This is a genomic window from Pelagimonas sp., assembly GCF_058892305.1.
In genome coordinates this window covers 1-56,804 of sequence record NZ_JBZXVN010000022.1, presented here as the reverse complement: position 1 = coordinate 56,804, position 56,804 = coordinate 1, and the positions used below count along the sequence as shown (strand labels likewise).

Here is a 56,804-nt window from a genome sequence, read left to right as displayed (position 1 = left end):
GGTCGGGTGCGTCGCACTAAGCGCCTAATCGGCAGTATTCAAAACGTCGAGAAAGGCGGGGCCAAAGCGTTCTGCCTTTTGCTCACCCATACCCGGCATCGCCTCGATCGCAGAGAGGCTGTTTGGACGCATCTTCGCGATTTTGGCCAATGTGGCGTTGGTACAGGACAGGTATTTTCCGGTCCCGTCTTCGCCCCGCGCCAATTGCACCTGCGCCTCCATCAACGCATCATAAACCGACCCGGCATTGCTCCCTGCCAATTTACGGCGTGTTGGGTGAAGCGTTTCTACGGCGCCTGTCACAACCTCTAGAAAAGCCGTTCCATAGCGTTCAAGCTTTTTCGCGCCAACGCCGCTAATCCGCGCCATCTGATCCAATGTCGAAGGCCGGTTTTCAGCTATTTCGATCAAAGTACGGTCGGGGAAAATCACATAGGCGGGCGCGCGGGCGGCTTCGGCCAATGCGCGGCGCTTGGCTTTGAGCGCCGACAAAAGCGGTGCATCCTCATCACTTACCAAGGTCTTGATCGCGGGGCGACGTTCCGAGGCTTTTCGGATCATATCCTTGCGCAGCTGGATGTTTTCTTCACCCCGCAAGATCGGGCGCGCCGCTTCTGTCATGACCAAAGCACCATGGCGTTCTGCATCGGGGCGCATAAGATCATGACCCATCATTTGGCGAAACACGGCCTGCCATTGGCCCTTGGTCAAATCTTTGCCCACCCCAAAGGTCGGCAAGGTTTCATGGCCGCGCGACAGCACCTTATCGGTTGTATTGCCAAGCAAAATATCGATCAGATGACCGGCACCAAAGCTTTCACCGGTCCGCAGGGCCGCCGACAACGCCTTGCGAACGGCTTCGGTTCCATCAAACACCTCTGGCGGGGTATCGCATAGATCGCAATTGCCGCAGGGGTCCGCCTCTTCTCCGAAATAGCCTAACAAAACCCGACGCCGACATCCCTGGGCCTCGGCCAAACCTAGCAAGGCGTTTAACCGCCCGTGATCCGCGTCGCGCCGTTCAGGTGGGGCCAAACCTTCGTCGATCTGGCTGCGGCGCAGGCGAATGTCATCTGGACCAAACAAGGTCAATGTTTCCGCCGGTGCGCCGTCACGCCCGGCGCGGCCAATTTCTTGATAATAGGCCTCGATGCTTTTGGGCAGGTCAGAATGCGCCACCCAGCGGATATCCGGTTTGTCGACCCCCATGCCAAAGGCCACAGTCGCAACAACGATCAAGCCGTCTTCGCGTGCAAAACGTGTTTCAACGGCGCGACGATCCTCGGCCTCCATCCCGCCATGGTAAAAACACGTGCTGTGCCCTTGTTCCGCCAAGGCGCGGGAAAGCGTTTCGGTCCGTGCCCGCGTGCCACAATAGACAATGCCGGATTGCCCCTTGCGGGCGGCAGCAAAGTTTAGAATCTGTTTGCGTGGGCTGTCTTTGGGCTGAAAAGCCAGATGGATATTGGGCCGATCAAACCCACGCAAGAAACTTTGCGGCGCGTTTCCGTCGAATAGCCGGGTCACAATTTCCTGTTGGGTTTCGCTATCGGCGGTGGCGGTAAAGGCCGCCAGTGGCACGTCTAGTGCCCGACGCAATTCACCGATGCGCAGGTAATCAGGTCGAAAATCATGGCCCCATTGGCTCACGCAATGGGCTTCGTCTACGGCGATCAATGAAATGCCCGCTTGGGCCAGCATCCGTTGCGTGCCCGAGTTGGCCAACCGCTCAGGTGCCAGATAGAGCAATTTCAACTCGCCGCTGTGCAGCATGTCCCAAACCGCATCGGTCTCTTCTTGGGTATTGCCCGAGGTTAGCGCCCCGGCGGCCACCCCGGCCTCTCGCAAACCGCGGACCTGATCGCGCATCAGGGCAATCAATGGGGAAATCACCACGGTTACACCGTGGCGCATCAAGGCGGGCAGTTGGAAACAAAGCGATTTTCCGCCACCGGTTGGCATGATCGCCAACACGTTTTCACCCCGTGCCACGGCCTCTACAATCTCGCCCTGACCGGGGCGAAAGGCGTCAAAGCCAAAGACATCTTTCAACAGCGCCTCGCTGGGCACGGTGTCGTCACGTGGCATGGGTGATCCTGCGGGATTATACTATATCTGCTCTTATCCCGACATTCTCATACTAAGATTCGGTGAATCAAGCCCCAATGGCATAAACACCACAGGATTAACCCGTGGTGCCATCAATCCGTTTCGAATAGGCGGCGGTTCGCCCCAACGCTCCGGTTTAGTATCCGAAAAACAGCCCGGCGTTATTCGCCAGAACAATCCGAATGATCATCAAGCCAATGAGCGCAACCAGTGGGGCAAGGTCCAAACCACCCATAGGCGGTAGGATTTGGCGCAATTTGGAATATAGCGGTTCAAGAATACGGTTTAGCCCGTCCCAGATCTGGGCAACCAGAGGTTGGCGCAGATTGAGCACCTGGAAATTGATCAGCCAGCTCATAATCACATGCGCGATGATAAAGAACCAAGCGATGTCCAGTAAAAGCATCAGAATTTGATATAGCGACTGCATCAGGGGGCCTCGTTGAATGGATCGACCAACACCTAAGCACCCGAACACAAAAGCGCAAGTTTGCCGCGAGGTCGTGGTTGACGTTCGGTGAAAGCTGCGCCACCTGAACCGAATAGTTCAGGAGCGCGCAATGTATCCCTTTATCAGAATGACCAAAGGCCTTCTTCTTAGCCGCAAGGCCCCCAAGATGGACATTTTAGATACGCATGTGTCTCACCATATGTGCTGGCCCTGGGATATTGATCTGTGGATGGAGCTGAACAATGGCCGGACGCTAACCCTATACGATTTGGGCCGCCTGCCCGCCGGGGATCGCGCCGGCATGTATGGGCCGATGAAAGACAACACATGGGGCATGACTGTTGCCGGATCGGTGATCCGCTATCGCCGTCGCGTTCGCATGTTTGAGACATTCGAAATGCGCACCCGGATGTTGGGATGGGACAAACGGTTTTTCTACATGGATCAAAGCAGTTGGAAGACCGACGGCGAATGTTCAAGCCACGTTGTGTTGCGCATGGCGCTCACCGAAAAAACCGGCATTGTGGACCCGCAAAACATGATGGATCTGCTCAAACCCGGCGCGACGTCGCCCGATCTACCGGAATGGGTGCAAAAGTGGAAAGAGGCCGAGGATATGCGCCCTTGGCCGCCGGTAAAAACCGCCGCCACCTAGGTAATCCTTGCTACTGCCCCCCGAACAGGATTCTATGCCTGCAAATGGGCGGGGGCATCTAGACCACATGGAAGACACATCACTACGCAAACGCATATGGGGCTGGTTCTTTTTCGATTGGGCCTCTCAACCTTATAACACCTTGTTGCTGACCTTCATTTTTGGCCCCTATGTCAAAGATTTGATGGGCGATGGAACCGCGGCGCAAGCCGCGTGGGGGTATGGTATTGCCGCTGCGGGTATCGTCATTGCCCTTCTCGCGCCGATCCTTGGGGCGATTGCGGATACCGGTGGCAACCGATTGCGGTTTATCTGGGGCTTTTCGGTTCTGTATGTGCTTGGCTCTTCGATGCTTTGGTTCGCCGATCCGAATGAGTTCAACCTGTATGGCACCCTGTTCTTCTTTGCCATCGGCCTGATCGGCATGGAATTCGCCACGATTTTCACCAACTCGATGCTTCCCGATCTTGGCCCAAAAGAAGAAATCGGCCGCATTTCCGGCAATGGCTGGGCGTTTGGCTATGTCGGTGGCTTGATTGCCTTGGTGACCATGCTGGTATTCTTTGCCGAAAGCAAAACAACCGGCAAAACCATAATCGGCCTTGACCCTCTCTTTGGTCTCAATCCCGAAAATCGCGAAGGCACCCGCGCCGTTGGTCCGTTAACGGCCATCTGGTTCATCATATTCATGGTGCCGTTTTTCCTGTGGGTGCGTGATCCACGCCAACATACCGCGCCCAAAGGTGCCGTTGGCAAGGCCCTGCGCCAGCTTTGGAAAACCGTCACTTCCCTGCCCAACCACCCGTCGCGCTTTGCCTATCTTGGCTCATCGATGTTTTATCGCGATGCCCTCAATGGCATGTACACCTTTGGCGGTATCTATGCTGCCGGGGTCTTGGGCTGGTCCGTTGTTGATGTTGGCGTTTTTGGCATCTTGGCGATCCTAGCCGGGGCGATATTTGCCAAGATCGGTGGCCATTTGGATGACCGTTTCGGCCCGAAACCTGTTATCAAAACCTGTGTTTGGATTCTCATGGGGGTTGGTATTGGCATCGTGATGATCCGCCCCGATAGCCTGTTTGGCGTCGCACTCCCCGAAGGGTCAAACCTCCCCAATATCGCGTTTTATATCTTTGGCGCTTGTATTGGGGCCGCCGGCGGTGTGATCCAATCGGCGTCCCGCACGATGATGGTTCGCCAAGCAGACCCGGAGCGCATGACCGAAGCTTTTGGTCTCTATGCTCTGTCGGGCAAGGCAACTTCATTCCTTGCGCCTCTGTCGATTGCCATCGTCACCTCCCTGACCGGCTCCCAATCTCTCGGCATCACTCCGCTTATCGGGCTTTTCGTAATCGGGTTGGTTCTGCTACGCTGGGTTAACGCGGACGGAGATTGATTGGTATGTTTCGAGCATTGATTTTGGTGACCTTAATAGCGAGCCTCTCGGCCTGTGGGGGGGAGCGCGGCAAAAGCCGGAAAAACTCTGCACGGACAACCCCGGTGGAACGCAGCATTGACCCAATCCTGTCGACCAAACAGGCCAAACAGCTGTTTGGGGCCAAAGCAACCGCCAGCGATCAATCCTCGGCCCCCTTCGGGAGCTATGCCAAAGGCTGTTTGGCAGGCGGCGAACAATTGGCGGAAACCGGCCCAACGTGGCAGGCCATGCGCCTATCGCGAAACCGCAATTGGGGCCATCCTGTTTTGCTTGACTACGCCAAAGACCTAAGCCGCAAGGCCGCGAAACAACCGGGTTGGGACGGTCTTTATTTTGGCGACTTTAGCCAGCCGCGCGGTGGGCCCATGCTCACCGGTCACCGCAGCCACCAGATTGGGCTAGACGCCGATATTTGGCTCCGGCCGGCGGATAACTTGAACCTGTCGGTGAAAGATCGCGAAAACATCTCGTCGATCTCTATGCGCCGCTCGTCTGGGGCTTATACAAACAACAATTGGACCCGCTCGCATCACGAAATCCTCAAGGCCGCGGCGAGTGATCCACGCGTCGCCCGCATTTTCATTTTCCCCGGTGCCAAAGTCAAAATGTGCAATGATGAAAAGGGCGATCGCGCTTGGCTCCGCAAAGTTCGGCCATGGTGGGGGCATCACTATCACTTCCATGTGCGCCTGAATTGCCCCAAAGGGATGAAAGGTTGCGTGAACCAAAACCCGATTCCCAAGGGGGATGGCTGCGCCGAGGCGCAGGGCTGGGTTGACCGCATTCTGAATCCACCCCCACCCAAGCCGCGCGATCCAAACGCCCCAAAACCAAAACCGCGCCGCGAATTGACGATGGGTGATTTGCCCAACGCCTGTGTCGGTGTTTTGGCCGCCAAATAAATGAAAAACAAATCACTGCGAAGTATCGCCGCCTTGGTGGTGGCGATATTGTCGGTCTGGACCCTTGCGGCCCCGGCGGCATCGCCGCGCAAGGTCAAGGTTCAGTTTGTCGGAAGCTACACTTGGGCAAGCTCGTCCCAGAATCACGGCGGTTTCTCTGGCCTTGAACTCTCGGCCAATGGCCGCGACTTCACTGTAATCAACGATCAGGCCGCGCTTTTCACAGGATCATTCAAACGAAACGGCACACGCATTACCGGCATTTCAACCCTAACACCCATCCGCCTAAAAGACCCCAAAGGCCGTGTTCTAAAAGGCCGACGAACGGATTCCGAAGGCTTAGCCATTGGGGCGGATGGGCGGATTTTCGTCTCTTTTGAGAGAAACCATCGCGTCAGGTCTTACACCAATCACAAACGGGCCTTCCGCGTCCCGACCCCAACCGCATTTCACGGATTTCAGGACAATTCAGGGCTCGAAGCTCTGGCGATTGATTCCAAGGGGCAATTATTCGCGATTCCAGAACGCTCTGGTAAACTCACCCGGCCTTTTCCGGTTTGGCGCTATAGCGGCAAGCGATGGACCACCCCCTTTTCACTGCGACGCGACGGGGGTTTTTTGCCCGTTGGGGCCGATTTCGGGCCGGACGGCATGCTCTACCTTTTGGAACGTGAATTCACGGGGATTGGGTTCCGCTCGCGTGTGCGCCGCTTTTCCCTCTCCAATACCCAAGTTAAATCCGAAGAAACACTTTTAGAAACAACTGTTTGGCGTCACGACAATCTCGAAGGCTTGTCAGTTTGGCGCGACGCGTCTGGCCATATTCGCTTGACCATGGTTTCGGATGATAATTTCCGCAAACTGCAACGCACCGAGTTCGTCGAATATCGGGTGCTCAAAAACTAAACACTTGCGCCAATGCGCCGCAGTCGTTAAACGCCGCCTGTCCGAAATGACTCGGGCCAAGTCCCCGCAACCTTGCAAAAACGGGTCCATACATGACACGCACGCATATTCCTGGCATCCTTGCCATGGCGGCCATTGTTCTGGCTTCCAACATTCTCGTCCAATTCCTGTTTGGCCAATGGCTGACTTGGGGCGCGTTTACCTATCCGCTCGCCTTTTTGGTCACTGACCTGATGAACCGCATCTATGGCGCCCAAGCCGCTCGCAAAGTTGTCTTTGTTGGGTTTATTGTCGGCGTCATCTGTTCGCTAATCGGCACCCAGATCATGTTGCAGGGTGATGGCTACACCTTCCCCGCCGTGACATTGCGTATCGCTCTTGGCTCTGGTCTTGCCTTCTTGACCGCGCAACTGATGGACGTTGCGATATTTGATCGTCTGCGTAGTGGCGCGTGGTGGCGTGCGCCGCTGGCCTCAACTTTGGTCGGCTCGTCGCTTGATACGGCGATTTTCTTCACTATCGCATTCTCGTCTCAACTGGTGTTTTTGGAACCCGGCAATGACGTCAGCTGGGCCAACGAAGCGATCCCAATGTTGGGTGCGGGTCCGGTTGCGCCACTTTGGGCGTCGCTGGCGGTGGCCGATTGGATGGTCAAACTGAGCCTTGCCCTGATCGCGCTCATTCCGTTCCGAATGATCGTTTCGCGGGCAGGGGCCGTAAATACTACCGCTTGAAGCAAAGAAAACACTTTGTGGTTTTGCCATGTCATGGCAACATCATGTTGAGGCAACAAATTTGAAACACGTTTCAGATAGGCTGACCTCATCGCGTTTTAACAGCTGAAAGGAGGTGATCCAGTGATTAGAGAACCATTGGAGAAGGGTGTAGGGACAATTCGAGAGGCTGAGCTCTAGGGTAACTCCGGGCAACTGCCTATCAAATTGGCGAGCAGCCTAACCGGCCCCGCCTCCGTATTCTCGAAGGGTCGTCCCACGGGCGGCCCTTTTAGCTTTCTGATAAAAACCGCAGCCAATATCGGGGGATCTGATGCTGCAAGTGAACGACGACATCGCCATCGAAGATTGGGAACTGACCGAACAATTTGTTCGTTCAAGCGGCCCCGGCGGGCAGAATGTCAACAAAGTGTCCACCGCTGTCGAGCTCCGCTTTGAGGCGGAACGCTCGCCCAATTTGCCTGCTCCGGTGAAAACACGATTGCGCAAATTGGCCGGTCGCCGTTGGACAAACGAAGGTGCCTTGATCCTTCAGGTCGAGGAAACGCGATCTCAGGCGCGCAACCGTGAAATCGCCCGCCAACGGCTTGTCGAATTGATCCAGAAAGCGCTTCACAAACCCAAACGACGCATTCCAACGCGCCCAACACTCGGGTCAAAAAAGCGCCGGCTGGCGGGCAAAAAAGCCCGTGGTGAGGTTAAAACACTGCGTGGCAAAGTCGACCCCACCGACTAGGTTTTAGCGAAAGCCACTAAAACCGCTCTAACAAACGATCCAAATAGTTCTTTTCGATCTCGGGGCGATCTGCCTCGCTTGACCGACGGCGGATTTCATCCAAAAGCTCTTCGGCCCGGCGATAAACATCTTCACCCTTCAAAAGCCCTTCATCCGTATCAGACCGACCGGAATTGCCCTGACTACGCCCCAGTGGATCACGTTGCTCTCCCGGCTCACCACCTTCGGCAAACCCCTGTTGGCCCTGCTGCTCTGCACGCTGTTGCGCCATCGCTTCGCCCAGCGCGCGCATCCCATCACGAAGGGCTTCCATCGCTTCTGATTGCTGGTCGATTGCCTCGGCCAAGTCACCATCCCGCAAGGCCTCTTCGGCCCCGTCCATAGCGTTGTCCGCATCCTCAAGCGATTGAGCCGAGCGTTCACCCGCCTCCGTCCCCTGACCGGGCAAATTGCGGCGCTGGCGGTTTAACTCATCGCGTAAGGCTTGTTGGCGATCGGCAAGGCTTTGCTCCAAACCCTGTTCGCCTTGGCCCTGACCATCGCCGCGTTCCCGCGCCTCACCCTGCCCCGGTTGCTGATCCCCCGGCTCCGCGCCCGGATCACCCTCTTGCTGGCTGGGTTGCTGGCCATCTTGGCGTTGCGACGGGTTAAATTGCTCCTGCAAGTCGCGGAATGCCTCGTCCGACAACTCCTGTTGCTCACGCAGCGTATCCGACAGTTGATCCATCGCCTGTTCACCCGGCGATTGACCACCTTCCCCTTGGGTGACCTGCATGTTTTCCATCATTTCCTGAAGCTGCTGCAAGGCTTCCATGGCTTCCGCCATCCGGCCTTGTTCCATCAACTCCTGAATACGATCCATCATGCGTTGCAAATCATCTTGCGACATTTCGATGGTATTCTCTGGGTCCGCAGGCTCGCCCGGCTCCTCATTTTGCCGGTTCTGGCGCGCCAATTCGCGCATGTAATCCTGTGTCGCCTCGCGCAATTCCTGCATCAACTCCGCGATTTCTTGGTCCGACGCGCCATTTTTCATCGCCTCTTCAAGCCGCTCTTGCGCGCGCTGTAATCGCTCCAACGCGTCCTGAAGATCCCCCTCTTCCAACTCAACCGCAAGATCCCAAAGCGCCTGTGCCAGTTCGCCTTGCTGTTCATCGCTTATGCCGTCCAAGGCCTCAAGTTTCGCCAAAATCTCGCTCAAGGTCTTGCGGGGCTCCGGTTTGCGGAAAATCTCATCCGGGCGGTTGGACATCGCGCGCAGCAATTGCGAAATCGTATCAACATTGTCCCGGTTCCACAGCAACGCTTGGCGTTGTTCGATCACTGCCTTGGCCATCGGATCAAAGAACCGACGACCGGGTAGCGTAATCAACTCGGGTTCGGTGCGTGCCGTTTGGCCGCGCCCATCCGTGACGCTCATCTCAAGGCGAACCGGCAGGTTGGCCCATGGATGCAATGAAAAATTTCCGCCCAGCGCTTCTTTGAAATCGGCGCGGCTCCCGGCCAGCGGCATCGGCAGCGGGACTTTGATCACTTCTTGAAACTCAGGTTCCAGCGCGCGGCCATAGCGTCGGTCAACCTCGTCCAAAGCCAGAACAAGCCGCGCTTGCCCGGCCTCGATGCCAAAATCATCCTGCGCCTTAAAGGGGATTTGGGCCGCACCGTCATAGGCGACCTCAATCTCGCCATCGCGCTCAATCCGCGGGGCGGCATCTGGGATCATGGCGATCTGCCACGCCCGTCCGTTTGGACCATCAATTGCCAAACGTCCGGCTTGGGCGACTTCGAAATCTTGCGCGGTATCCTGGGCCTGTTCGGGCGTTCGGGGCAACCCCGACACGCTTTCATCCAAAGACAGCGCGCCGACCTCTCCGTACATGCGCAAGGTTATCAACGCGCCTTCGGGCACGTCCAGATTTTCCGCTGTGATATCATTTAGATAAACGGTTGGGAGACGTGTGTAACCGGGGGGTGACATCCAACCTTCCCAGCTTGGTCCCTGCGCCAATTCCGGCCCGCCAACCCCCATGTTCGTGACCGATTGCACCCGCACAAAGGAGCCAAACAAAAACGCGACAGACAAAGCCAATAGCGCGACAAACCGCAAGGCATAAGGGTCGGCCTTGGAAACCCGCAAGTCCGGTTCAACTGGCTTTGCATCTTTCAAACGCGCGCGCATCCGGGCTTGATGCGCGTTCCACACCGCCATCGACGCCGCATCACCGGCACCAATCGCCGGACTGTCGAGCGCCGCCTGAATTGGGTTGCCTTTGAGCGATCCGTCCAACCGCAGCAACGCCTCGTCCCGGCTGGGCCACTTGGAAACGCGCACTCCACGCCACAGCGCCCAAATAAACAGCGCCGTCAAACCGACACCAACCGCCCAAACCCATTCAACCGCGACCAAATCCTGTAGGCCAAGCATCAACATCGCCAGCACCACAAAAACCACCGACCAAAGCGGCCACCACGCCCTCACCACCCGTTCGGCCACCAAACCCGCATGGGTTAGTGCCAAAGGCCAGCGGATTGTGCGGCTTAGTTCCGGGTCATTTTGACGGGCCATACCATTCCTCGCGCGGTATCTTGCGAGGAAAGTGCCTCACAACCATTCAGGAATGGTATCGCGATTTATCATTTCGTCAAAGGTGGGCCTTGGGCGGATAACCGCGAATTGATCGCCATTCACCAAAACCTCGGGAATAAGCGGGCGGGTGTTGTACTCGCTCGCCATTACCGCGCCATAGGCACCGGCACTGCGGAATGCGACCAAATCACCGGCGGCAAGCGGCGGCATCAGGCGTTGTTTGGCAAATGTATCGCCGGATTCGCAAACAGGTCCAACAATATCATAGGGTTGCGGCTCAAGCCCAACCTGCGGCTCGATCACCGGAACAATGTCGTGGTGGGCTTCATACATCGCCGGACGGATCAAATCATTCATCGCCCCGTCCAAAATTAAGAAATCTCGCCCTTCGCCATTTTTCAGATAAATCACCTTGGACACCAAAATCCCGGCGTTGCCTGCGATCAAACGCCCCGGTTCAATCTCGATCTCACAGCCCAAATGGCCAACAGTGCGCTGGATCAGCTTGCCATAATCGGTCGGCAAGGGCGGTGCTTCGTTGCTGCGGGCATAGGGAATGCCAAGGCCGCCACCCAAATCCAATCGGCTGATCTCATGCCCATCGGCGCGCAAAGCTTCGGTCAATTCCGCAACCTTGGTATAGGCAAGCTCAAACGGCTCAAGCTGAGTCAGCTGGCTGCCGATATGCACGTCAATGCCAACAACTTTGATACCGGGCAAAGCGGCGGCATGGGCGTAAACCTCGCGCGCGCGGGCAATTGGAATGCCGAATTTGTTTTCGCTTTTACCGGTGGCGATTTTGGCATGGGTTTTGGCGTCAACATCCGGGTTCACCCGAACGGCGATCTTGGCTTCAACCCCCATCGACGTTGCGATCTCAGAAATCACCGCCATTTCGGGTTCGCTCTCGACGTTGAACTGGCGAATCTGCGCCTCAAGCGCTGCGCGGATTTCATCACCGGTCTTGCCAACACCGGAAAAAACGATCCGATCCCCCGGAACACCAGCGGCCAGAGCACGGGCCAATTCGCCACCCGAAACCACGTCCATCCCCGCGCCTTCGGCGGCCAGAGTGCGCAAAATCGCCTGATTGCTGGCGGCTTTCATTGCGTAGCACACCAAATGCGGGCCCCAATCCAAAGCCTCATCAAAGAGATGGAAATGCCGGGTTAGCGTTGCTGTTGAGTAAAGGTAAAACGGCGTGCCCACTTGCGCGGCAATTTCCTTGACCGGCACATCCTCGGCCCACAACGCCCCTTCGCGATAAAGAAAATGATCCACGCCCGTCTCCTGTCCTGCAGCCGTTCCCGCTTAGCGCATCCCAAAAGGCGAAAAAACCCTTGGTTTTCTTCTTTCCGAAAATATCCCCACCGGAGGCTCCGCCCGCAACGCAAAAGCCCCGGCTCATCTAGAACCGGGGCTACTCACTTTTTTGGCAATCTTACTGGGTTGTGTCTTCGCCCGGTCGTATCGGCGCGCCATCTGCGCCACACCCGGCGAGGCTGCAGGCCGACAAGGCCAACAGCGCCACAATCATCACTGTCTTCATTTAAGCACCTCCTTCCAGCGGGTCACTTGTTCGCGCACCCGCGCTGGGGCTGTGCCGCCATAGCTCATCCGTGAAGCGACCGATTTATGCACCGTCAGAACGTCAAAAATCCCGTCGGTGATCGCCGAATTTTCCGCCTGCATGTCTTCAAGGCTAAGGTCCGGCAGGTCGCAGCCTTTGGACTCGGCCAAGGCGACAAGCGCGCCCGTCACATGGTGCGCATCCCGAAAGGGTAGCCCAGTTTCGCGCACCAGCCAATCGGCAAGATCGGTCGCGGTTGAGAAACCAGCCGATGCAGCACCTTCCAAAGCCTCGCGATTGCCGGTCATATCTTTGACCATGCCTTCCATCGCCGCCAAGGCCAGCATCCAGTTGTCCGCCGCGTCAAAGACCTGCTCTTTGTCTTCTTGCATGTCCTTGGAATAGGCCAGTGGCAGGCCTTTCATCACCATCATCAGTGCAACATTGGCCCCGAAGATCCGCCCGATCTTGGCGCGGATAAGCTCCGCTGCATCGGGGTTCTTCTTTTGCGGCATGATGCTTGACCCGGTGGAGAACCGGTCCGACAGAGTCACAAACCGGAACTGCGCGCTTGACCAGATCACCAATTCCTCGGCAAAGCGGCTCAGGTGCATGGCCGAAATCGACGCCACCGATAGGAACTCAATCGCGAAATCCCGCGCCGAAACCGCATCCAACGAGTTGGCCATCGGACGATCAAAGCCCAAGCTTTCCGCCGTCATATGTCGGTCAATCGGGAAACCAGTGCCCGCAAGCGCCGCAGCCCCCAAAGGCGATTCGTTCATCCGCGCGCGGGCATCGCGCACGCGGGATAGATCGCGCGCGAACATCTCCACATAGGCCATCATGTGATGCCCCCATGTCACCGGCTGCGCGGTTTGAAGGTGGGTAAAGCCCGGCATCACCCAATCGGCCCCCGCCTCGGCCTGATCCACCAGCGCGGAAATCAGGGCGAGCAGACCCTTTTCCGCCGCATCCAGCTGATCCCGCACCCAAAGGCGGAAATCTGTCGCAACCTGATCATTTCGCGACCGGCCCGTGTGCAAACGGCCCGCTGGTTCGCCAATCAAGGCCTTCAAACGCGCTTCGACGTTCATATGAATGTCTTCTAGCACCGTGGAAAATTCGAACTCACCGTTCTCGATCTCTGACAAGACCGTGAGCAAGCCTTCCCGAATGGCCTTTGCATCGCTATCACTAATAATGCCTTGGGCGGCCAACATGGCGGCGTGGGCCCTTGAACCGGCGATATCCTGTGCCGCCATCCGCTGATCGTATCCGATCGAGGCGTTGATCGCCTCCATGATCGCATCCGGCCCGGCGGCAAAGCGGCCGCCCCACATCTGGTTTGAGGAAGTATCCGACATGAGCTGTCCTTCGGAGGAAATATGAAAAATCTGGGTCTTGCGTTGCTGTATACTGCGACGATGGCGCTTGCAAATCCTGGCTTCGCTGATGTGGCGGCTGCGACCGCCGCGCGGACCGGCGATATGAAGAAACTAATCCTTCATTCCGAGCCAAAAACCCGTGAGATGGCCGACTTTATGACCTTTGAAGGGGAACCATTGAACCTATCCGATTGGCAGGGAAAATGGCTTGTGGTGAATTTCTGGGCCACATGGTGCGCACCCTGTCGCAAGGAAATGCCCATGCTTTCCGAGCTTCAGACCGAGATGGGCAGCGATACGTTTGAGGTCATCACCATCGCCACCTCGCGCAATCCGCCCCCGGCGATGAAGGCCTTCTTTGAGGATATCGGCGTCACCAACCTGCCGCTGCACCGCGATCCGAAATCGAAATTGTCGCGCGGCATGGGTGTTTTGGGCCTACCCGCGACGGTGATCCTTGACCCTGATGGCAACGAGGTCGGTCGCATGACCGGCGATGCCGATTGGTCATCTGACAGCGCCAAGGCCGTGTTAGCGGCGCTGATGGGGCCAGCGGAATAAACCGGCCAAGCATACGACCTAGAATCTCTATCTTCAAACCCGTCCCGGAACACCCGTTTGCTACAAGGGTGTCCGGACGGCTTTGACATATCATGACTTGTTCTTAGCTTTTTTACCGGCTTGAACAGGCCGATCGGCGTGTTTGCCGCCTGAACTGTTGAACGCTTGATACCAAGCCGGCTTTTGAGCTGGGTTCGCACCGGCGCGTTTTACCTTGGGTTTCTTCGATTTGGGCATTGTCCGTCCTTTTCAATTCCGCACAGACATAGAAGGAACGCCTCGGGATTGATACAGCTACCTTTTCGCAAGCAAGGTCGACGGGAGACGCGGCCAGTTTTTGGATGGCTCAAAATAGTACGGGGTGACCCGATGGCCACCCCGTTTCTCTGAGAGAGAGAATTACTTGAGGGCGATCATAATACGGCGCGTGCGCGTCTTGCGTTTGCTGCGCCCCTTCTTCCAACCGCTTTTTGCTGCGCCCAGCTGATCCAGCTGCATTGCGCCTTCGGCCATCAGACCATCCGCCCCATATTCCCAATAGCGCAACCCACCACGGGTGGCTTCGGTAACACGGGTGCGGGTTTCGATATAACCGTCTGAATGGGTTACGGTGAATTGGCATTTGCCCAACGAACGGTTGCAACGGTGCGGCGCATAGGTTGTGACCGCCCCGTCGATGGCAACGGTCTCGGTGACTTCACCGCGATCATTGACTTTGTAGCTGCCCAAAAACTCTGCGCCTTTGCCCTGCCCTGCAAAGAGATCAAACACATGACGTCCGCCATGGGATGCGCGCTTTACATGGGTCATGGCCCCGGTGCGATCCTTCATCACCATGACCGACCCCACACCCATCTCACCCGCGCGCCATGTAATGTCAGCAGACGCGATAGATGCAGTGAACATTGCAGAAAGACTAAAGGCCAGGGCGATGATCAACTTGCGCATTCTTGCTACTCTCAGGTCATGGGCCCCCACCCAATGGTTGATAGATTTGGGCGAAATCGGGGCACCACGCAACAGGTTTTTGCCACAATCGCCCTATTGCACCACGCCAAGGCGACAATCCAAGGCTATCGCTCAGGTTGTCGAGGCCCGGGCGACAATAGCCACCAATGTTCCGCCCAAGCCATGAAAGAACACACAGAATCAGGTGGCGGAATCGGCTTCATCTCGGTTCTGTTTTCGGCAATTTTGAACAATTGTGGCCAAACCAAGATGGCCACCTCCCCGGTTTACGCTACGACGTCTTTGACAATTTGGGGTTTTGGCTTGGAGACTAGAGCATCAGGAGGGGCCATGCCGTTATCAATTCTCGTGACACTTGTGGTTCTCGGTATCGCGGGCATCGCGATGCTGACCAAATGGCTTGGCATGTCGACCTCGAAACGGTTTCAAACCGAACAGGATGTCATCGCCGCTTGGGCGCGGGAGTTTCCCGAAACACCGGTGCGTGTCGTGACCCTCTGCCAATCAGGCAATGGCGCATTGGTGACAACCGCACAAGGGCCGGGCTTGGTTTGGGCAATGGGGGCCGATAGCACCGCCCGTTTGCTGTCCAAGGCAAACCTGTCGCCAACGGACACCGGCCTGCGCATTGATCTACCCGACTATAGTGCCCCGCATGCCACCTTGACCCTCACCAAAGCCGAGACCGCGCAATGGTCCGCCCTGATCGGAGCCTGCACATGAGCGATCTGACTTACCCTGATGTTGTCCAACTCGCGGTGCCGTTTTTCATCGCCGCCATTTTGGCCGAGCTGCTGTGGATCCATACGCAAAAACGCGGTGGGCGTTATGAAACCCGCGACGCCGTCACGTCTTTGATCATGGGGGCGGGCAATGTCGCGTCGGGCATTGCGCTTGGTTTTATCGCTTGGGGGTTTTTCACCTTTCTGTGGGAACTCACCCCCTTTGACCTTGGAACGTCGGCTTTGGTTGTCCTGCTTTGTTTTGTTCTCGACGATCTACGCTATTATTGGGTGCATCGGTTTGGCCACCGCGTCCGTTGGGTCTGGGCAAGCCATGTGAACCACCATTCAAGCCAGCACTACAACCTCACCACGGCGCTTCGTCAGACCTGGACCTACACCTTTACCTTTATGATGGTGGTGCGCGCGCCGCTTATCCTAATTGGGTTTCACCCGGCGATGGTTCTGTTCTGCGGCGGCTTGAACCTTATTTATCAGTTCTGGATTCACACCGAAGCGATCGGCAAAATGCCCCGCTGGTTCGAAGCCATCATGAACACACCGAGCCATCACCGCGTTCACCATGGTCGCAATCCGCGCTATCTCGACTGCAACTATGCCGGTGTCTTTATTATATGGGACAAAATGTTTGGCACCTTTGTCCCCGAACAGGACGATGAAAAGGTCGATTACGGCCTTGTGCATAACCTCGGCACTTTTAACCCGATCCGCGTGGCGTTTCACGAGTGGGTTGGCATTTGGAAAGACGTCACCCAACCCGGCATCACATGGTATGATCGCTGGATGTATTGCGTCGCGCCCCCCGGCTGGTCCCATGACGGATCGCGCGACACATCTGAGGCGATCAAAGCCAAGCATCTGGCAAAACACCCTCAAGATGAGGGGTCAGCAGGGTTTTCGTGACACCGGGAAGGTAAAATGGACTACGATCTTTGTCTGCGTTCGACATTCCTAGACTTGGAAAGTTGGGCTATTGTCCTGACTGGGTTCGCAGTTTCCGTCCTTTTGATGCGATTTGAGAAGAGGGGTTTGGCGATCACCTGCTTTCTCATCGGCCTCGTGTTGGCAACAAGTTGGGCCTATTTTTACTATGAACTGAACTGCGTCGAACTCCGCTTCTCTTGAAAAGGAAGACGCCCCCCAAAAGGCCCAAATTAATCGCCGGTAAGGCATTCCTGTCTTCCGCAGGTTAACTTTTTGGGGCAGGCTCACCCTGCGCACCATTGTTGCGAGTAATTCGCATCAAGCCCTTGTAACGGGTTCGTGAGGACCCCATATGCATTGTATACCAATGAATACACAATCTATCCGTTAGGAAACCATGTTCGATCAATTGCTTTCGGACGGGTTCATCCCGTTCACCATTTCGCTTGCTATTCTATTTGGCCTGATGGCCCTTGAACTTGTCTTTGCCTTGCTGGGGGCCACGCTATTGGGGGCCGGTGGCGACGGTGCTGACATTGACGGGCCCGATATTGATGGGCCGGATATGGATATTGGCGATCTGGACCTTGAGATTGATCTTGATGGGATGGATATCGACGCGGCCGATTTGGAATTGCCCAATTTTGCTGATGTCGAAATCGAGACGGACACGCCCGATGGTATTGGCAATACCGGTGGTCTCGCGGCATGGCTTGGCTTTGGCAAAATGCCAATGCTGATCTGGCTGGCCTCAATCCTGATGGCTTTTGGTATCACCGGTGTGGTTTTACAAAACCTCATCGCCGGTGTCTTTGGAGGTACTGCGCCCGCGTGGATCGTGGCCCTTCCAGCGGCTTTTGTGGCCATCTTTTTCGCCCGGCATTTTGGTGCGCTCTTTGCGCGTCTGATCCCGAAAACCGAAACCCAAGCCCTTTCTGAACGCCATCTTGGCCGTCGTCAGGGCGTTGTCACCCAAGGCACCGCCACCCGCGGTCGCCCCGCCGAGGTCCGTGTCACGGATCGTTACGGCAACATCCACTATCTGCGTGCCGAACCGCTTCGGGACGAGGCGCAGATTCCGCAGGGCACCGAAGTCTTGGTCCTGCGACATAGATATGAGGGCGGCTACCTATTGGTGCCGCTCCCCACCTGAATTTTTCAACGAGTTAGGAGACATAATGGATTTAACAACACTTCTCTTTCTGGTTGGCGCTGTTCTCGCCTTCCTTATCGTCCTCGGCCTTGTCTTGGGCCGTTTGTATCGTCGCGCCACACGCGAAGTCAGCTTGGTTAAAACCGGGGCTGGCGGCAAAAAGGTCATCATGGATGGCGGTGCGATTGTTGTGCCCTTGCTGCATGAAATCAGCCCGGTCAACATGAAAACCTTGCGGCTCGAAGTGACCCGCGAGGCAGAAGCCGCCTTGATCACCAAGGATCGGATGCGCGTTGACGTCGGCGTCGAATTCTACGTGTCGGTGCAGCCTACCGACGAAGGCGTTGCCCGTGCTGCGCAAACCTTGGGTGATCGCACCTTTGACGTTGATCAGCTCCGCGAGATGATCGAAGGCAAACTTATTGACGGTTTGCGGGCCGTGGCCGCGCAGATGACCATGGATGAACTCCATGAAAACCGCGCCGATTTTGTACAAGAAGTGCAAAATGCCGTTTCCGAAGATCTGACCAAAAACGGTCTGTCACTAGAAGCTGTGTCCTTGACCGCGCTCGACCAAACACCGTTCGAAGCGCTTGATGAAAACAACGCCTTTAACGCCGTTGGTATGCGCAAATTGGCCGAGGTGATTGCGACGTCGAAGAAGGAACGCGCCCAGATTGATGCCGATGCTCAGGTTGCTGTGCGCCGCGCCGAGATGGAAGCGGAACGCCAAAGCCTTTTGATCCGTCAGGACGAAGAGCAAGCCCGCATCGAGCAGCAGCAGCAGATCGAAACCATGAAGGCCGCCCAAGAGGCTGAGATTGCTGCACGTATGGAAGACTCGGTCCGCGAAACCGAACGCGCTCGGATTGCACGCGAGGAATCTATTCGATCGGCAGATATTGAGCGGGAACGCAAAATCCGCGACGCCGAAATCGCCAAGGAACGTGCCGTTCAAGAGGCCGAGATCGCCAAAGAGCGTGAGCTGGAGGTTGCCAATCAGGAACGCCAGATCATCATCGCGCAAAAGTCCGAAGAGGAAAGCCGCGCCCGCGCCTCCGCCGACCTTGCCCGTGCCGAAGCGACCAAGGCCAACGAAGCCGTAGTCACCGCCCAGCAGGTTGCTGAAGCGGAGCGGAAGAAGCAGATCGCCTTGATCGAAGCCGCCCGAGAAGCGGAGCGAGAAGCGACCAAGATTCGTCTTGCTGCAACCGCCGAGAAGGACGCCGCACAAGACCGCGCCGATGCCCGCCGCGAAGAGGCCCAGGCCGATGCGGATGCGCTGACCATTCGTGCCGAAGCCAAAAAGCAAGACATGCTGGCCGAAGCCGAAGGTAAACGCGCGATTACCGATGCCGAGAACGCGCTTAGCACCGAATTGATCGCAATGAAGGTTGAATTGGCCCGTCTCGAAGCGATGCCGAAAGTCTTGGCCGAAGCGGTCAAGCCGGCTGAAAAGATCGACTCGATCCGCATTCATCAAGTCGGTGGCTTAAACGGCGGTGCGTCGGGAAACGGCACAGGCGGTGATAAGCCGCCGGTCAACCAAGCGCTCGATTCCATCATGGGCATGGCCGTGCAGATGCCGGCGCTGAAAAAGCTCGGGGATGAGTTGGGTCTGACGATGGACGGTACCGTCTCGGGTCTGCTTGGTGACACGCCGCCACCGTCAGAGCCAGCTGCCGAAAAGGCGCCGGACACCGGCGAAAAACCAGCCGAAGACTAAACACCGAAAGGGCGGGATCATCCCGCCCTTTTCCGTTTTCAACAAAAATTTCACGCGGATGTCCATTGGCCGCGATCTCGTTCGTCATGTTGGTGAAGGCGCTGTTGCCTTTGCTTACACCGAAAGAGGAACTCATGACACTTTGGACACTTTTGCTTGGCGGGCTCGGCGTTGTTGCCATTTCCGCAGCGGGCACAATGCTACTCCCCCGACACATCCATGTTGAACGCCAAAGCACCCTTGCGACCACACCGGATGCAGTTCTGGCCCTCGCCACATCAACGCAGGGATACCAAGCCTTTAACCCCTACAAAAGCGTTGACCCCAATCTATCCATCACCCCATTTGGCCCGACAAAGGGCATCGGCGCGGGCTTTCACTTTGACGGCAAAGACGGCAAGGGCAGCCAGACGATCGCTGAAGTTAGCCCCTCTCATGTGCGCTATGACATCGATCTTGGTGCGATGGGGCAACCGGTCCAATCCATCCACGCCACCCCAACCAATGATGGAACCCGCGTGATCTGGCGCATGGATATGGATCTCGGTTTTAACCCCGTCGCTCGCGTGTTTGGGCTTTTCTTGGACAAGATGGTCGGTCAAACTTTCGACCAAGGGTTGGCCAATCTCGCCGCCGCCACCTGATTTCTTTTAAAGAGGACAATACAATGCGTTACACCTTCTTGCTATACACCGACCCTGCTGATCTTGCCGATATGACCCCTGCGGATTGGGAAGCCGAAAAAGAAGTCTACGGTGCCTATATCGGTGCCCTCAACGAGGCCGGCGTTTTTGTCGACACCGATTGGCTACAGCCGGTTCACACCGCCACCACCCTGTCGCTCAAAGGCGGCACAAAACAGGTCCAGGACGGCCCCTTTGCCGATACCAAAGAAACACTTGGCGGGTTCTTCGTCATTGACGTGCCCGATCTCGACGCCGCCATGGCATGGGCCGAAAAATGTCCGGCGGCCAAAGTTGGCAAGGTCGAAATCCGCGCCTCGGCCATGGGGTCAGAATGACATCTTCTGCCCGCGTCGCCGAGATGGCGGCGCGGGACTCCTATGGCCGATTGCTGGCCTATTTGTCGTCTCGAACCCATGACATTGCTTTGGCCGAAGACTCGCTTGCCGATGCCTTTGTTCAGGCGCTCGACCTATGGCCGACGCGCGGGGTTCCCGACAATCCCGACGCGTGGCTTTTAACAACGGCGCGCAATCGGCTCACCGATCGCCAGCGTCATCAAACTCAATTCCCGACCAAGGACGAAATCCCCGATATGCCCGCCGATGACACATCGCCCGGACTGTTTCCCGATGAACGGCTGGCGCTTTTGATGGTCTGCGCGCACCCCTCAATTGCGTCCGACCTTCATGTGCCATTGATGCTGCAAACCGTTCTCGGGCTTGAGGCCAAAACCATCGCCCGCCTGTTTCTTGTCTCACCGACCGCTTTGACCAAACGCTTGGGCCGTGCCAAGGCCAAAATCCGTGACGCCGGTATACCGTTTCATATCCCGGATGCTGCGGTTCTCCCTTCCCGCGCCACGACCATTCACGAGGCGATTTACGGGTTGCACGCCTATGATTGGCTCAATCCCGCGGATGATTTGGGCGACGAAGCCTTGTATCTGGCGGACCTCATGACAAAACTGATGCCCGAGAATAGCGAAGGTTTGGCCCTTGCTGCGCTCATCGCGCTAAGCCATGCCCGCGCCAATGCGCGCATTGTAAACCAAACCCTTGTTTCAACCGAAGATCAGGACACTTCGCTTTGGGATAGACGACTGATTTTCTATGGAAAACAAACCCTTGCGCGTGCCTACACCAAGGCCACTGTTGGGCGATTTCAGATTGAGGCGGCCATCGAAACCGTCCACATCGCGCGAAAGGACAGTGGTCAAACCGATTGGGAGGCCTTGAACAAGCTTTATTACGCACTGCTTCAAATCGCCCCGTCGCTTGGGGCCCTTGTTGCTCAGGCGGCTGTTATTGGTCGGCTGCACGGCCCCCAAGCTGGGCTAGATGCTTTGGACGCCATGCAAGGCCAAGCTGGAACCGGGTTTCAACCCTATTGGGCGGCGCGGGCCACGTTTTTGGCAGAGATTGGCCAGGTTGCTGAAGCAATCACATGCTTTGAAAAAGCTATCTCGCTTGCGACCGATCGCGCCACAATCACCCTGTTGACCAAGAGGCGTAACGCTTTGCATCACGGTTAACAAAAGGCTGAAATTAAAGCGTGGGCTGGCCGTCAAACCCTTCGAATCCACCGGTTGTTTCGACGACATCCGCCTCGAAATGGGCAATCATCGGCATAACCTCGTGCTCGATTTTGGTGTTCCAGACCGGCCCGTCATAAAAGCCATTCTTGATCGCCTCGCGCGCCTCAAGTGACGCAAAGGCCCGCATCCAATGCACCTTGTTCGGGTCATCCAAATCTCGCATTGGTCCAAAAACCAACATCCCGGCATCGCGCAACGCAGGGCGGTTAACCCGCTCAAAGTAATCGACAAACTCGTCACGACGGCCGGGATGTAGCGTATAGTGGCGGATTTCGATGATCATGCCCGACCCCCGGCCTTTTCATGTCTATTTGCAATAAGACCCGCTGCGATAGCTGGCGGTGTCAAAATGAAAATGATCCTTGTGGTGGCGATCCGAATTCGGCCCCAAAACGGTTCCGAATGGTCCACAGGCCGCCGTATGCATTTCACGTAGGGCTTTGCCTTTTTTGCCGCGCCCCCAATCGTTTAGGACCGACATTTCAGACCCATCCGCCAATTGCACCGCCGCGATATCAATCGCCTTGCCGCGCCCATGTTCCGAAATCTTGCCACCGGGCTGGTTGTTGCGTGTCCGACAGGAATAATGCGCCACCACCCGCAAACCAGACAGCCCGCCACCCTGTTTGCCAACAGCCGGGCGAACACCGTTGTTCACCCATGTTTTCAATGCCTTAGCCGTTTCACAATTGATTGTCGCCGCTTGGCTAAGCGGCACACCGGCCACAGATTGCAAACGAATTGCATTGTCCAAGCCACAGCCCGAAATTCGTCCGGGAACCTTGCCAACGATCTCACCCTGAAGGGCCGGATCACCACAAAGACCGGGGCTGGTTGCCTCGGGATCGTCTTGAGAAAACGCAGTGCTCAGGAATTCGCGCACCCCTTCAATATCGCTCTCCGCCTTAGAGCTCTTTTCCTCGCCACCACAGGCGCTTAGCGCCAGTAAAACACATGTCACCCCAACCCAATATTTCACCGGTCCACCTTTGCTCGGCCAAAATCTGGTGCATCTGTATCCTGACCGGCCTCAAGAATGCCACGGCGGATGGCGCGGGTATGGGTGAAATAGGCATGAAGCTGCTCACCGTTGCCGGTGCGAATGGCCCGTTGCAGCGCCATCAACTCCTCGGTGAAGCGGCCCAAAACCTCGATTGTGGCGTCTTTGTTGGTCAAAAACACATCGCGCCACATGGTCGGATCACTGGCGGCAATCCGGGTGAAATCGCGAAAACCAGCGGCGGAAAACTTGATGACTTCTTTGTCGGTGACACGTTTGAGATCATCGGCCACGCCAACCATCGTATAGGCGATCAGGTGCGGGATATGGCTTACGACGGCACAAACCATATCGTGATGTTCCGGGTCCATCCGTTCCGTATTGGCCCTTAGCGATTTCCAATATGTTTCAACACGTTGAACAGCATCCTCATCACTCCCTTCGGTCGGAACAATAAGACACCAGCGGTTGTCAAACAGCGAAGCAAACCCCGCATCCGGGCCGGAATGTTCAGTTCCGGCCATAGGGTGGGTGGGAACAAAATGTACGTCGCTTGGCAGGTGCGGCGTGATCACCTCGATCACCGTGCGCTTGACCGAGCCAACTTCGGACACCGTCGCCCCCGGTTTCAGATGCGGCGCGATTTGCTCCATCACCGGGCCCATCGCCCCAACCGGAACGGCAAGAACGATGAGATCGGCGTCTTTCACCGCCTCTTCGGCGCTATCACACACGTTATGACACAGGCCCAAACGCCGCGCCGTATCGCGGGTTTCTTGTGACCTAGCATAGCCTGTGACATGGGCCGTGCTCCCGGCGCGCTTCATCGCCCAGAACATCGACGACGCAATAAGGCCAAGCCCAATCAACGCCACGCGTTTGTATGGTTCACTCATCTGGCACCGGCCTTAAATTGCCCCACCGCATGGGCAACCTGACGGCAGGCCGGTTCGTCACCAACCGTGATTCGCAAGCAATTGGGCAGGCCATAACCCCCGACCTGACGGACGATAAGCCCTTGAGTTTGCAGATAAGCGTCACAGGCTTGCGCTTCTTCCGGAGAGCCAAAGCGCGCCAAAACGAAGTTCGCAGTTGAGGTATCGCATTGCACCCCATGCTCGGCCAATGCCTCGGACAGCCACGCCCGCAAACGGGTATTTTCGTCCCGGCACTTGTTGGCATAGGCGACGTCACGTACCGATGCCTCGGCCGCGGCAAGCGCCGTGTTGGACACGTTGAATGGCCCGCGCACCCGGTTCAAAACATCAATCACCTCACGCGGGGCATAGCCCCAGCCGATCCGCAATCCACCCAAGCCATATAGCTTGGAAAAGGTCCGGGTCATCACAACATTGTCGCGCATTTCAACAAGCTTGGCCCCGCCGTCATAGCCGTCGACATATTCGGCATAGGCCCCGTCGAGAACCAACAACGCTTGGTCTGGAATCCCTTCGGCCAGACGTTCGATTTCAGCCATGCCAATCATAGTCCCAGTCGGGTTATTGGGGTTGGCGATGAACACAAGCTTGGTATTCTCGGTGCACCCTTCAAGGATCGCATCCACATCGGTCACACGGTCGCGCTCTTTGACAACAACCGGCGTCGCCCCGGAGGCAAGCGCGCATATCCGATACATCGCAAAGCCATGTTCGGTATAGACAACCTCGGCCCCCGGCCCACCGTAGGCTTGGCACAGGAAGGTGATGATCTCGTCCGAACCGGCCCCACAAATGATGTTGTCTGCCTTCAAACCGTGAACCTCGGCTAGCGCACTGCGCAGCTCGATATGATCCGAGGACGGATAGCGATGCAGCTCATGCACACAGCGTTTCACAGCCTCTTGCGCGGCTGGGCTTGGCCCGAACGGGTTTTCGTTCGAGCTTAGCTTGATCACATTGGAAACCCCGTCGAGATGCGCCTTGCCCCCGACATAAAGGTCGATGTCCATGATACCTGATTTTGGCTCAATCTTGGTCATATCCGTCTCCTATTGAAAACGTGCTTACCCAAGCGCTTGCCACATGAAAAGCGGCAAAGCCCTGCTATGACATTGCGGCTTGGCAATATGTCCTATTTGCACAGGGTTTTGTACCGATTGCCCCCATCAAGGGGTTACACCACGACATCCATCGCCGTCTGGTCTCCAACGCCAAAGACCCGCTTGTAGCGGGCGATTTCCTCGGCCGGGCCCATGGCTTTGTTCGGATTGTCCGACAATTTCACCGTTGGATGGCCATCGGCCTTGATCGCCTTGCAAACCAGACTGAACGGCGCAAGACCGTCGTCTGGCGCAAGTCCTCGGAAATCATTGGTGAGCAATGTACCCCAGCCAAAGGACACGCGAACGCGGCCTGCAAACTGTTGGTACAGTTCCAAAATTTTGGTCTCATCCAAACCGTCCGAGAAAATCACCAGCTTTTTGGTCGGGTCTTCTCCACGCGACTTCCACCAATCAATCGCGACCTCTGCCCCGGTTGCAGGATCGCCACTATCAATACGAATACCGGTCCAGCCAGCAAGGTAATCCGGCGCATTGCGCAGGAACCCTTCGGTGCCATAGGTGTCGGGCAAAATGATGCGAAGGTTGCCGTCATGCTCTTCGTGCCAATCCGCCAAAACATCATAGGGTGCCCGCTCCAACGCCACGTCATCCTTAGCTAAGGCCGCGTAAACCATAGGTAATTCATGGGCATTGGTACCAATCGCCTCAAGGTCGCGGTTCTTGGCGATTAGACAATTCGACGTGCCAACAAAACTATTGCCAAGCCCCTCGCCCATCGCCTGAACGCACCAATCTTGCCACAAAAAACTATGTCGCCGACGGGTGCCAAAATCGGCAATTCGCAACTCGGGAACAGCACGCAATTTTTCGACCTTTTCCCAAAGTTTGGTCATCGCGCGGGCATAAAGCACCTGTAATTCAAACCGGCCCATCTGGTCTAGAACCGATCGCCCGCGAAGCTCCATCAAAACCGCCAAAGCCGGAATTTCCCAAAGCATCACTTCGGGCCAACTGCCCTCAAAGGTCAGTTCATATTGGTCGCCCACCCGTTCCAGATTGTAGTTCGGCAACCGCATGTTCTCGAACCACTCCATGAAATCTGGGCGGAACATCTGGCGCTTGCCATAAAACGTATTGCCGCGCAGCCAGGTGCTTTCCCCCCGGCTTAGAGACAGTGATTGGATATGATCCAACTGCTCGCGCAGCTCACCTTCATCAATCAGGTGGGCCAACGGCACATGCTTGGATCGGTTGATCAGGCTAAAGGTCACCTGCGTGTCGCGATTGTTGCGAAACACAGATTGGCACATCAACAGCTTATAAAAATCCGTATCAATGAGGGACCGGACGATCGGATCAATCTTCCATTTGTGGTTCCAAACGCGTGTGGCAATGTCGGTCATACCCGGCCCTCTAATTTCACCGTTTGGTTAAAACAATTGGTTGCGCCCTTGGCAAGCCCGGCTCAGCCTCGAACCCTTGGCTTCTTCTTTCTCAAAATGTCCCGAGGGTTCTCGAGCTTGCCTCGGGACGGGGCTGCGCCACACACCCGCCCGCCGCAGGCGCTGATCGCAAGATCAACCCGCACCTTAAACCGGCACCTCGGTAACGTGTTTGACTCGGCTGAGCGCGAAAATCGTATTGGTGCCGGACACGCTGTCATGTTCCAGAACCCGACGCATCAGGATTTGTTCAAAATCCGCCATGTCCCGAACTAAAAGATGCAAAAGGTAATCCCATTCGCCGGAAATCGAATAGACTTCGACAATGGTTGGTTCCAACTCCATGGCGCGTTTGAATTCCGCCCGTGATGCCGCGTCCTGCGCTTTCATGCGCACTTGGCAAAACACGTCCATCTTGCGCCCGACACTTGCCGGATCGACAAGGCGCACATGCCGACCCAAAATCCCGGCCTCTTCCAGCGCTTTGATCCGGCGCCAACAGGTTGCCGGTGATGTGTTGGCCTGACGTGCCAAATCCGCCATCGAGGCCGAGGCGTCACGCTGCAACAAATCAAGGATGCGTTTGTCGAGATCAGTCATGTGATTGAGTTCAGTCATGTGAGCCACATTACTGAAATATGACTTTCACTTTCAACCATCCTCCGCACCATTTTGAACAATCAAACCTGCTATACTGGTTAAAATTCCCGGACGCGCGGGCAATTCGCCCTTTTGAACAGACCTCAAGGGACCAGCATGACAGATCAAACGCCAATCCTAACCGACTACGAGCTTACGGATCGCTACACCAAAACCAAAGGCCGGGTGTTTTTGACCGGAACACAAGCGATTGTGCGGATCGCGTTAGATCAGGCGCGGCGCGATCAGGCCAACGGGCTGAACACACGCGGTTATGTGTCTGGTTATCGCGGGTCGCCTGTGGGGGGCATTGATCTGGAAATTGGGCGAAACGCCAAATTGGTCGCCGAAGCCGGGGTCGAATTCCTCCCGGCAGTGAACGAAGAATTTGGGGCCACCCAAATGATCGGCACCCAACAGGTTGAAACCGACCCGGACAAGCAAGTCGAGGCGGTCTTTGGCCTCTGGTACGGCAAAGGGCCGGGCGTGGATCGCGCTGCGGATGCGCTCAAGCACGGCAACGCCTATGGTTCGTCCCCCAAGGGCGGCGTATTGGTTGTGGCCGGGGATGACCACGGTTGCGTCTCGTCCTCCATGCCGCATCAATCCGATGTCGCCTTCATGAATTTCTTCATGCCAACCGTGAACCCCGCCAATGTGGCCGAGTTCCTGCCCTTTGCCGAATGGGGTTATGCCTTGTCGCGGTTTTCCGGCATGTGGGTTGGGTTCAAGGCGATTTCCGAAACCGTTGAAAGCGGCATGTCGTTTGAGTTGCCCGACGACCGCGTGTTTGAGGACCCGGAGTTCACCCCACCCGCCGAAGGCTTGCACTATCGCTGGCCCGACCTGCCCGGACCGCAGATTGAAGAGCGGATGGAGGCCAAAAAGAACGCCGTGCTTGCCTTTGCCCGTGCCAACCCAATTGACCGCGTTGAGTGGGGGCATGATGAGGCCCGGTTTGGCATTGTCACCACCGGCAAATCCCACCTCGACGTGCTAGAAGCGCTGCGTTTGCTTGGGATTGATGAGGCGCGCGCTGCGGATCTGGGTTTGGATATCTACAAGGTCGGCATGGTTTGGCCGCTTGAAGACGTGGGTGCTTTGAAATTCGCCTCAGGCAAACAAGAATTACTGGTGATCGAAGAAAAGCGCGGCATTATCGAGAGCCAGCTCAAGGAATACTTCTATGATTTCCCCGGTCAAAAACCCGATCGGATGGTTGGCAAACGGGATGAGAACGGCAATCGCTTGATCCCGTGGACGCATGAACTTGGTGCGGTGATGCTCGCCAAAATCATTGCGGCGCGGCTTGATCTGAACTTTGATCTCAAGCTCTCTGACACGGCCGAAAGCATTGTGCCTGCTCCAAACCTTATCGCCGTCGACGGGGCGGCACGCACGCCGTATTTCTGTTCGGGTTGTCCGCACAATACATCAACCAAGGTGCCCGATGGGTCGCAAGCTATGGCCGGGATTGGCTGCCACTTCATGGCAAGTTGGATGGATCGAAACACCACATCGCTTATCCAGATGGGTGGCGAAGGGGTGAATTGGGTTGCCCGCTCAAAGTTCAATGGAAACAAGCATGTTTTCCAAAACTTGGGTGAAGGCACCTATTACCATTCCGGGTCATTGGCAGTGCGTCAGGCCATCGCGGCGGACACCAATATCACCTATAAAATCCTGTTCAACGATGCGGTGGCGATGACCGGCGGCCAAACCGTGGACGGCCCGATTGAAGTCAAAGCGATCGCCAAATCCATGGTGGCCGAGGGGGCCGTCAAAGTTGTGGTTGTGTCAGATCATCCCGAACAATTTGACCGCGCCGATTTCCCATCGGGGGTCGAGATTTTGCACCGCTCGGAAATGGATCGCATTCAACGGGAATTGCGCGACATTCCCGGCACTACGATCCTGATTTATCAACAAACCTGCGCCACCGAAAAACGCCGTTTGCGCAAGCGTGGCAAGTTGGAGGACCCAAAGAAATTTGCGGTCATCAATCCACTTGTTTGCGAAGGGTGTGGCGATTGCGGAGTTGAATCCAATTGTCTTAGCGTTGAGCCCTTGGAAACCGAATTTGGTCGCAAACGTCAGATCAACCTGAACTCCTGCAACAAGGATTTCACCTGTGTAAACGGCTTCTGCCCTAGCTTTGTGACCGTCGAAGGCGGCACGTTGAAAAAGCCCAGCGCAGATGGCCACACAGCAGAGTTTGAAACCCTCAAGGCCCGCCTGTCCCCCCCGGAATTGCCGAGCCTCGACACGCCCTACGACATCCTTGTCACCGGCGTAGGCGGCACCGGGGTTGTGACAGTTGGCCAATTGATCGCAATGGCCGCCAACCTAGAAAGCAAAGGCACCAGCGTTCTGGATTTCATGGGATTTGCCCAGAAATTCGGCCCGGTCCTAAGCTATATTCGCATGGGCAAAACCGAGGCCGAGGTCAATCAGGCCCGTACCGAGCCAAGTTCGGCTGATGCTCTGATCGGCTGTGATCTTGTGGTTAGTTCATCCCCCAAGGCTTCGGCCACCTATCGCAAGGGGCATACGCGGGGCGTGGTGAACACGGCGCTGATGCCGACCGGCGATTTCACCCGCAACCGCAATGCCGATCTGCGCGCAAACGACCGGTTGAACCGCATAGCCGCCGGCATCGACGGGCAAAGCCTACGCAGTTTGGATGCCAATGCCTTGTCCGGTTCTTTGATGGGTGACACGGTCTACGCCAATGTGCTGATGCTTGGTGCGGCGTGGCAGGCCGGACTAGTTCCGCTAAGCGAGGCCTCGTTGATGCGGGCGATTGAGCTAAACGGAGTTAAACCAGACCAAAACAAAGCCGCCTTTACATGGGGTCGGATTTTTGTCGCCGCGCCCGATGCCGTTGCCCGCGTCGCCGATCTTCCTAGCACGCCGGTTTTGTCCTTGGACGAAATGATATCGCGCCGGGCCGGGTTTTTGACCGAGTATCAGGATGCGGATTGGGCGCATGAGTATCGCCGCGTGATCGATCAGGTAAAAGAGGCCGAAACCCGCGTGTTGGGTCGTGCCGGTGATCTCTCCGAAGCAGCGGCCAAAGGTCTGTTCAAACTGATGTCCTACAAGGACGAATATGAAGTTGCGCGGCTGCATCTGGAAACCGGGTTTCTTGAGGGGTTAGAGCACCGATTTGAGGGGGATTTCGCCATTAAACACCACCTTGCCCCGCCACTTTTGTCGGGAAAATTGGACGCCCGTGGACGGCCAGTTAAACGCGCCTTTGGCCCATGGGTTCGGGTGGGTTTCAAAGCTTTGGCCCGGATGAAAACCCTGCGCGGCGGGGCGCTTGATGTCTTTGGGCGCACGGCGGAACGACGGATGGAACGCGCCTTGATCGAAGAGTATCGCGACCTTTTGCAGCGCCTGACAAAGGGGTTGAACGCGGATAACCATGTCGAGGCCGCTCGCATTGCCGGTTTGGTCATGGATATTCGCGGCTTTGGCCCGGTCAAGGAGGAGGCCGTCACCAAGGTACGTGCAGAGATCGACACCGCAATGACGGCGTTTTGAGGAGGGATCATGTCGGACACAATCAAGATTGAGGATCATGGCGTTTGGGTAGAGATCACCCTGAACCGCCCGGACAAGCTCAATAGTTTCAACGAAGAAATGCATTTGGCCCTGCGCGCCGCCCTAGAAGCTGCGCGCGACGGCGGGGCGCGGGCCGTGTTGCTAACCGGGGCCGGTCGCGGGTTTTGCGCCGGGCAGGATTTGGGAGATCGTGACCCAAGCAAAATGACGGGCAAGCCGGACCTGAGCAAAACCGTTCGCGACTTCTATGCGCCTTTGGTGCGGCTGATCCGGGGTATGAAACTGCCGGTGGTTTGCGCCGTGAACGGCGTCGCAGCGGGGGCCGGGGCCAATCTTGCTTTGGCCTGTGACATCGTTTTGGCCGGTCACGGTGCCAAGTTCATTCAGAGCTTTTCCAAGGTTGGGTTGATCCCGGATACCGGCGGCAGCTGGCATTTGCCGCATCTGGTCGGCGAGGCGCGCGCCAAGGGGTTGGCACTGACCGCGATGCCTTTACCCGCGCAAAAGGCGGCCGAGTGGGGGCTGATCTGGCACGCTTATCCCGATGCCGATCTAATGGAGGAAGCGCGCGCGTTGACCTCACAACTGGCCAACGGACCGACGCTTGGCATGGGGTTGACCAAGATGTGTATTCAAGAGGCCGCCACGGCAAGCCTGTCAGACCATCTAGAAACCGAGGCCGATGCCATGAAAACCTGTGGCGAAAGTGATGACTACGCCGAAGGTGTGGCGTCGTTTTTGCAAAAACGCGCGCCCGAATTCAAAGGCCGCTGATATGCAGGACAAGGATTTCACCGGATCGGACGGCAGTGGCATTTTGGCCATTCGCACCATTGCAATGCCCGCCGATACCAACCCGTCCGGTGATATCTTTGGTGGCTGGCTGATGGCGCAAATGGACCTCGCGGCCTCGAACCTCGCGGCGCGTTTGGCCAAGGGGCGCGTGGCGACAGTTGCGGTTGAAGCGATGCATTTTCGCGCGCCCGTACAGGTTGGCGATGAAGTCACATTGACGGCAACCTTGCGATCAACCGGGCGCAGCAGCATGCGTATCCATGTCGAAGCTTGGGCCCGACCGATGCGCGAAGAAGCCGGAACTACCGTAACAGACGCGGATTTTGTCTTTATCGCTTTGGATGAGACGGGAAAACCGCGCGACCTGCCGGATTAGACTTCGTAAAGCTCAAGCGGCAAACCGTCGGGATCGGCGAAAAACGCAAACCGTGCGCCGGTGAATTCATCGACGCGGATGTCTTCGACGGCGATGTCATGGGTACCCAGATGCGTGACCACCGCATCAAGATTATCAACTGCAAATGCAAGATGGCGCAGGCCCCGAGCCTCGGGTCGCGACGGGCGAGCAGGCGGGTTTGGGAAGGAAAATAGCTCAATCTGACCTCCATCCGGAAGAGCCAGATCAAGCTTCCAACTATCCCGCTCGGATCGGTGGTTTTCGGCCAGCACAGACAACCCCAAAATGTCACAATAGAAATGCTTCGACACGCCATAGTCGCTGCAAATGATCGCTGCATGATGAATGTGTCTTAACATAGCGCCTCTGTGCCTCGCCCCGGTTCAGGCATGACACAAATCACATCCACCTCCAATGTTTCTTCTTTCCCGACATATCCCGGAGTGAATTGCCGCGTTGTGGCAAGAGGGGCTAGCCCCTTTCACCGCGCCCCCTTTCAAGGGCGCGCAATCTCACACAAGCTAAACCTTAGTGACTTGTTCCTTCTTCGAAGGTGATCTTGTTCCAGACATTGTATTTGCCCGACGGTTTGCGCATGGGCAGGCGCTTGACGATTTCCAATGTTTCCGCGTCATAAACCAACACCTCGCCATCATCCTCCCAAACCGAAACCAATGCGTGGCTACCGTCTTTGGTGAACTCCACATGGGCAACGGTCGCGCCGGGAACGGGACGCATGGATTTCACAATCTCAAGCGTTTCTTTGTCGATGATGTGCATCACATCCTTGTTCGGACCAAAGAACACATCCGCCCAGACATATTTGGAATTCTTATGGCTACGCATAAAGAAACCAGGGCCTTCGGTCGGGATGGTTTTGACAGTTTTCCACGTCTCCATATCTATCACCGAAATGGTCGCGTCTTTGAGGTGCGGGGTGGCCATCACGGTGCTGTCGCCGTGTTGCCAAGTAATGCCAGAGCCAAGATGCGGCATGCCGGCCAGCTCTAGATCCGCAACTTTTTGACCGATCACGAGGTCGATCACCAAGCCATCTTCGCCTTTGCGCGAGGCACCCATAACGTATTCATAGGTCTGATCGAAAAAGAAATCGTCGAGGTAATCAGGCGTGGTGATTTTACGGATCGGAAAGCGTGTGTCCTGCGGAACCGGCCCTTCGATCTTCCAATCATGCGCCAATCCGCCGGCAAAATAGTTCAGGTCCGGGTGCTTGCTATAGGAGACTTCCCAAATTTCCGGCACATCCTTGAGCGCGAGGACAAAGCTTTCGCGTGGGGGGGCCTGATAGACGGCGGAAACCCGGCTCGGCGTGCCATCTTTGCCTTTGACGTCATGCACTTCGGCCACCGAAAGATCATCCGTTGATAGGATGGTCAGCGTGTTGGGCAGGTAGTTGGCCACCGCCAGCCACTTGCCATCGCCGCTCATCGCGATGTTGCGACTGTTCAAACCGGCGCGGACACGGCCCACCTGTTTCAGCGCCCAAATATCGTACTTCTGCACCCAACCATCGCGCGACATGATGAAAACGAACCGACCGTTGGGGTCAAATTTCGGTCCGCCATGCACCGCAAACGGCGTGGCAAAACGGTCAAGCACCTCAAAGGTATCCCCATCCAAAACCGACACATGGTGATCGCCGGTTTCGACGGCCAGCGTGATGTTCATCGGATCAGAGGACCAAACCGGCGCGTCTACCGACGCATAATCTTCGTCCATCACCCGACTGGCCATGATCTGCTCTTCGCCCCATGGCGGCACGGCCTCTAGCGGCGTTTTGAGGTAGGCAGCCAGTTCGGCGATACGCTCTTCGCTCAGGTCTTCGGAAAAACCCGGCATCTGGGTGGTCACACGACCGTCGCGAATAACCGCTTCGACCTTGGGGCCGCGCATACGTTTCAAGGTTTGTGGGATCAAAGCCGGGCCGGTACCGCCAAGACGGTTGGCGTCATGGCAGTCGGAGCAAAACTCAACATAGTCGGCACGCGGATCAGCCTGTGCCAGTGCGGCAAACGACATTGACGCCGCAAGCACGAAGGTAAGAGAACGGATCATAGTCATATCCCTTTAAAGACCGGTGCGATGCGCACGCGCGGTAAAGAAGATTCCCGAGGGGCTATCAGCCTCGAATTCACCCATTTTCTCAAAGCTTTGGGTGTCATAGATCGCCACTTTTCCGGCATCCCGGACGCTTAACCAAACCTCGTGACCACGCGGGGTGAACTCCATATGGAGAACCGCCGGACCGGGTTTGAATTCATGCACGACTTGTTTTGTCACGGTGTCGATTACCTGAATGGTGTCGTTGTGCGGGTGGGCAAAGTTGACCCAAACCTGCCGCCCATCTGGGCGCGCCATTGCGAAAACCGGTTGGCCATATGTCTTGGTGCGCCCGGTTTCTTGCAATGTGTCGGAATCGATCCAGAGCACTTCGTGATGACCCACCGCAGGCAGGACAAATTCGCCACCGGTATGCGCCCAACCTTCGAGATGGGGCATCTTGTAGACCGGCATTTCTTCTTGTCCGCGGCCATAGTTGGGCAACACCCGGATCGGCTCCGGTTTTTCGGCCCAAAGGTCCAGTGCGGTTAGCCCATCTTCGCCAAACAATCCGGTGATGTAGGTGCGGCCATTGGCGGTCACCAAGGCATCATAAGGGCGATCGCCCATATCGGGGATTTTGGTGATGTCCGCCTTACCCGACGACATATCGGCGATCCAAGTCTCACCGGTATCCCACATGGTAAAGACGAACTTAGAGCCGGGTGCGTCAACCAATCCGATGGTTTTACTATCGGTTGGAATATCGGCGACCAACACCAGCGTGTCGGCATCAAAAATGCGCACGCCGCCGGGTTCATAATTAGAGACAGCGACCAATTTCCCGTCATCGGAAATCGCGCCACCGATGGAATTGCCAGCCTGGACCACACGGTTTGCGATCTTGCGCTCGACAATATCGACCTTGGTCAATCCGCCATCACGGCCAAAGACATAGGCAAAACGTTCGTCAGAGGAGTAGACAAGGCTGGCATGAGAGAGATCGCCAAGCCCCTCGATACGTTCCAAAGAGGCGCGTTCGGATTGGTCGACCAACAAAACAGAGCCGGTGGCGCGTTCGATGATCAGGCCAAGATCGCCAGTGGCGATTGTGTCTGCGGACACAGAGGTGCCCAGCGCCAAAGCAAGGGCGCAAACGGTGTTTAGAAGTCTCACGGGGCTTCTCCTTTGAGAAGATATTCAGCAATCCAGGCCGCTTCGGCCTCGGTCAAAAGGGGGCGCCAAGGGGGCATCGGAGTGCCGGGAACGCCGTCAAGAATGACGTCTTGGAGAACGCCGATATCGTAGTGTTCAATGGTTTGCGGGCGGATGTCGGGACCAAGCCCGCCTTTGAGCGTCAGGCCATGACACGAACCGCAGTCTTGGATCACAAAACGCTCTAGTGCGACCGGATCAATGGGATCGGCCAACACCGGCGTCGCCAAAAATATGAGTATGCTCAGAAGCTTAGCCATGTGCGGCGACCTCCGCCGCCTCGTTTTCCAACGGCAGCCCTTGCGCGCCATAGAGCGACACAACCTTGCCGATGATAAACAATGTTGGGGGTTTCAGCCCGGCATCGCGGGCATCGGCGGCGATATTGGCGAGGGAGGACACCATGCGACGCTCATCAACGCTTGTGGCTTTGGAAATTGCCATAACCGGGGTCGAGCCGGGTAGGCCTTCGGTCATCAGGCCAACGGCAATCTGACCAATATTTGCAACACCCATGTAAACCACCAGCGTCGTATCAGGGTTGGCGAGCCGCTTCCAATCGAGGTCGAGATGCTTGTCCGCCTGACGATGGCCGGTGACATATTGTACGCCGGTGGCCAGCCCGCGATGGGTCAGCGGCACACCAGTGATAGACGATGCCCCTTGCGCTGCGGTGATCCCCGGCACGTATTCGATCTCAATCCCTTGGGCTTGCAAAATCGCCGCCTCCTCGGATCCACGGCCAAAGATCAAAGGATCACCGCCTTTGAGGCGGGCAACGCGATGTCCGGCCTGGGCCTCTTCGACGAGGATTTCGTTGATGCGATCTTGGGTAACGGCGTGGCATTGCGGCATTTTGCCGACAAACACCATCTTCGCATCCGGGTTGGCCATGGCGATGATTTCATCAGACACAAGCCGGTCATAAACAACGCATGTCGCCTCGCGCAAAAGGCGCTCGGCTTTGAGGGTCAAAAGCTCTGGGTCTCCGGGGCCTGCGCCAATCAGGGATACTTTTCCGGTCATATGTCGTCTCGCTCGTCCTATTGGATGGCTATTGGCCAAGCCTGTCCCCCAGACGACCATCGAAGACGTGCGTCGATTCGTGTGTCGGTCGGCGGGTGAAGCTCGGTCCGGTATGTGGGTTATAAAGTGGGGCAGCAGAGGTAGCTTTACCTTGACTAAAGTTAAGCTCCGGCGGGTTTTGGACACGCCTGCCTCTCTTCTGTGCAACCTAACCTGCCGTTTCGAACTGGACCGAATAAACAGACAGGACGGGTTAGGTTGGTTTTGATCGTTTCAATAAAATGGGTGCCCCCTTGCAGGCAACATTTTGACTATGTTGAATCTTTCAAGTCCACCAACTCACGGTTCACCCCGCTCACAAAGCGCTTTTGACTGCGACGGAACGCAGGTCTTTCGATTTGGACCAAAAACTGAAAGCGCGTTTTAGATGATGTCTGAACTCACAATTGTCTTGAGACGTCTAGCGATGAGATCACTCCCGCAAAGTTCCAAAAAACCTTCGGACCTCATTGGTGCCTGTTGATATAATGTGGGAAATATGCTCGCTATAAAGAGGTCTTTTGTCTGCATCTTTATAGGGAAAATTATGCATAAAGTATTTTTACCAATCAGCCTGACTGCTGCAATGCTTGGCTCTGCTGCCTACGCTGAAACCGATGGTCACGCTGTTTCTGACGATATTATCGCGGCGCAACGTGCAGCATTGGCTGCTGCGACTGATGGCAAGGGTTTTGGACCGCAATCTCCGCGTGACATTGATGTGTCTGATGGGGCCAACAAACGGGTTTTCGGCTCTGCGCCAGCCGTTGATGCAATGATGTTGTGCGACATTCACTTTCACGAAAACGCCGAGCACAGGGGCGGTCAGTTCACAACCTTTGCTGGCAATGGCGATGGCCAAGGCTACGGCACTGGTTTCAAGTATAGCGGGGAACTCACCGACGCCGAGCGGGCACCGATTGACACGCCTGTTGGTAAGAGCGAACACGGTGACCTCGTACCCGGAGATACGATCGAGATTCATTTTGTGCACTCGACCGCGCAAGCGTCTTTGGGCAATGGCCTTGGTACTTGCCTAAGCGACTCCATTGGCAATCCTCAACTACGCGTAGAGACGGTTGTCGCCGTTCTTGTATCCGAGGGCGGCGCAGATTTCACCGAAATCGCTCAGATCGAGAAAATCGACGGATTGAACCAGGTGCCCAACCTACCAACAGATTTGGGTCAACCGGTTGTTTATGAAGGCTCGACCACCGGCCCCGGCTACAATGAAAAAGCGTCACCTTTCCAAGTTACTTGGAGTGTCCGCCCTGAAGTGGCTAAGTTGAATATCGGTTCTGTTGGCGCGTGGTTGAAGGACAACCCGTTTGGTGAAAACCACGCCCACGGTGTCCGCAACCTGGTGACCAACACCAACTTGTTGTCGCCGATCAACTGATCTTGAAATTCAATCAGGGCGGGTTTTTATGCCTACCCTGATTGGGCCAGTCGCGGCCGTGAGTGTGGTGAAACCAATTACTCTTCGACCGTGACCATACCGATCATCTTCTGTGTCTCCCAGTGCGGCCCACAAAGGTAATTTTGGTCACCCGGAACGAGAAATGTGAATTCGATGAATTCCTCGGGAAAGGCACGGTCGGACTCGGGGTTACTGCCGACTTGGACAGAATGACTTGTGCGTTTGTCGACATTGACCCAACGCACGGTGGTGCCAACCGGCACAGTGATGTGCGCAGGGCAGAAATTGTATTTGTACATGGTGACAACGGTCAGCCCGTCGGCTTCGGCCGAGGGTGCGCCGAACATGTCGACATAGCGTTCCTCGGCTTCGGCACAGATTACGGCGGGGTCTTTGGACCCGCGCGCAAAAACAGGAACAGCCGCGCTTAGCGCAGCCACAGCAAGTACAGAAATAGCAAAAGGTTTCATCAGGGCCCCCGGTTCGAAATCAAAGGGTGCTGCGGCTGGGGATACCAGCCGCAGCAGATGTTTTATTGACCTACAACGTTGATCATCGCATCCGCGTTGTCGAGTCCGAGGCTGGTATTCAGCGTTACGTGGTGGAAACGTGCCGATGCGAAATCATCGTGGATCGCAAAGCCAACTGTGTAGGTTTTGCCGGCTTCTAGCGGCACATCACCGGGCGCACCCGAAACCAGTTTCCGCGAGAATGTAACGGTCCACATGCCGTCGGCCCCTAGCGAGGCTTCGGCCGCCATGTCACCCTCATTTTGAACACGACGCTCAAGAAGGTAACCATTGGCCGAAGACCCATCCGCATAGACACGCATCAAATCCATGAACGTCCCGTCCTTAAGGTATTGTTCAATCGCTTCCGCTGTTTGCATTTTGTCCCAGCCACCAAGAATGGCACCACGACGGCCCTTGATCTCGATCTCTGTCCGGCTTTCGCTCAGATACTTGGTGATTGTACCCGTCGCCTGAAGTTGAGCAGCGACATCGGCGTTGGCGGCAATCGCCTCGGCACCCGGATCGGTTGGCATATAGGTGTTGTCGGCGTGACAGGTCGCCCAGCAGCCCACTTGTTCACCCATTTCGATTCCTGTGCCGGTGATCATCATCGCCACTTTGATCTGGTTGTCGGGGTCCATTTTGCCACCTTCAACGAAGGGCGCAGGATTGTGCCCGCCGTCTTCCCATTGCAGACGGAAATAGACGTTTTCGCCGTCATGGGTGGCTTGGATCGTCGCCGGGATGGTGCCGCGCTTGCCCGGAATCGGGGTTGGCTCAAGCTCATCCTTTTTGCCACCGCCACCTGCAACGATTTTGTTGCCGATCGCGTCCAGTTCAGCCGCGTGACAGGTTGTGCAGGCATCGCCACCTTTGGTCAACGGACGTGCACCACCGTGGGTTTTGCCGTTCTGAACCCATTCAAACGAGGCTTGGCCCGGGTAGAACAGGGTCAGGTCGGTTGAACCAGCGGCACCCCAATCAAGGTCAGCGCCGATACCTGGGCCTGCCGCCGCGGACTCATCCACCTTGCCAGCCATTTCAGCCTCAACAACGGCGCGCTCATCTGCACGGGCAGCCTCAACCGCGGCCAATAATTTGGCGCGATCCGCTTCCTTTTCTGCCTTAGCGGCAGCGGCGTCTTCGGCCTCTTTGGCCTCAACGCGCGCGAGGCTATCTAGATAGGCCTGTGGCACTTCACGGATAAACTTCGGATTTGGCGCTTCGAGCGTCGCGAGATAATCTTCGTCGGCCCGATCACGTAGGTCGAGGTGTGCAATACCTTTGTGGCAATCAATACAGGTCTGACCCGTTTTCATGGCGTTCAAGTGTTGCTGACGCGCGCGCGGCTTTTGAAACTCGGGCATCATCGACTGGAAGTCGTGACAGTTACGACATTCAATCGAATCCGTCTTTTTCATCCGCTCCCATTCGTTCATCGCCAAATGCAAACGCTTGGCATCAAACTTTTCAGGCGTCGAAATGGTTCCGGTCAACTTGCCCCAGACTTCGCGCGACGCTTTGATCTTGCGAATGATCTTGTGGGTCCAGTCCTTGGGCACGTGACAGTCGGAACACACGGCCCCCACCCCGGACCGGTTCACGTCGTGAATGGTGCCTTCGTATTCGGTGTAAACATAGTCGCCCATTTCGTGACATGAGACACAGAATGGCATGGTGTTTGTGGCTTCCATGGCGGTGTTGAACCCGCCCCAGAAGATAATACCGGCGGCAAAAACGCCGGCGACAGCGGCAATAGGCATTCCAAAAAGGAAGTACCGTTGCCAGATCGGCTTTTTCTCATCGGGACCGTTATCGGTCATGTCCTGGCTCCGTTTTTAGCTGTTTGCCGGAGTCGCCCGACAGATTTGCTTAGGGATGCAAAAAGGGGCAGGCGCATGGCCCGCCCCTTATGTGTCGTTTCAAACCATCACTTAGGTGACGTGGTTCGAACGGTTGTAGACGTTGAATTTACCGGTAGGCGCATAGAGCCCTTTGACGCGGCCAATTTCTTCCAATGTCTTCGCGTCAAAGATCACGATCTCACCGTTTGGCTCAAGCGAGTCAGACAGGTTCCACTTGGAGACCCAAACTTCGGTCCCGTCCGCGTTGAATTCGAAGTGAACAGCGGCGCTGCCTTCGTCTTCTGTGATCTGGATGGTCTTGACGATTTCACCAGTCTCTTTCGAGATAACCTGAACAGACTGCTGAATCTCTGGCTCTGGGTGCTTGGTTTGGTCAGCCCAGATGTAGTCAGAGTTCGGGTGAGTCCGAACAAACAGGCCAGCGCCGTCTGTTTCAGTCTCGTAGCAGACTTTCCATGCGTTGTCTGGGTGACCAGCTGGGTCATTGCCCCAAACGGTCACGGTACCAACGCCCAAGTGTGTGGTACCAGCAACGGGGCCACAGTTCGGGTCAATCCAGTTCGCGCCAGGACCGGGGTGCGGCAGAGCAGCAACGTCGATCATCGCTTCGAGCTTGTGGGTTTCAGTGTCGACAACAACCATTTTGTTCGACGCGTTCGCGGCGATCTGGAAGTAGCGACCTGTTGGGTCAAAGAACCCATCGTGCAGGAACTTGGCGCTATCAATTTTGTCGATGCTCAGGTTGTCGAGGTCGGAGTAATCGACCTGCCACAGCTGACCAAGTTCTTTCACAGCAACGATCCAAGTAGGCTCGTTCGGTGTGGTGTAGATCGCCGCAACACGGGCTTCTTCGACGTACTCACCGTCGACGTTTACGCCCCGTGTGGAAACAACTTTGACCGGCTCCATAGTCACCGCGTCAACAATCGCAAAGTGAGGAGGCCAGTAGCCGCCACCGATGACGTATTTGCCGTCGCCGGATACAGCCACGTCACGTGCATCATACGCGATTTTAACTTCGGAAACCAACATCTTGTCTGGAGTCTGCCAGAGGTCGATCTTGGTCATTTTGCCATCGCGGCCCATTGTGTACCAGAAGCGACCGGGGTTTTCGGGCTCTTCGATTTTATGGTGCTCCGACGCCTTGAGAACGTGTACCGCATACCCGGTTGGGATGTGGACCAGAACTTCTTTGGTGTCGCCGTCTACAACAGCAACTTTCCCGGCATCACGTTCGATGACGACAAAGAAGTTTTCCCAATTGCGGCCATGCATAGGCTCGGTTGGGTAGTCGGCTTCTTCGACGTAAACCTTGCGGGTTTCCATCATTTGCGCCAGCGACATTTCTGGCGGCTTGGGCGGATCCATCTGGATATAGGTCGCCATGTCTTTGATTTCTTGCTCGGTCATGATGTCCGAGAAGTTGTTCATGCCGCCTTCGGTACCCCAGGCGATAATCTTTTCAAGACGCTCCTGGCCGAGTTTCAGCGTACCGCTGACAGTTTCTGTGCCGTCTGCTGCTTTCATCTTAACGACAGGCTCGAGGCTCTTGCCTGTCGCGCCTTTACGCAGAACGCCGTGGCAGCCCGCGCACTGTTCGAAATAAAGTTGTTTCGAAGCTTCAAAGGCTTCTTCGCTAAGGGTTGGACCTTCGGCGAATGCGGGCATAGCAACGCTGCCGAGGATCATGGCAAAACCTGCCCCTAGCGCGCCGCGTACTTTCTTTTGGGTGATTCCAAGTGACATAATCACTCTCCGTTTGCTTGGTGAGGCAAGCGGAAGATGCGCTTATGTGCTGAGTCTCGTCTTGACAATTGTCAATGGGACTCACGAAAAAGCGAGCCCGCGTCATTTCATCCACCTCTCATACCCCTTATTTAAAAGGGTATTTTGGACGTCTGTTTACGTTTGGCCTACCAACCAATCATGCAATAGCCGTACAAGTTTTGGACGACGAGGTTTCCGCGGCGCAACTATGTAAAAGCCATTTTCAATGGAAAGATGGTCCGGGAAGGGTTGGCATAGCCGGTCCTGCTGCAATTCCGCTTCAACAAAAGCGCGGGAGGTTAACGCGACACCTTGTTTTGCAATGGCCGCATCAATCGCCAGAGAGGTCTGGCTTAAATTCATGATCTTCATATCGGGCACGGGTCCTTCTTTGAAAACACTCTGCAAGAACAGCGGCCAAAGCCCATGAGCATCCTGTAACAAGACATGGCGGACAAGGTCAGAAGGAGTTTTTATCCGTGTGGGACCCTGTAGAAAATCAGGGTGGCAGACAGCGATCAAATCGGTGGGAAACAATAGGGTAGACGTCAATCCGGGGAACGGTGGTTTGCCCTGCCGAACGGCAATATCCACCCCGTCGGTTTGGAAGTTCGCCGCACTGTTTGAGGCGTCGATACGCACCCTTAATTCCGGGTGCGCCGACGACAGATCACCCAGACGTGGCACCAGCCAGCGGGTGGCAAAAGACGGTGTTGTACTAATTGTCACAACTTCTTCTCGCGGGGCGAGGTCTTGGGTCGCATCCGCCATCAAATCAAAGGCGCGCTGGATGGACGGCAAGAAGCGCCGGCCCTCGTCCGTGAGGCTTAGGCCGCGCGCATGACGATCAAAAAGTTTGACCTTCAACTGCGCTTCGAGGGCACGGACATGTTGGGCCACGGCCCCTTGTGTCACCCCGAGTTCTTCGGCAGCCTGTCGGAACGTCAAATGCCGCCCGGCCGCTTCGAAAGCTTTGAGGGCATTTAGGGGCGGAAGGTTGCGCATCTTTAACCCATTTGTCGGGAGATTTTCTACAGCGTTAAGGCAGAAATACTGATTGGTCAAACCCACCCTGTCAAACCATTCTCTCGATCACCCAAGGATCAGGAGACTACCATGTCAGGGCAAAAAGTAGCCATCATCACCGCTGGCGGTAGCGGCATGGGGGCGGATTCAGCAAAACGTTTGGCGGCGGACGGTTTCAAGGTTGCGATCCTATCGTCCTCCGGCAAGGGTGAAGTGCTGGCGACCGAATTGGGCGGAATCGGAGTAACCGGGTCAAACCAGTCCAACGACGATTTACAAAAACTGTCGGATGTCGTGATCGCAAAATGGGGCCGCATTGACGTCTTGGTCAACTCTGCCGGACATGGGCCGCGCGCTCCGATTTTAGAGATCACCGATGAGCAATGGCACATCGGTATGGACATCTATTTCCTCAATGCCGTGCGCGCGACACGCATCATTGCACCGCAAATGATTGCGCAAAAGTCCGGCGCGATCATTAATATTTCGACCTTTGCCGCCTTTGAGCCGAGCCCGGTTTTCCCAACATCCGCCGTGATGCGCGCCGGATTGGCCAGCTATACCAAGCTTTTTGCCGATGAATATGCCGCCGATAACGTTAGAATGAACAACGTTTTGCCGGGCTTCATAGACAGTCTTCCCGAAAAAGAAGAGTTCCGCAGCCAAATCCCGATGGGTCGTTATGGAAGCTCATACGATGAAATCGCGGCCACTGTGGCGTTTCTGGCGTCTGACGGCGGGGCCTATATCACCGGGCAAAACATTCGCGTGGATGGCGGTGTCACCCGAGCGGTCTAAACCCGGTCTTTGACCAAATGCGTTAGGGTTGCGCCGGTTTCGTAATAGACTTGGCGTAGACCGGCATGCGGAATGCGATGGTGTCGTGTTGGAACCCGAGGCAAGACAGACATATCATTTGAAATCAAGGCTTTGGCCATGGACATTCCAAACACGGTGCCCGGACCAATCCCACGCCCAGAATACCCAAAACTAATCAACGCCGTATCATCCAATTGCAGGATCTTTGGCAAATATTCTTCGGTCATGGCGATACGTCCGAACCAAGTCTGTTGAAGCGACGTTCCCGCCAGTTGCGGAAACATCTTAGACAATTTGCGTTTGAGCCACGCCAAATGCGTACCTTGTCCAATATGGCCCAACTGCCCCATGCCGCCGATAATCATGCGCCCAGCGTCATCCAAACGCCAAGAGGACATAACCATTGCTGTATCCCAACATCCTTCTTTTCCAGGCAGGATTTGCGCCAATTGGTCCGGGCCAAGCGGGTCCGTTGCGGCTTGGAAGTAGTGGACCGGAATAATCTGGGGGGTTTGCAGCCCTTGGATCGGTATCGCGTAGCCGTTGGTGGCGACAATAAGGGCCTCTGCTGTTATCCGCCCTTGCGGAGTTTGTATCCGCCATGCACCGCCGATTTTCTCAATATCGAGAGCAGCAGAGCGTTCATGCAGAATTGCCCCCGCGTCCTGCGCCGCGCGCGCCAATCCAACGGCATAGGCCAGCGGTTGAATGGTTCCGGCGCGTGGATCGAACAGCGCGCCAAATACCAGATCAGACCCAACGCGCGCCCGAGCCTGCGCCTTGTTAAGCAATTCCACCGGAGCCCCGCGGGCGGTCAATTGTGTAAATCGGTTTTCCAATTCTGCCATGCCAGCCGGGGCATGGGCACAGTGCAGTGTCCCATTTTGCACCGGCTCACAGGCGATACCGTATTGGTTGATCGTGTCAAAGACCCGGCCCGGAGCCATGCCCAATATGCGAGTAAGACGCTCACCAGCTTCAACCCCAAGGGTTGCGTTGATGTCATTCGGGGGAAGCCATAACCCAGCATTTGCCAGGCCAACATTGCGCCCAGAACCGCCAAAACCGATTGTTTCAGCCTCGATAACCCGCACGGAAGTACCCGACTTGGCAGCTTCTAGAGCAGCCGAAAGCCCGGTATACCCGCCGCCAATTACCAACAAATCTGTGGTGACTTCTGAGGTCAGGGCCGGGGCCATCACCCGTTCAGCACAGGTGTCGTACCAAAGACTATCGGAAATGTTGGATGTCATCTGGTCGCCCCCGAGTGATTTGCGAACATTTTCGCTTGGTCCAACGGTTTTGCCCAAGACCTAGAGTTTTTCCTATTGAAACCATCTCATTTTAGTATGAGTTTTACTTTTATGATCTCACAACGCCGCTTTTTACCATCCATCTCTTCGCTATTGGCGCTCGAGGCCGTGTCGCGCCTTGGCAGTGCATCCGCCGCAGCCAAGGATCTGTCCTTGACTCAGAGCGCTGTAAGCCACCAGTTGAAGCAGCTAGAAGCCCAAATGGGTGTCGACCTCATCGCGCGTGATCGGTTAAAGCTAACCCTGACTCCCGCCGGGCAAGAGTTCGTTCAAGAGGCGCGGTTCTTGCTTGAGCGACTATCGCAGGCATCAATCAAACTTCGCGCAAACCCGATGGGGGGCAGTTTGAACCTGTCGATTTTGCCGGCCTTTGGGTCACACTGGCTTGCGCCAAAGCTCAGGGATTTTATTCGGCTCTATCCGAGCGTGTCAGTTAACTTGCAAACGCACAACCTACCGTTTTCATTCGATAATAGCCCATCCCATGCCGCTATTCACTATGGCACACGCGACTGGCCGGATGTGAATTACCTGCAGCTTTTGCAAAACTATGTGGTTCCGGTTTGTGCACCTGGCTTTTTGAATGGCCCGACGGAATCCGCCCAAACTCTTTTGTCTCATTCACTTTTGCATCTCGAAACCCGTCCGGACGCTTGGGAGCAATGGTTTGAACACTTGGGGCACCCGGTCTCGGGCCTAAGGGGAAGTTTATTTGACCAATCCTCGACGATGTCGCAGGCGGCTGTTCACGGGCTTGGAATCGCCCTGTTGCCAACCTTTTTGGCGCAAGAGGAAATTGAGCGGGGTCGATTGGTTTTGGCGTATGATGGTCCGCCGATTTCCTTGGGCGAATATTTTCTCGTTTGGCCCGAACGACACCCGCAATATGAGCCGTTATCACATTTTCGGGACTGGCTGACACGACAAAGACTTGAGAAAAACTTATGAGTTATCGTCTCCCTTCTTTCAGTCATCTGCGCTGTTTTGAGACTGCTGCCCGGCACCAAAGCTTCACCGCTTGCGGAGAAGAGCTTGGCATGACGCAAAGCGCAGTCAGCAAAAAGATCAAGGAGCTTGAGATCGAACTGGGGTTTGATTTGTTCCAACGTGTGGGACGTGGAGTTGCGTTGACCACCGCCGGACGAAAGCTCTCAGCGCGCTTGACCCATGACCTGACGCAAATTCAAGACACCCTGCGACAAGCGACCTCTGCTGGGGCCGGAAAAGACCATTTGTCAATTGCCACCCTTCCGACATTTGCCAACCTGTGGCTGATACCGCGCCTGCCGAAATTCACTCAAACCTATCCCGAAATAGAGCTGTCCCTCGCGACCCGGTTGGAACCATTTGAGTTTGAGCGCACCAAATTTGATCTTGCCGTGCATTATGGGACCGACAACTGGCCGGGAGCGAAAATGACCTATTTGTTTGGTGACAAAATGATCCCCGTTTGCGCGCCCACTTTTAAAAACGCGCATCCGCTTCACAAGCCCGAACACTGGGGGCAAGCACCCCTGTTGCACCTAAGCAGCCGCGCCGATGCGTGGCCCAATTGGCTTGGCAAAGCTGAAACCAGCATCCGCGACCGTCGTGATGGCACGTATTTCGACCAGCATTCCATGGTGATCGCCGCCGCAAAGGCCGGATTGGGGGCTGCGATTGTCCCGTCGAGCATGGTCGCAAACGAGTTGGCCATGGGTGATCTTGTCCAAATTCCCGGCCCGGAATTGGCCACGGAGAAAGGGTACTATCTTGTACGACCTGCCGGTCAGGCCCGCGACGCCGTGATCCAGTTTGAAGCATGGCTAAAAACGCAGGTCGAGGATAGCTAATTCATTCATTTTTGGAATGCTTCTAGTCGCTATTCAGTTCTAAACCTGCAAGGTTACGAACATTAGATGTTGTTGAAATCCCATTTTCGAGAGGCTTGGATGGACCGCGCAGATATCGTAGACACAGCATTTCGGACACGGTTGGCGGCCGGGGATTTTCCGCCGGGGATTCCCGCTCAGGGCCCACTTGGCGAAAAAGACGCCGTCGACATTTTTCGGGCCCAATGCCTAAGTCGAAATCTTGATCGGCGGTCTCGAAAAATGCAGGCCGAAGGGCAGGGATTTTACACGATTGGATCATCCGGGCACGAAGGGATGGCCGCGGTGGCGGCGGCCTTGCGACCCACGGACATGGCGTTTTTGCACTATCGCGATGGTGCTTTTCAAACGATGCGATCCTCGCAAGTGCCCGGCACCGACGCGACCCGAGATATGTTGCTGAGTTTTGCAACCTCTTCCGAAGACCCGATGAGCGGTGGGCGCCACAAGGTTTTAGGATCGAAATCTTTGGCCATACCGCCGCAAACCTCAACAATCGCCAGCCATTTGCCCAAAGCCGTTGGCGCGGCATATTCGATTGGCTTAGCAAAACGGCACCCGCCTGAACATCAAGAATTGAGCAAAGATGGCATTGTGATGTGTTCCTTTGGGGATGCCTCGTCCAATCATTCCACGGCCCAAGGGGCGATCAATTCGGCCTGTTGGGCGGGGTACCAATCCGCCCCTTTGCCTTTGCTATTCGTGTGCGAAGACAATGGAATCGGGATTTCAACGCGAACTCCTAGCGGTTGGGTGGCGGCGAACTACAGCGCCAAGCCCGGACTGAAGTATTTTTACGCCAATGGCTTGGATCTTTTTGACACCTACCGTGTCGCCCAAAACGCGGCGGACTATGTCCGCCATCACCGCAAGCCGGCCTTTCTGCACATCTCGCTTGTTCGCCTCTACGGGCACGCTGGCTCTGATTTGCAGCAGGCCTACCTCAAGAAAGAAGTCTTTGAAGGCTGGGAGAGCGATGATCCGCTACTCCATTCCGCCCGCCTATTGATCGGCGCGGGCGTTTTGACGGCTGATGGCGTTTTCGACATTTATCAAGAGACAGAGGATCAATGTACCGCGGTGGCCGCCGACGTGGTCAAACGACCGCGATTAAAAACAGCATCCGATGTTATGGCATCTATCATCCCGCCAAAGCGCATTTGTGCGCCAACAAACGGCCCGTCGCAGGAGGCGCGACAGGCAGCCTTTGGCCCGGATTTCAAACAGCTAGATAGCCCGCAACCACTGTCACGCTTGCTAAATTGGGCGCTGACCGACCTCATGCTTGAACACGATGAGATCACCATGATGGGCGAAGATATCGGGCGCAAAGGAGGTGTTTATGGGGTCACACAAAAGTTGATTGATCGGTTTGGCCCTGGCCGTGTGATTGATACCTTGCTGGATGAGCAAAGCATTCTCGGACTGGCCATTGGCATGGCGCACAATGGTTTTGTCCCCATGCCGGAAATCCAGTTCCTAGCCTATTTGCACAACGCCGAAGATCAACTGCGCGGTGAGGCGGCGACCTTGCCGTTCTTTTCCAACGGTCAGTTTAGCAACCCCATGGTCCTCCGAATTGCCGGACTAGGCTATCAAAAAGGGTTTGGCGGACATTTTCATAACGACAATTCATTGGCCGTTTTAAGGGATATTCCGGGTGTGATTATCGCCTGTCCCTCACGCGGGGATGATGCCGCCATGATGCTACGCGAATGTGTCCGATTGGCCCGAGAAGAGAACCGGGTGGTGGTTTTTGTTGAACCAATTGCCCTATATCCGATGCGCGACCTTAATCACGAAAAGGACGGAGAATGGATGTGCGCCTATCCTGCCCCGGACCAACGGATCAAACTGGGAACAGTTGGGATAAAGGGTTCCGGCCCTTTGGCCATTCTGACCTACGGCAATGGCCATTACCTTAGCACTCAAGCCGCGATTGACCTACATGATCAGGGTATTGAGACACGGGTGATTGATATACGCTGGCTGGCACCGCTACCCGTCGACGGAATTTTGGACGCCCTTCAAGGTGCACAACACGTTTTAATCGTCGATGAATGTCGCAAGACAGGAAGCCAATCCGAAGCTCTGATGGCACTGCTGGGAGAACGTACAAACTTGACGCACGCCCGGATCGCCGCCGAGGATAGCTTTGTCGCAACTGGGCCGGCTTATGCGGCCACAATGCCCTCCCGACAAAGCATTGTGAAAGCGGCAAAGAATCTCATGACATCATGAGGAGCGAGACAAGACTTTTCTGCGTTCGCCCCGAAATCACCTAGTAAAACAGACTAAAGTTTATTGCCAAGGCAGGAGCCTCCGGACGCGAACCTGTCGCGTCCGGAGAGGTTTTAGTGCGAGAACTTCTTAATCTCACCGCTCTCAAGACGAGACGTGTATGAGCTCAACTCTTTCTTCACCAATTTCATAAGGAAATAGAGGCAGAAGATATTGACCACAGCCATCGCAAAGATCGCGGCGTCTGAGAAGTCGATTACCGGACCAAGCGACGCAGCCGCACCGATGACGATAAAAATGCAGAAGATGATCTTGAACACGAGTTCTGAAACCTTGCTCTCTCCAAACAGATACGTCCAGGCTTTGAGGCCGTAGTAGCTCCAAGAGATCATTGTTGAGAACGCAAACAGCACAACAGCAACCGCCAGAACAATTGGGAACCAACTGATGCCCGACGCGAACGCCGCAGAGGTCAAAGCAACACCGGAGTTTCCATCAACGGTCGCAATCGCATTTCCGGCTTCGTTGAGCATGTAGTTGCCTGTCTCGGGGTCAATGATCATCTGCTGTGAAATGACAATCACCAAAGCCGTCATTGTACAGATCACAACCGTATCGATCAAAGGCTCAAGAAGAGAGACGAAACCTTCTGTAATCGGTTCTTTTGTTTTCACAGCAGAGTGCGCGATGGCCGCCGAGCCAACACCCGCTTCGTTGGAAAACGCCGCACGTTTGAAACCCTGGATCAAGGCACCAACCATACCACCAGCAACACCAAGGCCAGTAAAGGCACCGGCAAATATCTGGCCAAAGGCCCAACCGATTTGATCATAGTTCACGATCAGAATGACCAACGCGGCACCAACATAAAGGATACCCATGAATGGCACGACTTTCTCAGTGACATTGGCGATGGATTTTATCCCGCCAACGATAACTAGAAACACAATTGCCGCAAACACGAGGCCAGTTATCCAACCGGGATAGTCCCCAACAATTCCTGAAATCTGGGCATGGGCTTGATTTGCCTGAAACATGTTCCCGCCACCAAGAGCACCCAAAATACAGAAGATAGAGAACACTACCGCAAGGATTTTCCCGCCAGGTAGACCCAACTCATTGAAGCCTTTGGAAATATAGTACATCGGGCCGCCGGAAACGGTCCCGTCTGGATATTCATTCCGATATTTTACACCCAACGTGCATTCTGTGAATTTCGACGCCATTCCCAACAGGCCTGCAAGGATCATCCAGAATGTAGCACCCGGCCCGCCAATGCCGACGGCCACCGCAACACCGGCAATATTTCCTAGACCAACTGTGCCAGACAAGGCCGTTGCCAATGCTTGAAAGTGGCTAACTTCACCCGCATCATTCGGGTCAGAATAGTCACCTTTGACCAATTGAATGGCATGTTTGAAATAGCGAAACTGGACGAAGCCAAAATACAGAGTGAAAATTGTTGCCGCAATAACAAGCCACATCACGATCCAAGGAAAGCTGGTCCCGGGAAAGGGGGCGAAAATTGTGGAGACAAAAGGCCCTGTTAAATCTGCGAAAACCTGGTTGACTTTGTCGTCGATCCCCATGGCCTCTTGTGCGACGAGTGGGGTTGATACCAAGGTGGCCAGAGCTATGGTCAGGCCGAAAGCTGATGTGTTTTTCATTCTCATTCCTATCCGACAACTGTTACTGGCACACTGGCATGCATCACGAGGTTCTGTGTCGAGCTTCCGAAAACGCGTTTTGCAAAACCGTCAGCAGAGGCGCGGCCCACAATAATCTGCGAAGCGCCATTTTCGAGTGTAAGCCTGTCCAGCGTCTCCGCCACATCGCCGTGCCGTACAATTCCACGCGCATTAAAGCCTGCGTCTCTCATGGCGGTTACGGCCGGCTCGACGATGCGTGAGGTTGCCAACGCGATCTCTTCTTCGCGTCTCATATGCCGCTTGGCGTTTTCCTCAGCAGTTTGAAAAGTGAATGGCGACCATTCGATCACGTAGATGGCGATCAGCTCGCAGGATCCAATTTTTGCCGCAAGCTCCTTGGCAAAGGTGAGCGCACGCTCACCCGTTTCCGTTCCGTCCAGTCCAACAACAATTTTAACTGTCATGGTTTCCTCCCAATTCGTGCTTTCCCATTTGAAGAGGGTGTCGCCCTCTCCTGAAGAGGATCAAAGGACCCAAAGATCGCTTGCTCACCCCACATTAAGTAATAGTGAAAATCACTAGCAATTGTTGTTAAATGTGGGTATTTAGAAGGCAATATTCGCGAAAAGCGGATATTCTATAGGGATTATAACCAATGTCTGGTGATTTAGATAAAATAGACCAACGAATCCTCTCGGAGCTAGAAGCAAACGGGAGGCTCTCGATCGTTGATCTGGCGATGCGGGTAAATTTGACGAATACCCCCTGCTCTGAGCGCGTCAAACGCCTAGAGAGATCTGGTTACATCAGCGGCTACCAGGCCGTTTTAAACAAATCTCAAATGGGTTTGGGTCATTTGACAATTGTTCAAGTTTCCCTTGCGGCCACCGCCGGCGATAACTCCCTTGATGCTTTTAACCGTGTTGTCCGAAACATTCCTGAGGTCGAAAGCTGCCTCATGGTCGCCGGTTCGTTTGACTATTTGTTGACCGTGCGAACCAGAGACATCGCTCATTTTCGTAACGTCCTCGGTGACAAAATAAACAAGCTACCCGGCATTCATCAAACCAACTCGTTCGCAGTCATGGAGGTTGTTCTCTGAAGACTTAGAGAACCTATAACCTCTTGATACAATGCCCTTCTTAGCATGAACTATCGCGCATTTCACACATGGTCCATCACGAAAGGCCTTGGCTCTGTCGGCCTCCGTTCCGAGGGCTTCGAGGCAACAATTGATGTTCATGGCCTTTTACGCAGAAGCACACATGTACTTTCTGGTTCTTTGGGCGACCTCTATCCCTAAACGACTGGTTCGGGATTTCGTCCACTATCCCAACTTAGCTTGATCCATTGCGTCCATGCATCGTTTCACAACAGCGGATGAATCCAGAACCAAAACAGAAACGGACTTTTTGTCTGCGGAGCTGTGATTCAAGCAACCCGCGACATCGTCGATAATCCGTTGACCGTTTTCTTGGCGGTCCATTGGCTGCAGCTCTGCAACGCTATCAACACTCGTCATAATGATTTCATCAACGGAATCGACGAGGATGCCATACTTGCTATCCTCATGCCTAAAGATCAGAACCTTCTGTTCCTCAACCTTTTTCGGTGGCATCCCATAGAGCAAGCGTGGATTGAATAGAGTGATCAACTCCCCTCGCAGGTTGATTATCCCCTCGACGAACTCCAAGGAAAACGGCGGTTCCAACAGCTGTTCGGGTCGGTTGATCACTTCGCTGACACAGTTGGTATCGAGCGCGAATTTCTTTTCGAAAGTGAAGCGGATGTAGGTGCGCCGTGTCGCAACAACTCGGGTTGAGTCATGACTATTGGCGCGCGCGTCACCCGGATAGATTTCCTGGCAGGCCTTCGCAATCTCCACCAATTCGCGATCAGAACGCAATTTTCCTTGGTCAAGCATCATGACGATTTTGCCCTCATCATTGATAAGGCAGCCGCCGACGTAATCGCCACGCGGCAATGCCAATTTGGCAAAAGGCAGTACATCATCACGGAAATAGGGAAGGATACTATCAATCGAGAACACCATCAGACCAATAAGACCATCAGTTGTCTCAAGAACCACCATTTTGCGTTCCTTGGGAATAGTTTCACCCAATCGAAACACAGCACCATCCCCGAGAAACGCGCGAAAATCGACCACGGGTAGGATAACGCCGCGCAAATTGGTGGTACCTATGACATTGCCACTTGCAAACAATGATTGATCCACTTTGGGCATCTCGCGGATTTCTTTGACGTAACGCAAATCAATGGCGCAGGTGGTGTGGCCCGTTTGAAAGGAAATACAGTTGCGACGTTTGCCTTTGGCAGATTTCACCACAGCCTGATCGGACGATTTTCTGGCACGCGGAACCCGATCAAGATTCAATAGCTCATAAGGGTCCAATAATTGAACAAGCCGATTCCCCTGTTCAAATTTCAGCACCCCTTTGATCACCACATCACGGGGACCATCTTCTTTGGGTTTGAAATTGACCCTCGCGGCCTGGTTGCCGCTTAGCACCTCACCAGTGCGGTCAAACACCAAACCAATGCAAAGGTCGCCATATTCAATAATAGCGACTTTGCGCGCAGAAACGTGTTCTTGATCAGAAAAATCCAACAAAATGCGCAGATCCACAATGGGAATTATCTGACCACGCAAATTGAAAAGACCAAGCATAAATGGCGGAGCCAAAGGTACCGGAGAAATATGCCCCGGTTCATTCACCACCTCTTGTACCGCGGAAACTGGTATCGCGAATTCACTCTCTCCGATCAAAAAAGACCCATAGATTTCATCCGTGGCTACACGTTTTTGTACAACCTGTGCTCGGCTTACATCGGGCTGATCCACGGACTTGGTATCATCCCGCTGAGGAGCGGTATTTGTTTGTTCCAATATCATCGTTGAGGGTCCAATCTTGGAATGGCCGAAACAGTGAATTCGCCGCTGGTGCAATCAATGGTTATTTGCCGCCCAAGCATGCCACCAACATCCTCATGAATACGCCGCATTCCCGCTTCACGTAGAGCTTTGTATGCAAATTTGGAGTTGATCCGGCCGACCATCCGACTTGGATCTGCGTCTTCAGGAAGGGTCATATTTGCTCCTCCGACAACAATACCTTGAAGCCTGCGCATCTCTCGTTTGTCCAACTCCATAAGATGCATCAAGGAGTGGATTGCTTGATCAACATGTCGGCCACCAATGTTTTCGCTGGGGGCCTCGGATTGTGACAACAAACAATGCGCCAGGCCAAATACGCCCTTCTCTGGGTTTAAAATGCCCAATCCGATGCAGGAACCTAGAATGGCATGCAAGCTTTGCCCAGCCTGCCCAATCTTTACCTTGCCAATCGTGACATGTAGTTTTTCGCTCGGGTTTGATTGCATCAGTTGTTCGCCCTTGCTTGGGGTCGATAAATGATTGGAACAATCTGTTCGAAGGGTGTGTTTAATTTAGTTAACGTTTCGCTTTCACCAATGAACAAAACGCCATCAGGACGCATTTGACTATGCACTTGATCAAGGATCTTTTCCTGGTCTTCATCCGTGAAATAAATCAACACGTTGCGAAGGAACACCACATCGAACGGGCCCGCCCCGGAGAGACGATCAAACAGGTTATGCAGTTTAAACCTTATCCGAGAGCGGATTTGAGGGTGTGCCTGAAAACCATCTGTATCGTTGCCGATCATATGCTTATCAAATAGGTCAGGTTTCGCCTTGCGGAACCGCGCTATTGACCGGCCCTTATAGACTCCGTTGGTGGCAACCTCCAATACCCGAGACGACACGTCGGTGCCCATAACCGAATAGTCGAATTGTTGATTATTCAACCGAAGGCTTTCTAACAAAACACCAATTGTATGCGCTTCTTCCCCGGTGGAAGCGGCCCCAGACCACACCCGTAAAGCGCGGTTTTGTCTTTTGTCGAGAAACTCCGGAAGAAACTCATCCTGAAAGTAGTCCCAAACTCGCGGCGTTCGGTAAAAGTATGTTTCATTTGTTGTGACCCGGTTGGTCAACTCTTGCATCTCATCCGGGTCTTTTGATAGGCGCGCGATATAGGCGGCAAAGTCAGGTGCTTCGACTTCGCGTAATCGGCTTCGCAAACGGCTTACCAACATCGATTTTCGGGTTTCACCGATGGTGATACCGGTATTTTGATGCACAATGGCACGAAGTTTCGAAAAATCACCGTCACTCATTGTGAGTTCTGTCTTAGCAACACTCATGGCAAAGCCCTTTACTATCTACATCAACATTCAAATCAGAAGCCAAGCTTAGCCACTTCATCCTTCAATTCCTGAGCGCCTGTGTTCAGGTCATCGGTCGAAGTAGCGATGGCATCTGACGCAATGACCGCCTGTTCCGAAGCATCCACAATGCTTTGAATGGCTTCGGAAACGTCTCTGGCGGCTGTTTGCTGTTCGTTGGCAGCGACAGATATCTGGGCGATAGAGTCTGTGGTATCGGAAATTCCGGACAGAATCTTTTTGAACGCCGCCCCCGCTTCGCGCGAGACTTCACTGCCTTGAGATACGCGTTTCACCGTTTCATTGATCAGCTTGCTGATTTCTTTGGTGGACTGGGAAGAGCGTTCTGCCAATTTACGCACCTCATCCGCCACAACCGAGAACCCTAGCCCATGTTCGCCGGCACGCGCGGCTTCAATCGCAGCGTTAAAGGCTAATAGATTGGTTTGGCTCGCGATTTCACTTATGGTTTTGACAATCTCGCTGATTTCTTCGGAGGACGCGTTGATCAAATCCATTGCTTCAATCGACCGGTCGATCGCTTTTGCGCCTTGATCCGCCTCTTCTTTGGTTTTCTGTGCAATCTCGTCGGAATGGTTGCTGTTTTGAGCAATCGAGTCGATAGACGCGCTCAACTCTTCGATGGAAGCGCTGATTTCCTCTGTTGTGCAACCGAGAGTTTGCGCACCGCTGGCAACCGTATGAGATTGTTCGGAAATAGACTTGGATTGGCTCACAAACTCGGAGGCAATGCGCGTCACTTCCTTAGCGACACTTTTTTCAGCGGTAATGTCTGAAGCAAATTTTACAACCTTGTAGGGCTTGCCATCTGCGTCAAAGATCGGGTTGTAACTGGCATTGATCCAGACTTCGGTGCCACCCTTGCCAAAGCGTTTGAATTCACCCGCACAAAACTCACCCGCAGCAAGATCAGCCCAGAATTTTTTGTACTCTGGTGATCCTGCATAGGTCGGATCACAGAAAATCCGATGGTGCTGACCTTGGATTTCATCCAAGGAATAGCCAACCGTCGCCGTAAAGTTTTCATTGGCAGTGATAATGGTGCCGTCGAGTTCAAATTCGATCATGGCTTGGGCACGGCTAATCGCAGCCATTTTGCCATCCTGTTCCGCCGTGCGCAATTTCTCGTCTGTGATATTATAGGCAAATTTTACAACCTTGTAGGGCTTGCCATCTGCGTCAAAGATCGGGTTGTAACTGGCATTGATCCAGACTTCGGTGCCATTTTTGTCAAAACGTTTGAATTCACCTGCACAAAACTCGCCCATCGCAAGCTTCATCCAAAAGTCCTGATAGTCATCGGTTTTTGCAAATTCAGGATCGCAAAATATTCGATGATGCTTTCCAGCAATCTCATCAAGACTATAGCCAACAGTTGACAAAAAGTTTTCATTGGCGGTGATAATTGTTCCATCAAGCTCAAACTCAATGACAGCTTGAACACGGTTGATGGCAGCTACGACACCTTTCAGATCACTCATCTCGAGATCTGCTGATGCTTCAACTGCTGTTTCCTTTGCACCCATAATTTATGCCTCACATGAATATTTACCCCAGAGGCAGAATGCCGAATGAGTCTTAACACGAGATTTCCAAGACATGGCCGATAAAAAACTTGTATCTAAGATTCAATGAAAACCGCAAATACCGGAAGTAAACTATAGGTAAAAAGCCGTTGCTCTCGAAATTGGAAAGGATCGCAATCTACACATTTCGCTGGAGCCGCTCGGAAAGGTTAGATTGATAAATAAAAGGCCAAATTTAATGTAACTTCCCGGAGAAACACAGTCAAAAGGTCGACGTCACACGAAACAACCGTAGAGTTGAAGCAATGTATTAGATTTGTATCCCCCTGAAATATGACCAAAAATTGGGATGCCCCTAAACGATCTTGTTCCCCATTTCTCGCTGTCTGATCATCAACTCAATCCGAAATCTTCCATGCTCGACGCAATTACATGGCAAGTAGCCCTCTCTTTCATTTTTTATTAACCGAAGATTTCCATTTCAGTTG

At 55.0% G+C, this 56,804-nt stretch carries 52 protein-coding genes (1 of these 52 running past the window's edge); 24 read left to right on the top strand and 28 right to left on the bottom strand.

Translation table 11 applies throughout. The features are described from left to right. Nucleotides 1-20: the 3' portion of a hypothetical protein gene (locus AC5EFR_RS10135; protein ID WP_493575710.1), read on the top strand. 232 nt of this gene lie to the left of the window's left edge; 20 of the gene's 252 nt are visible here — the last part of the coding sequence; its start codon lies beyond the left edge, outside the window; its stop codon occupies nt 18-20. A 4-nt stretch (nt 21-24) separates the two neighbouring features. On the opposite strand, the gene recQ is transcribed toward AC5EFR_RS10135, so the two are convergent. Then, the gene (gene recQ, locus AC5EFR_RS10130; RefSeq protein ID WP_493575709.1) at nt 25-2,088 is read right to left on the bottom strand and encodes a DNA helicase RecQ; all 2,064 of its coding nucleotides are present in this window, start codon (nt 2,086-2,088) and stop codon (nt 25-27) included. Nucleotides 2,089-2,245: 157 nt separating this feature from the next. Continuing rightward, nucleotides 2,246-2,539: a YggT family protein gene (locus AC5EFR_RS10125; protein ID WP_493575708.1), complete on the bottom strand. Its 294-nt coding sequence runs from the start codon at nt 2,537-2,539 to the stop codon at nt 2,246-2,248. Nucleotides 2,540-2,669: 130 nt separating this feature from the next. On the opposite strand from AC5EFR_RS10125, the gene AC5EFR_RS10120 reads away from it, so the two are divergent. The 6 genes from AC5EFR_RS10120 (at nt 2,670) to arfB (ending at nt 7,931) form a co-directional block, all read left to right on the top strand. Further along, nucleotides 2,670-3,215, top strand: coding sequence for an acyl-CoA thioesterase (locus AC5EFR_RS10120; protein ID WP_493575707.1), 546 nt, complete (start codon nt 2,670-2,672; stop codon nt 3,213-3,215). A 67-nt stretch (nt 3,216-3,282) separates the two neighbouring features. Next, entirely contained in the window at nt 3,283-4,611 is a 1,329-nt protein-coding gene (locus tag AC5EFR_RS10115) for an MFS transporter (protein ID WP_493575706.1), read from the top strand. Between the two features lie 5 nt (nt 4,612-4,616). Beyond that, on the top strand, nt 4,617-5,555 hold the full coding sequence (mepA, locus tag AC5EFR_RS10110) for a penicillin-insensitive murein endopeptidase (protein WP_493575705.1): 939 nt from the start codon (nt 4,617-4,619) through the stop codon (nt 5,553-5,555). Next, nucleotides 5,556-6,461 carry an esterase-like activity of phytase family protein gene (locus AC5EFR_RS10105; RefSeq protein ID WP_493575704.1) on the top strand — a complete coding sequence of 302 codons (906 nt, stop codon included), beginning with the start codon at nt 5,556-5,558 and terminating at the stop codon, nt 6,459-6,461. 92 nt (nt 6,462-6,553) lie between these two features. Further along, the gene (locus AC5EFR_RS10100) at nt 6,554-7,195 is read left to right on the top strand and encodes a queuosine precursor transporter (protein ID WP_493575703.1); all 642 of its coding nucleotides are present in this window, start codon (nt 6,554-6,556) and stop codon (nt 7,193-7,195) included. Between the two features lie 313 nt (nt 7,196-7,508). Continuing rightward, entirely contained in the window at nt 7,509-7,931 is a 423-nt protein-coding gene (gene arfB, locus AC5EFR_RS10095; RefSeq protein ID WP_493575702.1) for an alternative ribosome rescue aminoacyl-tRNA hydrolase ArfB, read from the top strand. 16 nt (nt 7,932-7,947) lie between these two features. On the opposite strand, the gene AC5EFR_RS10090 is transcribed toward arfB, so the two are convergent. The 3 genes from AC5EFR_RS10090 to argH form a co-directional block, all read right to left on the bottom strand. Beyond that, on the bottom strand, nt 7,948-10,497 hold the full coding sequence (locus tag AC5EFR_RS10090) for a TIGR02302 family protein (protein ID WP_493575701.1): 2,550 nt from the start codon (nt 10,495-10,497) through the stop codon (nt 7,948-7,950). A 36-nt stretch (nt 10,498-10,533) separates the two neighbouring features. Beyond that, entirely contained in the window at nt 10,534-11,799 is a 1,266-nt protein-coding gene (gene lysA, locus AC5EFR_RS10085; RefSeq protein ID WP_493575700.1) for a diaminopimelate decarboxylase, read from the bottom strand. 264 nt (nt 11,800-12,063) lie between these two features. Further along, a complete protein-coding gene (argH, locus tag AC5EFR_RS10080) occupies nt 12,064-13,455 on the bottom strand; it encodes an argininosuccinate lyase (RefSeq protein WP_493575699.1) in 1,392 nt (463 codons plus the stop codon). A gap of 21 nt (nt 13,456-13,476) precedes the next feature. Here argH and AC5EFR_RS10075 point away from each other — a divergent pair, with 21 nt between their 5' ends. Continuing rightward, entirely contained in the window at nt 13,477-14,037 is a 561-nt protein-coding gene (locus AC5EFR_RS10075) for a TlpA disulfide reductase family protein (RefSeq protein ID WP_493575698.1), read from the top strand. 399 nt (nt 14,038-14,436) lie between these two features. Here the strand turns inward: AC5EFR_RS10075 and AC5EFR_RS10070 are convergent, their stop codons facing one another. After that, nucleotides 14,437-14,985 carry a hypothetical protein gene (locus AC5EFR_RS10070; RefSeq protein ID WP_493575697.1) on the bottom strand — a complete coding sequence of 183 codons (549 nt, stop codon included), beginning with the start codon at nt 14,983-14,985 and terminating at the stop codon, nt 14,437-14,439. Between the two features lie 351 nt (nt 14,986-15,336). Between AC5EFR_RS10070 and AC5EFR_RS10065 the strand changes: the two genes are divergently transcribed. From AC5EFR_RS10065 to AC5EFR_RS10035, 7 genes are all read left to right on the top strand, one after another. Further along, on the top strand, nt 15,337-15,729 hold the full coding sequence (locus AC5EFR_RS10065; RefSeq protein WP_493575696.1) for a hypothetical protein: 393 nt from the start codon (nt 15,337-15,339) through the stop codon (nt 15,727-15,729). Further along, a complete protein-coding gene (locus tag AC5EFR_RS10060; RefSeq protein ID WP_493575695.1) occupies nt 15,726-16,652 on the top strand; it encodes a sterol desaturase family protein in 927 nt (308 codons plus the stop codon). The genes AC5EFR_RS10065 and AC5EFR_RS10060 overlap by 4 nt, the downstream gene beginning before the upstream one ends. 418 nt (nt 16,653-17,070) lie before the next feature. Beyond that, nucleotides 17,071-17,826, top strand: coding sequence for an OB-fold-containig protein (locus AC5EFR_RS10055; RefSeq protein WP_493575694.1), 756 nt, complete (start codon nt 17,071-17,073; stop codon nt 17,824-17,826). Between the two features lie 25 nt (nt 17,827-17,851). Beyond that, nucleotides 17,852-19,552: a flotillin family protein gene (locus AC5EFR_RS10050; protein WP_493575693.1), complete on the top strand. Its 1,701-nt coding sequence runs from the start codon at nt 17,852-17,854 to the stop codon at nt 19,550-19,552. A 134-nt stretch (nt 19,553-19,686) separates the two neighbouring features. Further along, nucleotides 19,687-20,196: an SRPBCC family protein gene (locus AC5EFR_RS10045; RefSeq protein ID WP_493575692.1), complete on the top strand. Its 510-nt coding sequence runs from the start codon at nt 19,687-19,689 to the stop codon at nt 20,194-20,196. 23 nt (nt 20,197-20,219) lie between these two features. After that, the gene (locus tag AC5EFR_RS10040) at nt 20,220-20,573 is read left to right on the top strand and encodes a YciI family protein (protein WP_299921767.1); all 354 of its coding nucleotides are present in this window, start codon (nt 20,220-20,222) and stop codon (nt 20,571-20,573) included. Continuing rightward, the gene (locus AC5EFR_RS10035) at nt 20,570-21,769 is read left to right on the top strand and encodes an RNA polymerase sigma factor (protein ID WP_493575691.1); all 1,200 of its coding nucleotides are present in this window, start codon (nt 20,570-20,572) and stop codon (nt 21,767-21,769) included. Before AC5EFR_RS10040 ends, AC5EFR_RS10035 begins: the two co-directional genes overlap by 4 nt. Before the next feature lie 13 nt (nt 21,770-21,782). Here the strand turns inward: AC5EFR_RS10035 and AC5EFR_RS10030 are convergent, their stop codons facing one another. The 6 genes from AC5EFR_RS10030 to AC5EFR_RS10005 form a co-directional block, all read right to left on the bottom strand. Further along, nucleotides 21,783-22,115, bottom strand: coding sequence for a putative quinol monooxygenase (locus AC5EFR_RS10030; protein WP_493575690.1), 333 nt, complete (start codon nt 22,113-22,115; stop codon nt 21,783-21,785). Nucleotides 22,116-22,139: 24 nt separating this feature from the next. Then, entirely contained in the window at nt 22,140-22,811 is a 672-nt protein-coding gene (locus tag AC5EFR_RS10025) for an extensin-like domain-containing protein (protein ID WP_493575689.1), read from the bottom strand. Next, entirely contained in the window at nt 22,808-23,728 is a 921-nt protein-coding gene (locus tag AC5EFR_RS10020) for a prephenate/arogenate dehydrogenase family protein (RefSeq protein ID WP_493575688.1), read from the bottom strand. The genes AC5EFR_RS10025 and AC5EFR_RS10020 overlap by 4 nt, the downstream gene beginning before the upstream one ends. After that, complete coding sequence (gene hisC, locus AC5EFR_RS10015) at nt 23,725-24,810, bottom strand: histidinol-phosphate transaminase (protein ID WP_493575687.1); 1,086 nt, start codon at nt 24,808-24,810, stop codon at nt 23,725-23,727. The genes AC5EFR_RS10020 and hisC overlap by 4 nt, the downstream gene beginning before the upstream one ends. Before the next feature lie 134 nt (nt 24,811-24,944). Further along, a complete protein-coding gene (pncB, locus tag AC5EFR_RS10010; protein WP_493575686.1) occupies nt 24,945-26,237 on the bottom strand; it encodes a nicotinate phosphoribosyltransferase in 1,293 nt (430 codons plus the stop codon). A gap of 186 nt (nt 26,238-26,423) precedes the next feature. Continuing rightward, nucleotides 26,424-26,894, bottom strand: a complete 471-nt coding sequence (locus tag AC5EFR_RS10005) for an Lrp/AsnC family transcriptional regulator (protein WP_493575685.1) — start codon at nt 26,892-26,894, stop codon at nt 26,424-26,426. Between the two features lie 138 nt (nt 26,895-27,032). Between AC5EFR_RS10005 and AC5EFR_RS10000 the strand changes: the two genes are divergently transcribed. Genes AC5EFR_RS10000 through AC5EFR_RS09990 form a run of 3 tightly spaced genes read left to right on the top strand, consistent with a single transcriptional unit; the run spans nt 27,033 to nt 31,656 of the window. Next, nucleotides 27,033-30,464, top strand: a complete 3,432-nt coding sequence (locus AC5EFR_RS10000; protein ID WP_493575684.1) for an indolepyruvate ferredoxin oxidoreductase family protein — start codon at nt 27,033-27,035, stop codon at nt 30,462-30,464. Between the two features lie 9 nt (nt 30,465-30,473). Then, entirely contained in the window at nt 30,474-31,259 is a 786-nt protein-coding gene (gene paaG, locus AC5EFR_RS09995; RefSeq protein WP_493575683.1) for a 2-(1,2-epoxy-1,2-dihydrophenyl)acetyl-CoA isomerase PaaG, read from the top strand. Nucleotide 31,260: 1 nt separating this feature from the next. Continuing rightward, complete coding sequence (locus AC5EFR_RS09990) at nt 31,261-31,656, top strand: acyl-CoA thioesterase (RefSeq protein ID WP_493575682.1); 396 nt, start codon at nt 31,261-31,263, stop codon at nt 31,654-31,656. Here AC5EFR_RS09990 and gloA2 read toward each other — a convergent pair. The 5 genes from gloA2 to cobA all read right to left on the bottom strand — a co-directional run bounded on the left by gloA2 (nt 31,653) and on the right by cobA (nt 35,979). Next, nucleotides 31,653-32,036 carry an SMU1112c/YaeR family gloxylase I-like metalloprotein gene (gene gloA2, locus AC5EFR_RS09985; protein ID WP_493575681.1) on the bottom strand — a complete coding sequence of 128 codons (384 nt, stop codon included), beginning with the start codon at nt 32,034-32,036 and terminating at the stop codon, nt 31,653-31,655. The genes AC5EFR_RS09990 and gloA2 overlap by 4 nt on opposite strands. A 169-nt stretch (nt 32,037-32,205) precedes the next feature. Further along, nucleotides 32,206-33,753, bottom strand: a complete 1,548-nt coding sequence (locus AC5EFR_RS09980; protein WP_493575680.1) for a cytochrome D1 domain-containing protein — start codon at nt 33,751-33,753, stop codon at nt 32,206-32,208. Nucleotides 33,754-33,765: 12 nt separating this feature from the next. Continuing rightward, nucleotides 33,766-34,914, bottom strand: a complete 1,149-nt coding sequence (locus tag AC5EFR_RS09975) for a cytochrome D1 domain-containing protein (RefSeq protein WP_493575679.1) — start codon at nt 34,912-34,914, stop codon at nt 33,766-33,768. Continuing rightward, nucleotides 34,911-35,213: a c-type cytochrome gene (locus AC5EFR_RS09970; protein ID WP_493575678.1), complete on the bottom strand. Its 303-nt coding sequence runs from the start codon at nt 35,211-35,213 to the stop codon at nt 34,911-34,913. The genes AC5EFR_RS09975 and AC5EFR_RS09970 overlap by 4 nt, the downstream gene beginning before the upstream one ends. Continuing rightward, nucleotides 35,206-35,979, bottom strand: a complete 774-nt coding sequence (cobA, locus tag AC5EFR_RS09965) for a uroporphyrinogen-III C-methyltransferase (RefSeq protein WP_299936248.1) — start codon at nt 35,977-35,979, stop codon at nt 35,206-35,208. The genes AC5EFR_RS09970 and cobA overlap by 8 nt, the downstream gene beginning before the upstream one ends. A gap of 586 nt (nt 35,980-36,565) precedes the next feature. Here cobA and AC5EFR_RS09960 point away from each other — a divergent pair. Next, nucleotides 36,566-37,417 (top strand): delta-class carbonic anhydrase, encoded by an 852-nt coding sequence (locus tag AC5EFR_RS09960; protein WP_493575677.1) that lies wholly within the window; start codon nt 36,566-36,568, stop codon nt 37,415-37,417. A gap of 77 nt (nt 37,418-37,494) precedes the next feature. On the opposite strand, the gene AC5EFR_RS09955 is transcribed toward AC5EFR_RS09960, so the two are convergent. The 4 genes from AC5EFR_RS09955 to AC5EFR_RS09940 form a co-directional block, all read right to left on the bottom strand. Continuing rightward, nucleotides 37,495-37,908 carry a cupredoxin domain-containing protein gene (locus AC5EFR_RS09955; RefSeq protein WP_493575676.1) on the bottom strand — a complete coding sequence of 138 codons (414 nt, stop codon included), beginning with the start codon at nt 37,906-37,908 and terminating at the stop codon, nt 37,495-37,497. A 62-nt stretch (nt 37,909-37,970) separates the two neighbouring features. Next, on the bottom strand, nt 37,971-39,773 hold the full coding sequence (locus tag AC5EFR_RS09950) for a NapC/NirT family cytochrome c (protein ID WP_493575675.1): 1,803 nt from the start codon (nt 39,771-39,773) through the stop codon (nt 37,971-37,973). Between the two features lie 111 nt (nt 39,774-39,884). Further along, on the bottom strand, nt 39,885-41,561 hold the full coding sequence (locus tag AC5EFR_RS09945; RefSeq protein WP_493575674.1) for a cytochrome D1 domain-containing protein: 1,677 nt from the start codon (nt 41,559-41,561) through the stop codon (nt 39,885-39,887). 156 nt (nt 41,562-41,717) lie between these two features. Next, nucleotides 41,718-42,587, bottom strand: coding sequence for a LysR substrate-binding domain-containing protein (locus AC5EFR_RS09940; RefSeq protein ID WP_493575673.1), 870 nt, complete (start codon nt 42,585-42,587; stop codon nt 41,718-41,720). 111 nt (nt 42,588-42,698) lie between these two features. Here AC5EFR_RS09940 and AC5EFR_RS09935 point away from each other — a divergent pair, with 111 nt between their 5' ends. Further along, nucleotides 42,699-43,406, top strand: a complete 708-nt coding sequence (locus AC5EFR_RS09935; RefSeq protein WP_493575672.1) for an SDR family oxidoreductase — start codon at nt 42,699-42,701, stop codon at nt 43,404-43,406. Here AC5EFR_RS09935 and AC5EFR_RS09930 read toward each other — a convergent pair. Next, the gene (locus tag AC5EFR_RS09930; protein WP_493575671.1) at nt 43,403-44,680 is read right to left on the bottom strand and encodes an NAD(P)/FAD-dependent oxidoreductase; all 1,278 of its coding nucleotides are present in this window, start codon (nt 44,678-44,680) and stop codon (nt 43,403-43,405) included. The two genes, AC5EFR_RS09935 and AC5EFR_RS09930, sit on opposite strands and share 4 nt — an antisense overlap. Before the next feature lie 96 nt (nt 44,681-44,776). Between AC5EFR_RS09930 and AC5EFR_RS09925 the strand changes: the two genes are divergently transcribed. The 3 genes from AC5EFR_RS09925 to AC5EFR_RS09915 all read left to right on the top strand — a co-directional run bounded on the left by AC5EFR_RS09925 (nt 44,777) and on the right by AC5EFR_RS09915 (nt 48,852). Then, on the top strand, nt 44,777-45,688 hold the full coding sequence (locus AC5EFR_RS09925; protein ID WP_493575670.1) for a LysR substrate-binding domain-containing protein: 912 nt from the start codon (nt 44,777-44,779) through the stop codon (nt 45,686-45,688). Then, on the top strand, nt 45,685-46,572 hold the full coding sequence (locus AC5EFR_RS09920; RefSeq protein WP_493575669.1) for a LysR substrate-binding domain-containing protein: 888 nt from the start codon (nt 45,685-45,687) through the stop codon (nt 46,570-46,572). The genes AC5EFR_RS09925 and AC5EFR_RS09920 overlap by 4 nt, the downstream gene beginning before the upstream one ends. 99 nt (nt 46,573-46,671) lie before the next feature. After that, nucleotides 46,672-48,852, top strand: coding sequence for a thiamine pyrophosphate-dependent enzyme (locus AC5EFR_RS09915; RefSeq protein ID WP_493575668.1), 2,181 nt, complete (start codon nt 46,672-46,674; stop codon nt 48,850-48,852). Between the two features lie 113 nt (nt 48,853-48,965). Here the strand turns inward: AC5EFR_RS09915 and AC5EFR_RS09910 are convergent, their stop codons facing one another. Together AC5EFR_RS09910 and AC5EFR_RS09905 are read right to left on the bottom strand one after the other, a co-directional pair. Next, nucleotides 48,966-50,519: an alanine/glycine:cation symporter family protein gene (locus AC5EFR_RS09910; protein WP_493575667.1), complete on the bottom strand. Its 1,554-nt coding sequence runs from the start codon at nt 50,517-50,519 to the stop codon at nt 48,966-48,968. Between the two features lie 8 nt (nt 50,520-50,527). Further along, nucleotides 50,528-50,965, bottom strand: coding sequence for a universal stress protein (locus AC5EFR_RS09905; RefSeq protein ID WP_493575666.1), 438 nt, complete (start codon nt 50,963-50,965; stop codon nt 50,528-50,530). Nucleotides 50,966-51,156: 191 nt separating this feature from the next. Here AC5EFR_RS09905 and AC5EFR_RS09900 point away from each other — a divergent pair, with 191 nt between their 5' ends. Continuing rightward, on the top strand, nt 51,157-51,603 hold the full coding sequence (locus AC5EFR_RS09900) for an Lrp/AsnC family transcriptional regulator (RefSeq protein WP_493575665.1): 447 nt from the start codon (nt 51,157-51,159) through the stop codon (nt 51,601-51,603). Between the two features lie 225 nt (nt 51,604-51,828). Here AC5EFR_RS09900 and AC5EFR_RS09895 read toward each other — a convergent pair whose 3' ends face one another. The 4 genes from AC5EFR_RS09895 to AC5EFR_RS09880 are packed head-to-tail and all read right to left on the bottom strand — an operon-like array spanning nt 51,829 to nt 56,271. Beyond that, nucleotides 51,829-53,409 (bottom strand): chemotaxis protein CheW, encoded by a 1,581-nt coding sequence (locus AC5EFR_RS09895; protein ID WP_493575664.1) that lies wholly within the window; start codon nt 53,407-53,409, stop codon nt 51,829-51,831. Between the two features lie 2 nt (nt 53,410-53,411). Further along, the gene (locus tag AC5EFR_RS09890) at nt 53,412-53,903 is read right to left on the bottom strand and encodes a chemotaxis protein CheD (protein WP_493575663.1); all 492 of its coding nucleotides are present in this window, start codon (nt 53,901-53,903) and stop codon (nt 53,412-53,414) included. Next, nucleotides 53,903-54,748: a CheR family methyltransferase gene (locus tag AC5EFR_RS09885; RefSeq protein ID WP_493575662.1), complete on the bottom strand. Its 846-nt coding sequence runs from the start codon at nt 54,746-54,748 to the stop codon at nt 53,903-53,905. The genes AC5EFR_RS09890 and AC5EFR_RS09885 overlap by 1 nt, the downstream gene beginning before the upstream one ends. A 35-nt stretch (nt 54,749-54,783) precedes the next feature. After that, nucleotides 54,784-56,271 carry a methyl-accepting chemotaxis protein gene (locus AC5EFR_RS09880; RefSeq protein ID WP_493575661.1) on the bottom strand — a complete coding sequence of 496 codons (1,488 nt, stop codon included), beginning with the start codon at nt 56,269-56,271 and terminating at the stop codon, nt 54,784-54,786. Nucleotides 56,272-56,804 lie beyond the last annotated feature (533 nt).

Excerpts from the sequence above, each read along its gene's own strand:
- recQ (WP_493575709.1), bottom strand. The coding sequence starts at position 2,088 with ATGCCACGTGACGACACCGTGCCCAGCGAGGCGCTGTTGAAAGATGTC.
- AC5EFR_RS10125 (WP_493575708.1), bottom strand. The coding sequence starts at position 2,539 with ATGCAGTCGCTATATCAAATTCTGATGCTTTTACTGGACATCGCTTGG.
- AC5EFR_RS10120 (WP_493575707.1), top strand. The coding sequence starts at position 2,670 with ATGTATCCCTTTATCAGAATGACCAAAGGCCTTCTTCTTAGCCGCAAG.
- AC5EFR_RS10115 (WP_493575706.1), top strand. The coding sequence starts at position 3,283 with ATGGAAGACACATCACTACGCAAACGCATATGGGGCTGGTTCTTTTTC.
- mepA (WP_493575705.1), top strand. The coding sequence starts at position 4,617 with ATGTTTCGAGCATTGATTTTGGTGACCTTAATAGCGAGCCTCTCGGCC.
- AC5EFR_RS10105 (WP_493575704.1), top strand. The coding sequence starts at position 5,556 with ATGAAAAACAAATCACTGCGAAGTATCGCCGCCTTGGTGGTGGCGATA.
- AC5EFR_RS10100 (WP_493575703.1), top strand. The coding sequence starts at position 6,554 with ATGACACGCACGCATATTCCTGGCATCCTTGCCATGGCGGCCATTGTT.
- arfB (WP_493575702.1), top strand. The coding sequence starts at position 7,509 with ATGCTGCAAGTGAACGACGACATCGCCATCGAAGATTGGGAACTGACC.
- AC5EFR_RS10090 (WP_493575701.1), bottom strand. The coding sequence starts at position 10,497 with ATGGCCCGTCAAAATGACCCGGAACTAAGCCGCACAATCCGCTGGCCT.
- argH (WP_493575699.1), bottom strand. The coding sequence starts at position 13,455 with ATGTCGGATACTTCCTCAAACCAGATGTGGGGCGGCCGCTTTGCCGCC.
- AC5EFR_RS10075 (WP_493575698.1), top strand. The coding sequence starts at position 13,477 with ATGAAAAATCTGGGTCTTGCGTTGCTGTATACTGCGACGATGGCGCTT.
- AC5EFR_RS10070 (WP_493575697.1), bottom strand. The coding sequence starts at position 14,985 with ATGCGCAAGTTGATCATCGCCCTGGCCTTTAGTCTTTCTGCAATGTTC.
- AC5EFR_RS10065 (WP_493575696.1), top strand. The coding sequence starts at position 15,337 with ATGCCGTTATCAATTCTCGTGACACTTGTGGTTCTCGGTATCGCGGGC.
- AC5EFR_RS10060 (WP_493575695.1), top strand. The coding sequence starts at position 15,726 with ATGAGCGATCTGACTTACCCTGATGTTGTCCAACTCGCGGTGCCGTTT.
- AC5EFR_RS10055 (WP_493575694.1), top strand. The coding sequence starts at position 17,071 with ATGTTCGATCAATTGCTTTCGGACGGGTTCATCCCGTTCACCATTTCG.
- AC5EFR_RS10050 (WP_493575693.1), top strand. The coding sequence starts at position 17,852 with ATGGATTTAACAACACTTCTCTTTCTGGTTGGCGCTGTTCTCGCCTTC.
- AC5EFR_RS10045 (WP_493575692.1), top strand. The coding sequence starts at position 19,687 with ATGACACTTTGGACACTTTTGCTTGGCGGGCTCGGCGTTGTTGCCATT.
- AC5EFR_RS10040 (WP_299921767.1), top strand. The coding sequence starts at position 20,220 with ATGCGTTACACCTTCTTGCTATACACCGACCCTGCTGATCTTGCCGAT.
- AC5EFR_RS10035 (WP_493575691.1), top strand. The coding sequence starts at position 20,570 with ATGACATCTTCTGCCCGCGTCGCCGAGATGGCGGCGCGGGACTCCTAT.
- AC5EFR_RS10030 (WP_493575690.1), bottom strand. The coding sequence starts at position 22,115 with ATGATCATCGAAATCCGCCACTATACGCTACATCCCGGCCGTCGTGAC.
- AC5EFR_RS10020 (WP_493575688.1), bottom strand. The coding sequence starts at position 23,728 with ATGAGTGAACCATACAAACGCGTGGCGTTGATTGGGCTTGGCCTTATT.
- hisC (WP_493575687.1), bottom strand. The coding sequence starts at position 24,810 with ATGACCAAGATTGAGCCAAAATCAGGTATCATGGACATCGACCTTTAT.
- pncB (WP_493575686.1), bottom strand. The coding sequence starts at position 26,237 with ATGACCGACATTGCCACACGCGTTTGGAACCACAAATGGAAGATTGAT.
- AC5EFR_RS10005 (WP_493575685.1), bottom strand. The coding sequence starts at position 26,894 with ATGACTGAACTCAATCACATGACTGATCTCGACAAACGCATCCTTGAT.
- AC5EFR_RS10000 (WP_493575684.1), top strand. The coding sequence starts at position 27,033 with ATGACAGATCAAACGCCAATCCTAACCGACTACGAGCTTACGGATCGC.
- paaG (WP_493575683.1), top strand. The coding sequence starts at position 30,474 with ATGTCGGACACAATCAAGATTGAGGATCATGGCGTTTGGGTAGAGATC.
- AC5EFR_RS09990 (WP_493575682.1), top strand. The coding sequence starts at position 31,261 with ATGCAGGACAAGGATTTCACCGGATCGGACGGCAGTGGCATTTTGGCC.
- gloA2 (WP_493575681.1), bottom strand. The coding sequence starts at position 32,036 with ATGTTAAGACACATTCATCATGCAGCGATCATTTGCAGCGACTATGGC.
- AC5EFR_RS09980 (WP_493575680.1), bottom strand. The coding sequence starts at position 33,753 with ATGATCCGTTCTCTTACCTTCGTGCTTGCGGCGTCAATGTCGTTTGCC.
- AC5EFR_RS09970 (WP_493575678.1), bottom strand. The coding sequence starts at position 35,213 with ATGGCTAAGCTTCTGAGCATACTCATATTTTTGGCGACGCCGGTGTTG.
- cobA (WP_299936248.1), bottom strand. The coding sequence starts at position 35,979 with ATGACCGGAAAAGTATCCCTGATTGGCGCAGGCCCCGGAGACCCAGAG.
- AC5EFR_RS09960 (WP_493575677.1), top strand. The coding sequence starts at position 36,566 with ATGCATAAAGTATTTTTACCAATCAGCCTGACTGCTGCAATGCTTGGC.
- AC5EFR_RS09955 (WP_493575676.1), bottom strand. The coding sequence starts at position 37,908 with ATGAAACCTTTTGCTATTTCTGTACTTGCTGTGGCTGCGCTAAGCGCG.
- AC5EFR_RS09950 (WP_493575675.1), bottom strand. The coding sequence starts at position 39,773 with ATGACCGATAACGGTCCCGATGAGAAAAAGCCGATCTGGCAACGGTAC.
- AC5EFR_RS09945 (WP_493575674.1), bottom strand. The coding sequence starts at position 41,561 with ATGTCACTTGGAATCACCCAAAAGAAAGTACGCGGCGCGCTAGGGGCA.
- AC5EFR_RS09940 (WP_493575673.1), bottom strand. The coding sequence starts at position 42,587 with ATGCGCAACCTTCCGCCCCTAAATGCCCTCAAAGCTTTCGAAGCGGCC.
- AC5EFR_RS09935 (WP_493575672.1), top strand. The coding sequence starts at position 42,699 with ATGTCAGGGCAAAAAGTAGCCATCATCACCGCTGGCGGTAGCGGCATG.
- AC5EFR_RS09930 (WP_493575671.1), bottom strand. The coding sequence starts at position 44,680 with ATGACATCCAACATTTCCGATAGTCTTTGGTACGACACCTGTGCTGAA.
- AC5EFR_RS09925 (WP_493575670.1), top strand. The coding sequence starts at position 44,777 with ATGAGTTTTACTTTTATGATCTCACAACGCCGCTTTTTACCATCCATC.
- AC5EFR_RS09920 (WP_493575669.1), top strand. The coding sequence starts at position 45,685 with ATGAGTTATCGTCTCCCTTCTTTCAGTCATCTGCGCTGTTTTGAGACT.
- AC5EFR_RS09915 (WP_493575668.1), top strand. The coding sequence starts at position 46,672 with ATGGACCGCGCAGATATCGTAGACACAGCATTTCGGACACGGTTGGCG.
- AC5EFR_RS09910 (WP_493575667.1), bottom strand. The coding sequence starts at position 50,519 with ATGAAAAACACATCAGCTTTCGGCCTGACCATAGCTCTGGCCACCTTG.
- AC5EFR_RS09905 (WP_493575666.1), bottom strand. The coding sequence starts at position 50,965 with ATGACAGTTAAAATTGTTGTTGGACTGGACGGAACGGAAACGGGTGAG.
- AC5EFR_RS09900 (WP_493575665.1), top strand. The coding sequence starts at position 51,157 with ATGTCTGGTGATTTAGATAAAATAGACCAACGAATCCTCTCGGAGCTA.
- AC5EFR_RS09890 (WP_493575663.1), bottom strand. The coding sequence starts at position 53,903 with ATGCAATCAAACCCGAGCGAAAAACTACATGTCACGATTGGCAAGGTA.
- AC5EFR_RS09885 (WP_493575662.1), bottom strand. The coding sequence starts at position 54,748 with ATGAGTGTTGCTAAGACAGAACTCACAATGAGTGACGGTGATTTTTCG.
- AC5EFR_RS09880 (WP_493575661.1), bottom strand. The coding sequence starts at position 56,271 with ATGAGTGATCTGAAAGGTGTCGTAGCTGCCATCAACCGTGTTCAAGCT.